We start from the raw sequence: 55159 nt of genomic DNA, 5'->3' as shown, positions 1-55159 counted from the left end.
TTAAGGATTTGCCCAACGACAAGGGCTGCCTCGCGATCATCCGCGCGGTCATCGGTCTGGGTGGGAGTCTCGGCATGACGATCACCGCTGAGGGCATCGAGACCCGTGAGCAGCTCGCCTGCATGCGCCGCGAGGGCTGCGATCTCTTGCAAGGCTATCTCTTCAGCGCCGCAAGGCCTCAGGACCAACTGCAAGAGCTAATGAACTTTGGCGCGCGCGCGGCGGCCGGGCAAGCCGCTTAAATCAGGCGGCCGAGTTCGCGGCGAAGCCTCAGACCAGCGATGATTCCTGCGCGTCGGATTGAAGTTTCTGCGAGATGCGCGAATCCTTGGGCCAATAGGGCAGGAACCCACGCATGATCTCGCCCGGAATGTCGAGCGGCCGATTGCTCTGCGTGTCGACAAACATCAACGTTTGCTCGCCTCGGCCCAGCATTCCGCGCGAGGCGCTGTAGATTTCATGGCGAAGCGTGACGAATTTGCGGTTGTGGCCGGATATGCGGATTCGCACCGTGATCGCCTCGAACTCTTTCGCTTCCATGCGGAAATCATGAGTGAAAGAGCGGGTCAGCACGTAATATCGCGTTATCTTGAGATCGAATGACGGCATGCAAATATTGAAGAACAATTCGCGCGCCTTGCCGACCCACCGGACGTAATTGGCAAAATAGATATTGCCCACCGAATTGGTGTCGTCGTAGGTCGGCATCAACTGCATGACAAACCATTGTCCGTCGAAACCGTGCGAGGCGACCGCCTCCGGCGGCGAGAGCGCAACGATCGCGGACGGCGCATCGGAATCATCCACCAAGGTCTGGACGGCGACCCCGGTCTGCTGCGGACGAAACAGGCCAACGATCGAAGGTAATGCGCCGATCAGCGCGATCAGCGGCGCGAGCGTCAGGAACAGAGCGATCGGGGGAACATAACCCAGCAGGAAAATAATCGCGGCGCCGCCGCCGATCAGGAAGCAAAGAATCGGATCATACAAGCGCCTGCCGCCGAGAACTTCGCAAACCAAGCACGCGGCGGAGCCCACAAAAAGCGTCGCAAACGGCAATATCAGATACATCAGCGACAGGTTCGCGTCATAAGCGGCCGCGGCGATCGCCGCGGCGCCGGCGATGAGCCACAGGGGCGAAGATGCAACCCCCGGCGGAATGAGCGCCAGCATGGCGCTGACGCTTCGAGACTGCTTCGTCGCGAGAAACCACCGCGTGGCGTTGTAGCTGCTGTCAATTGTGGTCCCGAGCGCCAGCGCGGTCCAGATGACATAGGCCACGCCGATCCATCTCAGGCCGCCCTCGAGGCGCCCCGATGCGAAAGCCACCGCGCCTTCCATGCCGGGCAATCCGTCAGCGGAAATGATGATCCCGACTTTTCCGGCCGCCGCGGCGAGAAGCGCGTTGATCGACAGAAGGCCGAAAAAGAAAAGCGCGCCGGCGGCATAGGCGCCGCGAATCGATCCGCCTTCCCTATGGATCGCCGCCGCCCGCTGCCATTGCTGGATATCCAGCCACGGTCCGAGCAAGAACCCGACAAGCGTGGGAACGACAAGACCATAGAAACGGCTGTCGAAAGAGGCGAGGGGAACCGACCACGCCTCCGTCGTTCCCGAAAGCGCCGACAGGAGCAGCGCCGCGGCAATGAGGCCGATCGCCAGCAGTGCGACATGCAGCCCCTTGATGGCCGTCAGCGTCAGGCCATGGCCGATCGCGCAGGCCCACAAAAGAAACAGCGCGGCCCCGATCGACGCGCCGGGGCCGAACATCGGGACCCAGAAATAGGCGATGAAGCCAAAAATCGTGATCGCGGCGGCGGCGAGCTGGAAAAGCAGGATCACGCCGCCATAGGCGCCTTCAATCGACTTGACGATCGCGTCCGGCGACGTTTTGCGTCCTCCGACGATCCAGCCGAAAAGCCCCAGGCCCAGCGCATTGGGGATGGCGAAGCCGACAAAGCCGAGCCAGCCATAAGTCAAAGTGACGTGGATGCTGTAGAAAAACCCCAGGCCCCAGAACCACGAGAGCGAGATTGTCGGCGCCCAAACAAGAGAACGAAGGTTCATTAAGTTCGATTTCTGATTGCGTGGCGATCACCGCCAACCCAAGGCAACTTCGTCACTCTGTCAATGGCGCGAGGCGCGACGCACCGAAGATTACAAACGCTACCCTTACCTTTTAGTTTACCATTGTCGCAAAACTGCGACGCCTGTCTGTGAGGCGGTTCTCCATGCGCCGGGCAAGCGCGACGACGCTTGCCCGGAGGTTAACAGCATTCCCGATCGATCGAGCCTCAATAGCCGTGGTGATAGTAATAGCGATGATGATGACGCCAATAATAATGACGATGGGGCACGCCCATGGCCCCTGCGACGGCGGGGCCTTCGATCGCACCCCCAACGCCGCCGACGACGGCGCCCACCGGGCCGGCGATAGCGCCGCCCGCTACGGCGCCCGCGCCCGCGCCGCCGATGCGTTCCGACGTTGTGGAACAGGCCGCGAGAGCCAGGCCGGCAACGCCGATCAGAAATATGTTTCGAGTCGTCTTCATCATTTCAGAGCCCCTGTCGGAATGTATCGCCTCCCCGAAACGCGAAAGCGGCTGATCGGTTCCCGGCGCGGCGCCCTTACGTCTCTTTGAAGCCATATTCGGGAATGCCCTGCGAATTGCCGTAATATTTGAACGGCAGGAATTTTCCGGACATGCTGATCTTGACCCGATCGCCCTTCGGGTTCGGCTCGCGCTCAATCTCGATGTTGAAGTCGATGGCGGACATGATGCCGTCGCCGAACTCCTCTTCGATGAGCGCTTTCCAGGCGGGGCCGTTGACCATCACCATCTCATAGAAACGATAGATCAGCGGATCCGTCGGCGGCATCGGCGTGCCGCGATACGGCGTTTCGTTGAGCATCCGCTCTTCGGTCTCCGTCAGTCCGAAGAGTTTGGCTGCGGCCGCGGCCAGCGGCTTCACCAGCTTCATCTGACCCAGCAGCGCCCCGACGATGATGATGGGCGAGACGCCCCCGATTTCGTCGGTGATGAACTTCCAGGTCCATCCCTTCTCCCGTTTGATATCCAGGAGCTTTTCTGTGAGGTCAGCGCGCTTCATATCAGACTCCCCGGTGGAGATAGGCCTTGACCGCGGGACGATGCACGATTCATGCCTCAGGACGAATTCTATTTTTCAAAAAGCCGCATCGCGATCTCGCTCATCGGCGATGGCTCGGCGCTTTCCACCGTCGATCCACTCGATCCGCCGCCGCTGGTCTTGCCGGCGCTCCCGCATGCTTCGTCGGCTTCATCTTCTCGCAACCATGCCTCTTTGCGTGGCCTTAACTGTGCCTGAACTTGCCTCGGTGCGATTCATAGGCTGGCAAATATTGCGACCCAAACTCTCGCTCAACAAAGCAGTCGTCCGTCGAAACGGGCGAATCGGGTGGTGGTTGAATATGTCCAAACCAATGGCGTTTGCGGTCGATCGAAGTCGGACGATCATCAGCTCGCTCATCCACGGCGGCCGGGTGAGCGGGCTTGATGTGGCATGGTTGCGGCGCGAGGTGTTTAGCGAGGGCCAGGTGTCGCGCGACGCCGCCGAGGAGCTGTTCGCCGTCGAGCGATCCGCGATCGTCAAGGCGCCGGAATGGTCGGAATTTTTCGTCGAATTGATCTGCGAGCATGTGATCTGGCAGTCGCGCCCGACGGGCGTCATCTGCGAGGAACAAGCGGAATGGTTGATCCGGCAAGCCGACGAGGCGATGTCGGTCGACGCGCTCGCCGTTCTCGTCAATGTGCTGGTGGAGGCCCACCGGGTTCCCCAATGGTTCCTGGCGGCCGTGCGCGCCCGCGCCGCGCGCGGCTGGCCGGGGGTGGATGAGGCCCTGCGGGCGGCCATCGCGGGGTAATCGCCCTGAGGTAGACGCCGCCGCGCCGCTCCCATAAAACCAAGCTTCATGGTCGCTCGCCCCGCGAGCCTTCGACCGGGGGGCTGATGTTTAGCAAAATCCTGATCGCCAATCGCGGCGAGATCGCCTGCCGGATCATCAAGACGGCGCGGCGCTTAGGCATCGCCACCGTTGCGGTCTATTCGGAGGCCGACAAGGACGCGCTGCATGTCGAGATGGCCGACGAGGCCATCCTGATCGGGCCGCCCGCCGCCGCGCAATCCTATCTCGTCATCGAGAAGATCGTCGCGGCGTGCAAAGAGACCGGCGCCGAAGCCGTCCATCCCGGCTATGGCTTCCTGTCGGAGCGCGCCGCCTTCGCCGCGGCGCTCGAAGAGGCCGGCATTGTCTTTATCGGCCCCAATCGCAAGGCCATCGAGGCGATGGGCGACAAGATCGAATCGAAAAAATTCGCCAATGCCGCCAAAGTCTCGACGGTGCCCGGCTATCTCGGCGTGATCGAAACGCCCGAACGCGCCGCCGAGATCGCCGATGAGATCGGCTATCCCGTGATGATCAAGGCGTCAGCCGGCGGCGGCGGCAAGGGCATGCGCATCGCGCATTCCCGCCTCGAGGTCGCCGAAGGTTTCGCGCGGGCGAGGTCGGAAGCGAAATCCTCGTTCGGCGATGACCGCGTTTTCGTCGAAAAATTCATCGTCAACCCGCGGCATATCGAAATCCAGGTGCTGGGTGACAAGCACGGCAACGTCATCTATCTCGGCGAGCGCGAATGTTCGATCCAGCGCCGCAACCAGAAGGTGATCGAGGAAGCGCCATCGCCGCTGCTCGACGAAGCGACGCGCAAGAAGATGGGCGAACAGGCCGTGGCGCTGGCCAAAGCGGTCAATTACGATTCGGCGGGCACAGTCGAATTCGTCGCAGGGCAGGACCGCAGCTTCTATTTCCTGGAAATGAACACGCGCCTGCAAGTCGAGCATCCCGTGACCGAACTTGTCACCGGCATCGATCTTGTCGAGGAAATGATCCGATCGGCCTATGGCCAGAAGCTGAGAATGACGCAAGCAGACGTCAAGCTGACGGGCTGGGCGGTCGAGAGCCGCGTTTACGCCGAAGATCCCACGCGCAATTTCCTTCCTTCAACCGGCCGCCTGGTGAAATACCGCCCGCCTGCCGAGGGAATCTTCGATGGCGTGACGGTGCGCAACGACACTGGCGTGTTCGAGGGCGGCGAAATCTCGATCCACTACGATCCGATGATCGCAAAACTGGTGACCCATGCCGGCGATCGGTTGACGGCGATCGAGGCGCAGGCGCGCGCGCTCGACAGTTTCGTCATCGACGGCATCCGCCATAATATCCCGTTCCTTTCCGCGCTCATGCAACATGAGCGCTGGCGGGCGGGTCGGCTTTCGACCGGGTTCATCGCAGAAGAATTTCCCGAGGGTTTCTCGCCGCTTGTCGCCTCGGGAGAGATCGCCCATGTGATGGCCGCGATCGCCACCCATGTCGATCATGTGCTGAACGTGCGCAAACGCGCCATATCAGGGCAATTGCGGGCGCAAGGAACCCTTCGTTTTCAATTGCGCCGCGCGGTTCTGCTCGGCAAACAGCGTTATGACGTTGAAGTCGTCGGCGGCGGCGCGGCGCTCGACATCGTCCTCGCCGAAGGGCGCAGTCTGCGCGTCGCCTCGGATTGGACGCCTGGCGAGCCCGTTTGGAGCGGGACGGTGGATGGCGTCGAGATGGCGGCGCAGGTACGTCCGATCCTCAACGGATTCACGCTCGCGCATCGGGGTGTGAGCGTCGACGCCCGCGTCTACACGCGCCGCGAGGCGGAGCTTGCGGCGCTGATGCTAGAGAGGAAGGGCGCCGACAATTCGAAAGCGCTTCTCTGTCCGATGCCGGGCCTCGTCAAAACGATCTCCGTTCATGTGGATCAGGAGGTCAAGGCTGGCGAGCCCTTGTGCATGGTCGAGGCGATGAAGATGGAAAACGTCCTCGTCGCCGAACGCGATGTCACGGTCAAGAAAATCCTCGCCAGGGAAGGGGATTCGCTGGCCGTCGACGCAGTGATCATGGAATTCGCCTGAGCAGGAATCGGGGGGCTGACTCAGCGTCAGCGCCCCGCGTCGTCGGCTGCGAACGATCGCGACTCGTTCAGTGCACGACTTCAATGGCGACCTGCGCCTCGCCCTTGCCAGCGATGCCAAGGTTGAGGGCCGCCCCGTGTGAAAGATCGAGCGCCCGCCCGGTCGCGGCGGCCGGTCCGCGGTCATTGATCCTGACGATGGTCGTGAGGCCGGTGGACAGCGCCGAAACGCGCAGCAGGGTGCCGAACGGCAGGGTGCGATGGGCGGCCGTAAGGCCCATCGGGCGGAATATTTCGCCTGACGACGTATGTTGGCTGAGGCGCTCGCCGCCGCCGTACCAGGAAGCGCGCACGATCTGGCGGTCTTTTTTAAGCTCTGCGACCGACGCCGCAGCAGGAGCGGGAACGCGAGCCGGCGCGGATAGTTGCGTGAAGAACACTTGTACTGGATTGGCGTTTACTGCGCGGCCGCCTTCCGCATGGGCGGCGCTGACAAACGCCAGACCAGAGGACGCAACAAGAATCAATCGACCTACTTTCAATGACCGTCTCCAAATGGGTTGACCGCACGGCGCTCGACTTCCGAGAACGCGGCGAGGAGGGGCAACAACGCTGGTGGGCAAAGTCGAGCCTTAGATGGGATGCCCCATCGTTGGCCTGGAATTGCCAAGCGCGGTTGAATGCCGAGAAGCCGCCCAAAGGGGCGCTTGTCGCCTCGGCGTCGACGTCCGCGGGAATATCCCGCGAGAGCGTCCGTTTGGTCCGGCGCCCGCTCATTTGGCGGCGACGCATTCGGACCGGCGAAGTTCGCACATGCCCGTTCGCCTGGACCGGCAGGGAAGCGCGAGAGGGCCTCAAACAATACAAACAAGGCGAAAAGCCGACGCGGGCGTGGCGGCGCGACGACCGCATCCGCCCGCTGCGCTCCTATAACCTGCCGCCATCGGCCGTTTGAGAGTAGCGGAATCTCATGTTATACGTTTCGTATAACACAACTTCGGAGGCATCCGTGAATGAACCCGTCCGACCGACCGAACTCGAAGGCACAGTCCTGCAAATCCGTAAGATCGGCAATTCGGTCGGCATTATTCTGCCCAAGGACCTGCTCGCTCATCTCAATCTGAAAGAGGGCGACAAACTGCATGTCGTTGAACAGACCGAGCGCGGCATGAAGTTGACGCCCTACGACCCTAAGCACGTCAAGGCGATGGAGATCGCGCGTCGCGCTTTCCGAACCTACGCAAACACTTTCAAAGCGCTTGCGAAGTGAATGAACCAGATTGGCTGACCGTCGAGATCATTCTTGACGTTCACGCGGAGCAATTGGCCATTTTCGGCGGCCCGGATGGTGCGCGCGATATGGGGTTACTCGAATCCGCCGTGGCTCGTCCGCAGAATAAATTTGCTCATGGCGATAACGATCTCGCATCGCTTGCGGCGGCTTATGCTTTCGGCATCGCGCGCAATCATCCTTTCATCGATGGCGAGAAGCGGGCGGCATTCGCCGCCATGATCGTATTTCTCGGCTTGAATGGAATCGAATTTCTCGTTCCTGAAGCCGACGCGACCGCCATGATCCTATCTCTCGCGGCGGGCGAAGTCAGTGAAGAGGCGATCGCGCGCTGGATACGCGACAACTGGCCGCGTTAGACGCCGTTTTCTAAAGGAGCCCCCCATGCCTGCTCGTCGCCTCATCTCATCCGGTTCGCCCTTCGAGAGCGCTTTTGGCTATTCGCGCGCGGTTGTCGACGGCGATTATGTCTTTGTGTCGGGCACCACCGGCTATGATTATGCGACGATGACCATGCCGGAGGATGTCGCCGATCAGGCCCGCAATATCGCCAAAACTTTCGCGGCGGTTCTCGCCGAGGCGGGCGCCAGCCTCGCCGATGTCGTGCGCTTGCAAACCTTCGTCACCAGCCCCGAATATTGCGAGCCGGTGCTGCGCGTTCAGGGCGAAACATTTGGGCAAATCCGCCCTGCCGCCGGCATTTATGTGGTCAGCGCGCTGCTGCGGCCCGAAATGAAGGTCGAGATCGAGGCGACGGCGCGCCTCAGAAGGCCTTAGCCGCCGCTCCCAGCTTGATGTCCTGACGAATGCGACTAACGTATGGCTATGCCGGCTCGGCGGAGGCGGGCAATGGTCGCAGTCAAGACCATGGGGGAGGGGACAAGTTTGGCTTTGCCGCCACAGCGCGAAAGCGAAGATACTTTCGCCAAACTGCTCCGACGCCATGCGCGCGTGCGGGGGAGCCGCCCGGCCTTCCGCCACAAGGAGCTCGGGGTCTGGCGGACATGGACCTGGGCCGAGGTCTACGCGCAAACGCGCGCGCTGGCGCAGGGGCTCGCCGCGCTCGGCCTGTCGCATGGCGACAAGATCGCCATTGTCGGCGCCAACAAGCCGCGCCTCTATTGGGCGATGACGGCGGCGCAGATGCTTGGCGCGATCCCCTTGCCGGTCTATGCCGACGCTGTCGCCGATGAAATGGCTTATGTGCTCAGCCATGCCGAAGTCACGCTGATCGTGGCGCAGGATCAGGAGCAGGTCGATAAGATCCTCTCCATCGCCGACCGGTTGCCGCGCCTGACGCGCATTCTCTATGACGAGGAGCGCGGCCTGACGGACTATCGCGACGCCCGTTTGGCCTCGCTCGAAGACATTATCGGGACGGGCGACATGGCGCTGCGCGCGCCCGCGGCGGCGGCCGCGCTCGATGCGACGATCGATGCGGGCAACGGCGCTGATCCCTCAGTGATCCTCTATACCTCTGGCACCACCGGTCGCCCCAAGGGCGTGGTGCTGACCGGGGAACGATGCGTCGCCGCCGCGCGCGACACGGTGGCTTTCGACAAGCTGACAGAACGCGATGAAGTGCTGGCCTATCTGCCGCTCGCCTGGGTCGGCGACCACTATCTCAATTACGCCCAGGCCTTTGTCGCCGGTTTCTGCATGGCCTGTCCGGAGAGCGCCGAGACGGCGGCGGAAGATTTGCGCGAGATCGGGCCGACGTTTCACTTTGCGCCGCCGCGCGTGTTCGAAGCGCTGCTGACGCGGGTGATGATCCGCATGGAGGATGCCGGCGCGATCAAGCGCGCGATGTTTCATCACTTTCTCGCCGTCGCCAAGAAATGGGGCGAGAAGATCGGCAATGGGCAACCGGTTCCCCCGCTGGCGCGGATGCATTACGCCATCGGCGAGGCGCTGGTTTACGGGCCGCTCAAGAATGTGCTCGGCTTTTCGAAAATCCGCGTCGCCTATACCGCGGGCGAAGCGATCGGCGCCGATCTATTCGCCTTCTATCGGTCGCTCGGCTTGAATCTCAAGCAACTCTACGGCCAGACGGAAGCGTTTCTCTATGTGACGGCGCAGGCGAACGGCGCGGTGCGCTCGGACGCGGTCGGGCCGCCGGCGCCCCATGTCGAGTTGCGCATCGACGGGGATGGCGAGGTTCAATTCAAATCGCCGGGCATGTTTACGGGCTATTTTCAGGAGCCGGGCAGAACCGCCGAAACGTTGACGGCCGACGGCTTCGTCAGGACAGGCGACGCCGGCTATATCGAACCGGACGGCCAGCTCAAAATCGTCGACCGCGCTAGGGATGTCGGCAAGCTCGCCTCTGGCCAGATGTTCGCGCCTAAATATATCGAGAACAAGCTCAAATTTTTTCCCAACATCAAGGAAGCCGTGGCGATCGGCCAAGGCCGCGATCACGTCTTCGCCATGCTCAATATCGAACTGGCTTCGGTCGGCAATTGGGCCGAGCGTAACAACGTGTCCTACGGCTCCTATCAGGAATTGGCGGGCCACCCGCTCGTCTACGCCATGATTCAGGCGCATGTCGACGAGGTCAACCGGGCGCTGGCGCGCGAGCCGATCATGGCGGGCGCGCAGATCAAGCGCTTTCTCATCCTGCCCAAAGAACTCGACGCCGACGATGGCGAGCTGACGCGCACGCAAAAAGTACGACGCGGTTTTATCGCCGAACGTTACGCCTCGCTCGTCGCGGGGCTCTATGACGGCGCGACGACGGCTTCGATCTCCGCCGAAATCACTTATGAGGACGGGCGCAAAGGCCTGCTGAACGGCAGCGCGCGCATCGTCGAAATGACGCTTCATCCGGCGGAGCCCCAACGCGAGCGCGCCGCATGAGCCAAGCCGGCGCGGGCGAAATTCTGCTTGCCGTCGACCAGGTGTCGCTGTCTTTTGGCGGCGTCAGAGCGATCAGCGACGTCTCGTTCGACATCGCCAAGGGGGAAATCCGCGCGATCATCGGGCCGAACGGCGCCGGCAAGACGTCGATGCTCAATGTCATCAACGGTTTCTATCATCCCCAGAAGGGCCGCATCACCTTTCGCGGCAAAACGCGCGTCGCGATGAAGCCCTATGAAGCCGCGGCGCAAGGCATTGCGCGCACGTTTCAGAATGTCGCGCTGTTCAAGGGCATGACGACGCTCGACAACATTATGGCCGGCCGCACCCTGCGGATGAAGCGCGGCCTTTTCTGGCAGGCGCTCCGCCACGGCCCCGCTCTGGCCGAGGAGATCGAGCATCGTCGATTCTGCGAAGGGATCATCGATTTTCTCGAGATTGAAGCCATTCGTAAAACCCCGGTTGGCGCGCTGCCCTACGGATTGCAGAAGCGCGTCGAACTCGGTCGGGCGCTGGCGATGGAGCCCGACCTCCTACTGCTCGACGAGCCGATGGCGGGCATGAATCTGGAGGAAAAAGAAGACATGAGCCGCTTCATTCTCGACGTGAATCATCATTATGGCGCGACGATTGCGTTGATCGAACATGACATGGGCGTGGTGATGGATCTCGCCACCCGCGTTGTCGTGCTCGAATATGGGAGAAAGATCGCCGACGGGACGCCGGACGAAGTCAAGAGCGACCCCAAAGTGATCGACGCCTATCTTGGCGTGGCCCATTGAGGAGCGCGCCGGGATGAGCCTGCTTTACCAGCTTTTCGTCGACCCTTTCGTCCAGATGGCGGACGCACCCGATCTGCTGGTTCAGACGCTTTGGGAGGGCTTTGTCGGCGGCGTCCTTTATTCGCTGATCGCGCTTGGCTTCGTGCTGATCTTCAAGGCGTCGGGCGTGTTCAATTTCGCGCAAGGCATCATGATGGTGTTCGCCGCGCTCACTCTGGTCGGTCTGCATGAGAAGGGCGTTCCGGCCTGGCTCGCGCTGATCGCCACCATTGGCGTGATGTACGTCCTTGCGCTCGGCGTCGAGCGGATCGTGCTGCGCCCGCTCGTCAACCAGCCTGACATCATCCTGTTCATGGCGACGTTTGGACTGACCTATTTTCTGATCGGCCTTGGCGAGTTGCTGTTTGGCGGCAGCCCGAAGACGATGATCACCGAGCAGCTCTATCTGCCTTCCGGCGCCCTCGACTTCAAGATTCTCGGCGGGACCGTCTCCCTGCAGAAGATCGATATCGCCGCCGCAATCATCGCGCTCGTCATGGTGGCGGGGCTCGGCCTGTTCTTCCAGAAGACACGCATCGGCCGTGCGCTGCGCGCCGTCGCCGACGATCATCAGGCGGCTCTGTCGGTGGGGATTTCGCTCAACCAGATCTGGGTCATCGTCTGGTTCGCGGCGGGGATCGTCGCGCTTGCGACCGGCATCCTTTGGGGCGCGCGCTCCGACGTTTCCTTCGCGCTGCAGATTGTGGCGCTGAAGGCCTTGCCGGTATTGATCCTGGGCGGCCTGACCTCCATTCCCGGCGCAATCGTCGGCGGATTGATCATCGGCGTCGGCGAGAAGCTCGGCGAGTTCTACTGGGGGCCGATATTCGGCGGCGGCATCGAAAGCTGGCTCGCCTATGTCATCGCGCTGGCCTTCCTTCTGTTCAGGCCGCAGGGCCTGTTTGGCGAAGCCATTATCGAACGGATTTGAACCGCCGAAAGACGCAAAGGGGGAGCGTTTGTTCTATCGCGAGGCCGGGCAGTTCAAGACGAGCTACGCCGCCGATATGGCGATCTTTCCGATCCGGCAGGATCGGATCGGGCTTGGCCTGATCCTCGTCGTGGCTTTTGTCGTCATTCCGTTGGCGGGCAATCAATTCCTGCTCAATTCGATCCTGATCCCGTTCCTGATCTTCTCGCTCGCCGCCATCGGCCTCAACATTCTGACCGGCTATACCGGGCTGCTGTCGCTAGGTTCGGCCGCCTTCATGGGGGTCGGCGCCTATGCTTGCTACAAGCTGTCGACCTTCTTTCCGGAGGTGAACATCCTCGTCTGGATCCTCGCATCGGGCTTTGTCTCGAGCGCCGTCGGGGTATTTTTTGGCCTGCCCAGCTTACGCATCAAGGGCTTCTATCTCGCCGTCGCGACGCTGGCGGCGCAATTTTTCCTGCAATGGTGCTTCGCCCGCGTTCCCTGGCTCTACAATGATAACACTTCGGGGGCGATCGAAGTGTCGACGCATACGCTGTTCGGCCTGCCGGTGACCGGGCCGAACGCTGCGCCCGCGACCCGCTATCTCGTGGTGCTGACGATTGTCGCGGGGATGGCCTGGATCGCTTCGAACATCGTGCACGGGCGGATCGGGCGGATGTGGATGGCGGTGCGCGATATGGACATCGCCGCCCAATTGATGGGCATCCGGCTCTTGCGCGCCAAATTGCTCGCCTTCGCGGTTTCCTCGTTTTACGTCGGCGTGGCGGGCGCCTTGATGGTGTTCCTTTGGCTTGGCGCCGCCGAACCTGAGGCCTTCAACATCAATCTGTCTTTCCTGCTGCTGTTCATGGTCATCATTGGCGGTCTGGGCAGCATTGTCGGGGCGTTCCTGGGCGCCGCGCTGATCCATATTCTGCCGATCGCCTTGCGCGCCTTGCCGGCGCTGATCGGCCTCAATCTCGGATCTGCGACGATCGAACAATTGACCTTCATGGTCACTGGCGCCCTAATCATTTTCTTTCTGATTGTCGAGCCGCTCGGTTTGGCGCGGCTCTGGCGGATCGGCAAGCAAAAGCTGCGCGTTTGGCCGTTCCCGTACTAACGATGGCCAGACGCCAAAATAAGATCAAAATACTCAAAGGGAGGAACAAATGAAAACCACAAAGCGAACGCTGAAAATCCTGTCCGGCGCCGCGCTGGCGTTGGCTCTCGCCGCCCCCGCTTTTGCGCCGGCGGCGGCCGAGGATTCGATTTACGTGCCGTTGTTCACCTATCGGACCGGGCCGTTCGGCGGCTCGGGAACGCCGATCGCCGACGGCATGCACGATTACCTGACGATGCTCAACGAGCGTGACGGCGGGATCGGCGGCGTCAAACTCATCGTCGACGAATGCGAAACCGGCTATGACACCAAGCGCGGCGTCGAGTGCTACGATTCGGTCAAGTCGAAGAACCCCGTCATCGTCAATCCCTGGTCGACCGGCATCACGCTGTCGCTGATCCCCAAGGCGGCGGTCGACAAGATCCCGATCCTCAGCATGGCCTATGGGCTCTCCGCTTCGGCCAAGGGCGACGTCTTCCCCTGGATATTCAACCCGCCGGCGACCTATTGGGACGGCCTGTCCGAAATCCTCAAATATGTCGGCAATGGTTCGCTCGACAACCTCAAGGGCAAGACGCTTGGTTATCTCTATTTCGACGCCGGCTTTGGCAAGGAGCCCATCCCGCTATTCCAGGATTTGTCGAAGGATCTTGGCTTCACGCTGAAGCTTTATCCCGTCGCGCCCGCCGATATGCAGAACCAGTCGGCGCAATGGCTCGACGTGCGCCGCGACAAGCCCGACTTCGTCGTGATGTACGGCTGGGGCGCAATGAACGCCACCGCCGTCAAGGAAGCGGTGAAATCGGGCTTTCCCATGGATAAGTTCATCTCGATCTGGTGGCCGAGCGAAGCCGATCTGACATCCGCCGGCGACGGCGCCAAGGGCTTCAAGACCCTGAACTGGCACGCCACCGGCACAGACTTTCCGGCGCTGAAAGACATCCAGAAACGCGTGGTCGACGCCGGCAAGAGCCTCGCGCCCGCAAGCGAGGTCGGGCAGGTCCTCTATAATCACGGCGTCTATAATTCGATGCTGATCGCCGAGGGCATCGTCAATGCGCAAAAGCTGACCGGCAAGAAGGTGGTGAGCGGCGAAGACGTGCGGCGCGGGCTGGAGACGATCGATCTCGACGCGGCGCGGTTCAAGGCGCTGGGCCTCGAGGGCTTCGCGGCGCCCTTCAAGCTGACCTGCGCCGATCATAACAGCCATAGCGCGACATTCATCCAGCAATGGGACGGCGCGAAATGGGACAAGATCACTGACCCGATCCCCGCTGCAATGGACAAAGTCCAGCCGCTTCTGGACGCCGCCGCCAAATCCTATGTCGAAAAGAACGCCGGCTGGCCCGCCCGCACCGAAGGCTGCGACAACAAGTCGTAAGGCGAAAAACCCCTCTCCTGTTCGCGGGAGAGGGGTGGGATCAGGGCTTGAGAAATGTCAGCCGAATCGCAGCCTCCGCCGCCGCCCGTCCTCGTCGTAAGCAATATCGAGGTCATCTACAGCCGCGTCATTCTGGTCCTGAAGGGCGTTTCGCTGGCCGTGCCCAAAGGCGGCATCGTTGCGCTGCTCGGCGCCAATGGCGCGGGCAAGACGACGACCCTTAAGGCGATCTCCAATCTCTTGCATGCCGAACGCGGCGAGGTGACGAAAGGCGCGATCTCTTTCAAGGGCGAGCGGATCGACGGCCTTTCGCCCAACGAACTGGTGCGCCGCGGCTGCATTCAGGTGATGGAGGGTCGCCATTGTTTCGGCCATCTGACGATCGAGGAGAACCTGCTGACCGGCGCTTTCACGCGGCGCGATGGCGGCAAGGCGGTCGCCCGCGACATTGAGGCGATTTACGCCTATTTTCCGCGTCTCAAACAACGTCGCCAATCCCTGGCCGGCTATACCTCAGGCGGTGAGCAGCAGATGTGCGCGATCGGCCGGGCAATGATGTCGAAGCCGGAAATGATCCTGCTCGACGAGCCGTCGATGGGGCTCGCGCCGCAGGTCGTCGAAGAGATTTTCGAGATCGTCAGGGATCTGAACGTCAAAGAGCAGGTCTCCTTCCTGCTCGCCGAACAGAACACCAATATCGCGCTGCGCTACGCAACCTCCGGTTATATCCTCGAAAACGGCCGCATCGTGCTCGACGGCGAAGCAAGCGCCTTGCGCGCCAACGAGGACGTGAAGGAATTCTACCTCGGGATTGCCGGCGCGGATCGTCGTTCATTCCGCGACGTGAAACATTACAAGCGGCGCAAGCGGTGGTTGGCTTGACGAGCCGCCATTGGGGGATCGAATGAACCATCGCGACGCGCCCGAGCGCAACAAGTCAGACGCCGCCCATGCGGATGCGTTCGCCAGATTGCGCGCACTTCTGTCAGGAGCCGCACAACGCGCGCCCGCGCTCGCCCGGCAGCTTGAGGGCGTCGAGATCGCTTCGCTGAAATCGCTTGTCGATCTCGCCCGCGTGCCGGTGCGGCGCAAATCCGAACTGATGGAGTTGCAGGAAGCCATTCCGCCGTTCGGGGGGCTCGCGGCCACAGAGCCCGCCCATCTGAAACGCCTGCTGGTCTCGCCTGGGCCGATCTTCGAGCCGGAAGGCCATGGCGCGGATTGGTGGGGCGTCGCGCCGGCGCTTCGCGCGGCGGGGTTCCGCGCGGGCGACATCGTCCTCAATTGTTTCTCGTATCACCTGACGCCTGGCGGCCATATCATGGAGAGCGGCGCTCATGCTTTGGGCTGCGCGGTCATTCCGGCGGGAACCGGCAATACCGAACAGCAAATCGAGGCGATCCGTCACCTCCGGCCGAGCGCCTATTGCGGCACGCCTGATTTCCTGAAGATTCTCATCGACAAGGCGCATGAGACGGGCAGCGACATTTCGTCGATCCGCCACGCGATGGTTTCGGGCGCTGCTTTGCCGGCGAGCCTTCGCGCCGAGCTTCAATCCCATGGCATCAAGGTTCGGCAGGCCTATGCGACGGCCGACCTTGGCATGATCGCCTATGAGGCGGAGGGCGAGGACGGGCTGTTGCAGGAGGGCCTGGTCGTTAACGAGGGAATCATCCTCGAAATCGTGACCCCGGGCACAGGCGATCCGGTCGCTCCGGGGAAAGTCGGCGAAATCGTCGTCACCCGCCTAAATGCCGACTATCCCTTGTTGCGCTTTGCGACGGGCGACCTTTCGGCGTTTGTGCCGGACAGCGCCAATGGCCGCATCAAAGGCTGGCTTGGGCGCGCCGATCAGACCGCCAAGGTGAAAGGCATGTTTGTCCATCCCTCGCAGATCGCAGAAGTGGGCAAACGACATCCCGAGCTTGGGATCCTGCGCCTCGTCATTCGCCGCACCGGCGAACAGGACGTGATGATCCTGCGGGCCGAGACGGCTTCCCAAAGGGCAGAGCTCAGCGAGGCTGTCGCGGTCACGCTGCAGGCCGCGACAAAGCTGCGCGGCGCCGTAGAGCTCGTCGCTCCAGGGTCGTTGCCGAACGATGGCCGTGTGATCGCCGACGAAAGGCCTGTGGGGTAGGAACTCAGGCGTCGTCGCGTATTCCTGGCGCCAATGACCGCATTCAATGCGGCCATTCCCGATTTTATCGGCGAAGGAAGATTTCCGGAAAAACGGCCGCCGTCGGCTCCGTCCAGCGCAGTTGCGCGTCGCGTTCGGCGACCGTCATCCCGATGTCTTCGAGCTGGCGCAGAGGGAGCGCAGCGAACCGTCGATGCTCGTTCGGGCGGTTGGCCGTCTTCGCCATGTTGTTTAGAATTTGTTTACACATCGCCGCGACGCGGCCAAGGCCAGCCCCCCCAAAATCGCCGAGGGAATCGTGAGAATGTGCAGTTGAATTGTTCATTTTTGTTGCTCTTGCGACGTTTTTTGACTGTATGTGCCACTGATATAGGCTTATTCTGCACAGCAGCAAGTCATGCTTTATGCGTCAAATGACGAGAAAAACTATACGATGAAAGCCCCGACCCGTTTACCCTCGCTTAATGCCTTGCGCGCTTTCGAGGCGGTGGCGCGTCATTTGTCCTTCGCGCGGGCGGCCGATGAACTGTTCGTAACCAAAGCCGCGGTCGCCCAGCAGGTGCGTCAACTCGAAGAGGAGATCGGCGCGCCGCTCGTCGAACGGCTAGGGCGCGGGCTGCGCCTCACCGAATCGGGGCAAGCGGGCGTGCGCGATCTCGCCGACGGCTTCGCCATCCTCGGCCGCGCCGCGCGCGCGATGCGCGAGGCCAATGGCCGGCGCTTTCTCGTCATCAATTCCAGCGCGTCTTTCGCGGCGACCTGGCTGGTCGGGCGTATCGGCAAGTTCAAGGCGCAACATCCCGACATCGATGTGCTGGTCGACGCCAATCCGACCGAAGACGCCTTGGAGCGCGCCAATGTCGACGCCTCGATTCGCTGCGGGATCGGCGAATTTCCTGGTCTTTCGACCACGCTGCTGTTCAAGGAAGATGTTTTCCCCGTCTGCGCGCCGGCCTTGGCGCATGGCGAACATCCCATCGTCCAGCCGCAGGACCTCAAACATCACACGCTGCTGCATCTCGACTGGCACCCCAGTTTCTCGACATGGCCGAGCTGGTCCGATTGGCTGAAAGCCGCCGGCGCCTCGGAGGTCGAGGCGACGCGCGGCGTCTGGTTCAATCAGATGTCGATGGCGATCCATGCGGCGGCGCAGGGGCAGGGGATCGCGCTCGCCTCGCTCGCCGTCGCGGCGGACGAACTGGCGGCCGGACGCCTGATCGCGCCCTTCACGACGAGCGTGCATACGCCCTTCGGCTATTATTTCGCGTGCCGGCCGGCGCAAGCCGGATCGCAGCGGATCGCGGCCTTGCGAGACTTTCTTATCGCGGAGGCCGCGCTGTCGGCCGCCTAACCTGTCAACCTTTGTGGATGAACATCTCTGCGAACAATATCTTGGATCGCTGCAAGCCTTCTTCGGTGAACATCACCGATTTGGTCTTGTTCGCGGGGTCGTCAATAAAGCCTTTCTGATAGAGCCTGTTCATGGCGTCCCAATCAAAGCCCTTCCATGCGCGAGATCCGTCGTGCAGCGTGAGGTGCAATAGGGCGAGGATCGCGTCGTCGATCCGGTCGGTGTCGAGTTTCATCTGAGACTCCGGACTTGTTGCATCGATGGCGCTGTCCAGATTGCCGGAATCGAAACTCGCTTTCAATCGTGGGGATAGGCCATGCCTTCGCCTATGAGCGACTGCAATTCCCGCGTTGTCGTCACCGGCAAGCCGCAGGTCTGGCCCTTGCAGACATAAGCGCTGGCGGCGCCGTTCACGGTCGTTTTGCCATGCCCCGGCGAGTCCGCCGGCCAATCGGCGCCGTCGCGCGTGCGCAAGACGCATGTCGCGGGATCGGGCGACGAAAGGGCAAGCTTCGCAAGCGCCATTGCGGCGGGGTCGTCGGCCTCTGCCGCCACCACGATCACAATCCCCCGCTCCAGAAAATCGGCCGCGGCGAGCAAGAGCGGGCTTTGCGGCAGCATCTCGACCGCTCCCGTGAACGCGCGGATGAGGTTCTCGGCGGCGAGGCGCCATCGCTCTTCGCCCGTCAGATGAAACAGGCGTACAAGAACCTCCGCCATCAGGCCGATGCCCGAAGGCGTCGCGCCGTCGTGCGGATGGCGCGGCCGCGCGCCGGGCACGTCGGAAGCGTCGTGCGCGGTGATGAAGAAACTACCGTCGACATCGCCGAATAAATCCTGGGCCGCGCGCGTCAACAGGATCGCGTCGTCGAGATAGGTTGGTTCTCCAGTCGCCTCGAATAGCGCAAGGGCGGCGCGGGCGATGCTCGCGTGATCGTCGAGCATCCCGGCGGCGCCGATCCGGCCATCGCGCCAAGCATGAACGAGGCGACCCCTCTCGTCGCGCAAGGTCCTGTTGATAAACGCATAGGCCGCGCGGGCTGCGCTAAGAAATTCAGGCGCGTCGAAAGCAGCCGCCGCGCGCGCCAGCGCGGCGATCATCAGGCCATTCCAGTCGGCGAGAACCTTGTCGTCGCGCCCCGGTTTGGGACGGGATTCGCGCAGCGCGAACAGCCGCGCGCGGGCCGCCGCCAGCGCGGCCTCCTCCGCGTCATTTCCATGGGCGATACGTCGCCGCAGCACATTACGGCCTTCCCAATTGCCCTCCGGCCGCACGTCATAGGCCGCCTTGAACGCGGCGCTCCCGGCTCCGAGCGTGGCGTCGATCTCATCAGCCGTCCAGACGAAGAAGAGCCCTTCCTCACCATCCTGATCGGCGTCCTGCGAAGCGGCGAAGGCGGCGCCTTCGACCCGCATTTCGCGAATCAGCCAGTCGAACGTCTCGCGCGCTCGCTCGGCGTAGAGCGGGGTAGGGGTCTCGGCATGGGCCAGCGCCAGCAATTCGAGAATTTGCGCGTTGTCGTAGAGCATTTTCTCGAAATGCGGCACATGCCATTCGGCGTCGGTTGAATAACGCGCGAAGCCGCCGCCAAGATGATCATAAATGCCGCCTTCGCATAAGGCGTTCAGCAGGCGCCGCACGGCCTCGCGCGCTTGCGGATCCCTACGGCGGAAATGCTCGCTCCAGAAGAAGCGGAAGATTGGCGCATTGGGGAATTTTGGCGCGCCGCCGACGCCGCCATTGACGGGATCAAGCTGACGCATCAAAAGATGCGCAACGCGGGTGAGATCGTCGGGCGTCAGGTCGCCGCCGCGCTTGGTCTGCGCGATGGCGGCGAGGTGGTCGAACAGCGTCGCCCCTTGGGCGATCAGCGCCTCGCGTTTTTCGCGCCACGCTTTGTCGACGGCGTGCAGAATCTGCGCGAATGACGGACGCCCCCAGCGCGGCGCCGGCGGCCAATAGGTGCCGCCGAACATTGGCGCGCCATCGGGGGAGAGAAACATCGTCAGCGGCCAGCCGCCCTGTTCGCCGAGCGTATGAAGCGCCGACATATAGATGTGATCAATATCCGGCCGCTCCTCGCGATCGACCTTCACATTGACGAACAGCCGGTTCATCAGAGCGGCGGTTTCTTCGTTCTCGAAAGATTCGTGCGCCATCACATGGCACCAGTGACAGGCGGCGTAACCGATCGAAATGAGGATCGGCCGATCGAGCGCGCGCGCTTCGGCAAGCGCCGCCGGCCCCCAGGCGCGCCAATGCACGGGATTGCCGGCGTGCTGGAGAAGATAGGGCGAGGTCGCCTCGCCAAGGAGGTTTGCAGCAGGAAGCATCCGCATTCTTAGCAAAGGCGAGGCGGCGGGGCTATCGGAAGGGTTTGCTTGCCCTCGAGGGAACATCGTCCCATTGGCCGACGGCTATGTCTGCCCTATGGTCGAGCTTCTCTCCAAGGAGCGCAAAGACCATCATGCCGTCCGCACAATTTCCCGTTTTCGATCTCGGAAAATTCGAGAAGGCGGGCGCCGAACAGCGCCGAGCGCTTGCGCAAGAAGTCGATGAGATTTGCCGCGCGACGGGCTTTCTCGCCATCGTCAACCATGGCGTCGCGCAAAGCGTAATCGACGGCGTCTGGTCGAAGGCGCATGCGTTCTTCGATTTGCCCCCGGAGGAAAAGCAGCAGGCGAGGGCGCCTTATAAGGGCTATCCCTATGGCTATCTCGGGCCGGAACTTGAGGCCTTGGCCAAATCGCGCAATGTCGACACGCCGCCCGATCTCAAGGAAAGCTTCAATGGCGGCCCCTTGTCGGCGCCCAAAGGCATGACCGACGCGGAAGCCCTAGCGTTCTGTTACGCCTCGACGATCTGGCCGGACAGACCGGAAGGCTTTGTCGCGGCATGGACCGCCTATTACGCCGCGCTTGAAAATCTGGCGGCGCGGATCATGAAACTTTTCGCGCAAGCGCTGAAATTACCGGAAGATTATTTCGCACAATTCATCGACGCGCCTGTCAGCGCCCTGCGCGCGCTCAATTATCCCGAACAGATGATTGCGCCCAAGCCCGGCCAATTGCGCGCTGGCGCGCATACCGATTACGGCAGCCTGACAATCCTGCTGCCGCAGGAGGGCTCCAAAGGCCTGGAAATCGCCTCGCCGGAGGGAGCTTGGATCGAGGTTCCGCCAATTCCCAACGCTTTCGTCATCAACATCGGCGATCTCATGCAGCGCTGGACCAACGATCGCTGGATATCGACGCTGCATCGGGTGGTGAACCCGCCGCCTGGCGATGGCGGCCTTTCGCGCCGCCAATCCCTTGCGTTTTTCCACCAGCCCAACTGGTTCGCCAGCATCGCTTGCCTCGACGCCTGCCTCGCGCCAGGCGAGCAACCGAAATACGAGCCGGTGCTGTCCGGCCCGTATCTGATGAGTAAATTCAAGGCGACGGTCAAAAACTGAAGCGCGGTCGCGACGGAGGCGATACGTCGTCGTCGGCGCGCTCACGAAATTCGCGCGCGCAGGTGCGCCCGCAAATAGGGGATTTATGAGAGCGCTTTTGTTGCCGGTTTGACAGAATGGAAGCTTGTGCCGCCAATACGCGAACAACCGCAGGGGAGGGGCGCATGCGGCTTCATGCTGTAATAAGGGGCGCAGTAGGCTTCGCGGCGTTAATGGCGCTTTGCGGGTGCGCCGACACAGCAGACGTATTTCCGAAGAACGAAGCCGCTCATCGTCTTGGGCCTGTAAAGATTTCGTTCGACAGAACCGGCATTGGACGAGGCCCGGTCACAATCACAATGTCGGATGGAGAAGTGTTAACCGGCGAATATCGTGTGGCTTTCGGCACGTCGGTCGGAATGGCTTTCTCTGGAGCGCAATCGGCCTCCGCGTTGGTCATCACCGATGGCCCTGTTCAGTTTGTGGCGACAGGGCCAAAAACGCAGATGCTGTGCCGAGGCACGAGTACGACAATGGGCCACGGCAACGGGGAATGCCAAACCTACGACGGAGCTGTCTGGGTGATCAGTTGGTAAATGACTCGGGAGTGCGGGCTACGGGAGACGCACAAAAATCAAGAATTTCGCTCGCTTCGTTCGGTCTCTAGAAATCAGCGACTTACGCTACGCAGAAATCTGGGGCGAATGTCCGCTTTCCCTCCCCAGTCGCCCTACGCGTCGGGCGCCGAGCGTTTGATTTCGGCCGCTAGGGCCGGGGCAACTCTTTCAAATTCTCTATCGCGTCGGCGTTGCCCTGATCGGCGGCCTTCTGGAACCAGGCTCGTGCTTGGGCGTAGTCCTTCGCGACGCCTTGGCCATTCAAGTAGAGCACGCCGAGATTGTACTGCGCGTCGGCGTCGCCCTGGTCGGCGGCCTTCAGGAACCATGCTCGCGCTTGAGCGTAGTCCGTCGCGACGCCAAAGCCATTCCCGTAGACCGCGCCGAGGTTGTACTGCGCGCCGGCGTCGCCCTGGTCGGCAGCCTTCTGGAACCAGGCTCGCGCTTGAGCGTAGTCCTTCGCGACGCCCTGGCCATCCATGTAAAGTTGGCCGAGATTGTTCTGCGCGCCGGCGTCGCCCTGGTCGGCGGCCTTCTGGAACCAGGCTCGCGCTTGGGCGTAGTCCTTCGCGACGCCACGGCCATTCGCGTAGACCGCGCCGAGATTGTACTGCGCTGTTGCGTCGCCCTGATCGGCGGCCTTCTGGAACCAGGCTCGCGCTTGAGCGTAGTCCTTCGCGACGCCAAAGCCATTCAAGTAGGCCACGCCGAGATTGTACTGCGCGTCGGGGTCGCCCTGGTCGGCGGCCTTCTGCAGCCAGCCCCGCGCTTGGACGTAGTCCTTCGCGACGCCTTGGCCATTCAAGTAAAGTGCGCCGAGGTTGTACTGCGCGTCGGCGTCGCCCTGATCGGCGGCTTTCTGGAGCCAGGCTCGTGCTTGGGCGTAATCCTTCGCGACTCCCCAGCCGTTCTTGTATAGCACGCCGAGGTTGTTCATCGCGCTCGCCGAGCCCGCCGACGCCGCTTGTTCGTATTCGAGCTTAGCCTCCTCGAACTTCTTCCCGCTTTGCAGAGCGCGTGCGAGTTGGAACCGCACGCGCCGATCGTCTGGCGAAGTTTCCAACGCACGGCGGCAGGCGGGAATGGCGGCGTCGGGATTGATTTTTCCGCCCTTGAGAACACTGGGGAAACCCTTCGTCAAATCCGGATCGAACGGAGCCGCCGCCAACCGATCGCACGCCGTCGGCTCCGGTGTCTTCAGCGCCGCGACTGTCGGCGGCGCGATCGGCGCCGTCGCGTCCTGCGCAAGCGTCGCCTTGAAGCCTTCGCTCTTCAACGCGTCCGCCAACGGCGCCGCGTCCTTGGCTGGGTTCGGCAAGGTCCCGACGGCGCCATAAGCGGAATTGCCGACGACGAGGGCGACGTGAGGTTCGGCGAACGCCGATGTCGTCAGGCAAAGCGAAAGCCAAAGGAAGCCGATCCAATCGCGCATTGTCGTCTCTCTATAGGCCGTTTTGACAGATCAATAGGTATGCCGTCTTACGGTCTGCTCTCTCAGGAGCAAATGTCCGCTTTCCCTCCCCCGTGGCTCTACGCGTCGGGCGCCAAGCGTTTGATTTCGGCCATTAGACCCGCGCCTTGGAAGATCGTGCAAGAAATTCTTGCCGCGCGCGATCCGCGTCATGCGTCGCTTTGGCCGGAGCGTCTATCGCCAGGAACGGCGCCTCGCCGCCGCGATAGGAAGGCCAATCAGGCAGCCCGGCGCCGTTGGGATCGCCGGTCTTGACGAAGTTCGCCCAATAATTCGAAGCCATGTCGGCGATGCCTCGATCGTCCGCCGTTATCAGCCATGGGAAGGCGTCGAGGTTGTCAAAGACATAGAGAAGTTCGCCCGCATGAAAAGCGCCGGCGTCGGCGCTGGGCCTGGCTCCGAACCATCCCTCAGGGGTTAGCGGCGCCCGGTCGAATCGGAAACGATAGATGTCGGATCGTCCCGTCTTCTTCTGCGCTTCGATCCAGGCCCAGGTTCCGTGATTGATCATGAGATCGCCGCCCAATTCCCGCGCCGATCGCTTTTCGACATCGGGCGCGCCAGCGGGATAGAACGCCAGCGCCGCATCGGTGCGATCGCCGAAGATCGCGCGAACCAGTTCGACATAGGATTTGTCGGCTTTATCGCCCTGGAGCAGGGTGAAATTGAATCCCTCGTCCTTGTTCCAGCCCGCCAGAAGCGGAACGTCATTTTGATCGCCCGCGGCGAATATTTCCGCCGGAGCGCGCGGCAGAAAATGGCCGTCGATGATCGGCCAGAAACCAATTCCAGGCGCAGCGGCGAGAATGTCCTGCGCGGACATCGCCCGCAGCGCGGCCAGCGACGTCGCCCCGTTCTTGCGCGCAAACGCCAGGCCCGCCTGCTCGGCCTCGGCGAGCGTGGCGTGCGAACGGGTCGGCGAGGGGAACATCGCGCCGCTTTCTCCGATGGCGCGCGCGAACAGGCCGCGCGCGAGCGGAGACGCCATCAAGGCGCTGACGGCCATCGAACCCGCCGACTCGCCGGCGATCGTGACCTGGCCTGGATCGCCGCCGAACGCCCTGATGTTGCGGGACACCCATTTGAGCGCCGTGACAAGATCCAGCAGGCCGTAATTGCCGGACGCGTTATGGGGGGATTCGGCGGTCAGCTCGGGATGGGCGAGGAAGCCGAGCGCGTTGAGCCGGTGATTGAGCGTGACGACGACGATTCCCTTCGCCGCCAGGTTGGCGCCGTCATAGCGCGGCTCGGCGCCCGAACCGACGGCGAAGCCGCCGCCATGAATCCAGACCATGACCGGCAGCAGATCCGGCTTTCCGACAGCGGTCGTCCAGACGTTGAGGTAGAGGCAATCCTCCGAAATTCCGGCCGCGCGCGGGTCGATGTCGTCAAAGACAATTCCCTGCATCGAATTCGGGCCGAAGACGTCGCTTGGTCGCACGCCGGACCATGGCGCGACCTTTTGCGGCGGGCGCCAGCGCAAGGCGCCGACCGGCGGCGCGGCATAGGGAATCCCCTTAAAACTCCTCACCCCGGACGCCGCGGCGCCCGAAAGAGCGAGCAGGCCGTCTTCTAGGGATATCGATGCCGCCGTCATCTATCGCCTCCCATTGATCCGCGTCCCAGCGAGAGCGCGCCGTGTCGTTATTATCAGCCTCGCGCACAATCCATGAAAAATTTAGGCGATTATAACCTTGACAAAAGTAGGACTAGGGGTAGTATGCTATGGGACAGGCCGGCGTAGTTTCTAAGAAATCGAAATTAACTCTCACTCCTGAGATGATTGCTCAGGGGGAGAGGGTTTTGGAGCGCGCGTGTGAGGCTGCGGAGATTCCTCCGTCGTTTTCCGTTTTAGGCGCTGCGGCTGATGTTTATACCGCCATGTATTCTGCAAGGCCTCGTCGAACATCTTCAAACTCGCGGGGCTGATTTTAGGGCGTCCTAAGTGGTTTAGATGTAGGCGGACGAGAATCTTCTTAAGGTCTGCCGACATATTATCTAGGATTGCTGGGGATATAGGAAAGTGTTCGATGCGGTCTCTTGTTAGGGCCTTCGCTGCATTTGTGACGGCGGCGTCGCCTTCTGGAACGTTGATTGCTCCGTAGTGAAGGATATCGTTTCTAGCTTTCCTAATTTTGCTTAGTTGGTCGAAGAGCCATGTTATTTCCTCCTGTGCTTTCTCTGGGATTTCTGTCACTTCAAAGAGACGTTTGATGCTGCTGATCGCCGCATCTAAATTGGTTCCCGAAAATGCCGCTCTGGCGATTGGATATGGGGTCTTCGCGTAGTGCCACAATGTGAAAGCAACTGCCATTTCCACTTGTGAGAATCTGTCAACGAAGCGGCCCAGCGCCGAGTGGTATTCTCCAAGGCGTTTCTTTCCTTCTTCGGTTTCTGCGGCTGTGGGTTTATACCAAGATTTCATTGTCATAAGCGCCCCCAGGTTCCTTGATGAAAGAGAAGATGGCGAACTCTCCCAGCGTCCCCGACATCGCGACCCAGATCATGGCCGCGATGGTCCGCATGCCGCCCAAGCCGCATGAAGAGATGAAGCTAGGGAAGGGTAAGCAGAAAAAGGCGAAGAGTCCCGCGCCGCGTAAGGGCGCCTAGGACCAAGGCCGATCGAAACGGCGGTCAGCCCATGTCGCGATCAGGCCGATTCCGATCACAATGCCGTAGAGAATGAGGCCGGCGACGGCTCCAATGACAGGGTCGCCGTCTCTAAAAAGGCCAAAGACAGCCCCGACCGCTACGAAGATGGCGCCGAGTTGCGCGGTGGATTTAATGTCCTCGCCAGTGAACAGCCGGCGCATCAGCTTTTGTTTCTGGTCGTAAGAACCGCGAAGGTGGCGATTTTCAAGCGGCGGTCGAAAGCCATCGACGCCAGGCGCGCTCTCATATCCAAACTGAGACCGCGGAATTGCACTTCATCGACCGCGACGAATTCCCGGCCGCAACCACCCATAACGGCGATCGCTACTGTGCCGGCATCCGATCGACCATCGTCTAGTTGTTTGCTGGCCGAGGATAGGCACGTGAACAGCGCCAGTTCCGAGGAATCCTTTTCCGCCTGTGTGGCTGGCGGTGGTTCGGCTGCACAGCCCGCTACGATGAGTGCCAGAATTGCTGCGACATATCGCACCATAGCATCCGCTCCCCGCCCGAGTGATCGGGGAGTTGAGAAAGCCGCAGCGTGTGAGGCTCGCACAGACCTTTAGGCTTTCGCCTTGGACATACGCCTGTGCCTCCCCGACCAAGGTCGAGGAGTGCTGATTGCGGCCAGCACTGTGGGCCGCACGCTGCGGGGTTCTCACGCCCCAGAGGGCCTATAGGCCGCTCCACTGGGGACAATAGGACAGAAAGACCTGTCGAGCCAATAGCAGGAGATCGCTATGACGGAATGTGCGTGTGTTATCTGTGCGGGTCGATTGCCGTCCTATTTCAGGGCGCGCCACCCCCACCTTCAGGCAATGGCGCTTGCTGCAATTCGCGAGATATCTGGAGACCAAGGTCTTCAAGCAATTCTCGCGTCAGAAAGTAGTGGGTCCGACCCTGCGCCGTTACGATCGTTAGCTGAGCAGCGTATGGGCGCTCCGGATCAATCAGTGGCGTTGCATGAACGATTTGATCCGGTGGGTCATCTCTTTGTGTGACCATGAATCTGCCCCTTCAGCGGTTCTCTTTGTCGGCCCTCAAGATCGCGATGATCCTCTGTCTAAGCGTGCGCTCCTTCGTCAGGCCGTCGGTAAGTCAATCGCTTGCCTGTGATGCCAGCGGCGATCTTTGAAACGCGCTCCCAATCCTCGACGCCAAGGGCCGAGCGGTTGTTGTAGCGAAAATCGAACTCTGACAAATAACGGTGAAGATGCTGCTCCCCGCAATGCTGATACACACCCTTCATGCCGCGCTTGAAAATCGAGTAATAACCCTCGATCGTGTTGGTGTTGATCTTGGTCCCGCTCCTGCGGTCGGTGTAGCCCCATTCGTCGCGGCCATGATCGACGGCGTCGTGCTTGGCGAACTTGTTGCGGAGCTTGCGATACTGGATCGCCTCATCGGTCATGACATGCGTTTCCTTCGCGATGTTTTTCTCGATGATGGGCATGATGTCGGCTTTCTTCGTGCTGTCGACATGGAATGAGCGGACGGAGCCACCGCGTTGGACCAGAGACAGGACGGCGTTCTTGTGACCGAACCCGGCCTTGGCCTTGGGCGTGCCTTCCTTGCGCCCAATGAACGTCTCGTCGATCTCGACAATTTCGCCTTCGCCACCCATCGGCGCGAGGCCGCCGGTGCGCATTGCCTCGCGAATGCGATGCATCATGAACCAAGTCGATTTGTAACTTATCCCCAGCATTCGGTGGAGTTGGTGGCTCGAAATCCCCTTCTTGGATGAGCCGATCAGATGCATCGCCAGCCACCATTTGGTCAGCGGCAGCTTGGAGCGCTCGAAGACGGTTCCAACCGTCGCGGTGAACTGGCCCTTGCATTCATTGCAGTAGCGAAGGCCGGGGCGGGCGCTCTTGGTGGTCAGCTTGGCAATCTTGGCTTGGTCGACGTTCCCGCAATGGGGACAGACCGGGCCATTCGGCCAGACGACGGCCTCTAACGCCTCGCGGGCGGCGGTCTCATCAGTGAAGCGGGGGTCTTGCAGTTCGGCGGACATGGGGTGAAGCTCCTGTTGAGAAGCACACTACCCCTAGTCCTACTTTTGTCAAGGTTATAATCGCCAAAATTTAAGGCGAGGCTAATGCTTTCAGCATCATCGCCTTGAAGCCGGCGCAATCCAGCGTCCAGCAAACGTCGGTCGTCACGCCTGCGTCCAGCGCTCGCTTCCACGCGACCCTGTTGCTCGCGTCATGCGTCACGTTGAGGCGGTCGACGATCGTCATGCCGCGCGTCAATTCGCTCGCGCATTCGACCTCGACAAGATGGCGGCTCCAGCTTGTCCCCATATTGCGGTCGAGCGCGACCGCCATCGCGGTGGGATCGGCGAGCGAAAGCCCGCTTTGGCCGGTTTGGGTGAAATAGGCCTCCTGCGCGCGGCCGTTGCATTCGATGGCGAAGCGCGCCTTGTCCGTGCCCAAAGCCAGGACTTCTGCGATCTCGGCTTCCGTCAGCACGGAATCGCCGCGCGACACCTGCCATCCCACCATTTCGACGGGCAGGCCGGAGCGAAAAACCATGCGCGCCGCTTCCGGATCGACCCAGATGTTATATTCGGCGGCGGGCGTCACATTGCCCTCGCAGCAAGGCGCACCGCCCATCACGATGCAGCGCGACACTTTGCCGGTTATCGAGGGGTCGCGCGCGACGGCCAGCGCGATATTGGTGAGCGGCCCCAGCGTCACCAGCGTCAGACCTGGCTGGGCGTGGATGAGCCGGGTGATCGCATCCACGGCATGCTCGCCCTCCGGCGCGCGGCGTGGCGCCGGATAGTTGCGATCGCTCAGACCGTCCTTGCCATGGAACCAATGCGCGTCCTCGTGCGTGCGCGTCAGGGGCGCCGAAGCGCCCTTGAAGACGGGGACGTCGGAGCCGCAAACCTCAGCGGTATAGAGCGCGTTGCGCGTCGCCTGCTCCAGCCCGACATTGCCAGCGACGGTCGTCAACGCGCAGACGCGCACATCGGGCGCCGAAAGCGCCATCATGATCGCCACCGCGTCGTCGGAGGCGGTGTCGGTGTCGATGAGAAATGTGCGCATGGACAAGCCCAGATGAAAGCAGAGGGTGTCTGTTAGCGCTCAAGCGAACGCGTGTAAACGATTGTGTTGGCTGGGTTAAAACCGCTTCCTTGATTTTCCTGCGCTGAACGCCCTTGCATGGCGGACCGCTTGGACTAGGTTCGTGGCGCTGCCGCATGTGCGCTTGACGCCAGCAGATCTCCAACCTTTCCGCATCTTTTCGAGTGTTTATGACGATCCTGACCGTCAATCATGTCACCACCTACAGCTATTCCAGACCTGTGGGCCTGGGCGAGCATCGGATGATGCTGCGCCCGCGCGACAATTACGATCAGCGGCTGCTCAGCGCGACGCTGGACATTGATCCGCAGCCCCAGCGCCTGACATGGATCCACGATGTCTTCGACAATTGCGTGGCTCTGGCGAGTTTCGCCGGGCAGACGCGCCGCCTGCGCATCGAGAGCAACATCACGCTCGATCATACGCCGCTGAGCGGCCCGGAATTCCTGCTTGAGGATCGCGCCCGTTTCTACCCGTTTTCCTATGACGTGGAAGAAATGCCCGATCTCTCGCGCGCGATCGAGCGCGGCCATCCCGATCCCTCCGGCGAACTCGACCGCTGGGTTCGCCGTTTCGTTCAACAGGGTAGGCCGACCGAGACAGGCGAACTTTTGATGACGATGACTTACGCCATCAAGGAGGGGTTTTCCTACGAACGGCGCACGGAACGCGGCATCCAGAGCCCGCTGCAGACGCTCGCCCGGCGGCGCGGCTCCTGTCGCGATTTCGCGGCGCTGATGATGGAGGCGGCGCGGACGCTCGGCTTCGCCGCGCGCTTCGTCTCCGGCTATCTCTACGTGCCCGATCGCGATTCCGGCGAGCAATACCTCGGCGGCGGCTCGACCCATGCGTGGTGCCAGGTCTATCTGCCGGGCGCGGGATGGGTGGAGTTCGATCCCACCAATGGCATCGTCGGCAATCGCGACCTCATCAGAGTGGCGGTGACGCGCGACGTTCGCCAGGCCATTCCCTTGTCCGGGTCATATTTCGGCAGCGCCGCGGACGAAGAGGGAATGGTCGTCTCGGTCAATGTTCGCCGTTTGCCCGACAGGGAACTTTTGCCGACCGAGGCTCGTTGACGCCCCAAGGATCGCCCGTTGCGCCAGTGCGGCGGGCATATTTATTGCTTAGCGCGTTGCGGGGCCTTGCCGCTCGGGCGGCGAAACCCTGGGGATTGCCAAATGCTTATCCGCGCCGGCTATGACATTGCCTTTCAATGCCCCGCGCAGATTTCGATGCTGCTGCAGCTCAATGTCCATCCCTCGCGCGTCGGCGACCTGCGCTCGCCCGATGTCGTCCAATCCGATCCCAATCTGGCCATGGGCGCCTATCTCGATCATTTCGGCAATCGGGTCACCCGCGTCGACGTCCCGCCCGGCCTTGTCACATTTTCTAACCGCTTCATCATTCATGATTCCGGCCAGCCCGATGAAGCGCCCGCCGATAATCTGTTGACCCCGATCGCGCGCTTGCCTGACGAAGTGCTCGTCTTCCTGATTTCGAGCCGCTATTGCGACAGCGACAATCTCACCAATTTCGCCTGGTCGATGTTTGGCGGGCTGACGGGCGGCTATCAGCGCGTGCAGGCGATTTGCGACTTCGTTCATTCGAAAATCCGGTTCAGCTATCCCGACGCACGCCCCACTCGCTGCGCCAGCGATTCCCTGCGCGAGGGGATTGGCGTGTGCCGCGATTTCGCCCATCTTGCGGTCGCGCTGTGCCGTTGCATGAATATTCCAGCCCGCTATTGCACGGGTTATCTCGGCGATATCGGCGTGCCGATCGATCCCGCGCCGATGGATTTCAGCGCCTGGTTCGAAGTATTTCTCGATGGACGCTGGTATACGTTCGACGCGCGCCACAATCATGCCCGCATTGGCCGCATCGTCATGGCGCGCGGGCGCGACGCCGCCGATGTGGCGATCTCAACGGCGTTCGGAATCGCCAATCTCATGCGCTTCGAAGTGGTGACGGTGGAGGAGGCTACTGCGGCCTGAAGAACCCGTCGAGGCGCCGTCGGCGCCAGTCTTAACGAGGCGCCTCGCACGCTCCCGCGAACAGGCGCGTTGCCTGGACCTTTCAAATCGGGCAAAAGGCGAGCCTTCGAAACAACCTCAACGGTCCGGGCGATCCCATTCATGACCAAACCCCTGCGCGTGGGAATTGCCGGCCTCGGCGTCGTCGGCGCGAGCCTCGTCAGATTGTTGCAGCGTCAGCGCGGCGCGCTGACCAGCCGCACCGGGCGCGAGATTGTCGTGACCGGGGTTTCGGCGCGCGACCGGGCGCGCGATCGCGGCATCGATCTGAATGGCGCGGCGTTTTTCGACGATCCCGCCGCGCTCGCCGTCTCGGATCAAATCGACCTCTTCGTCGAGCTGATCGGCGGCGCGGATGGACCGGCCTATGCCGCGTCAAAGGCGGCGCTGCGGCGCGGCGCGCCGGTCGTCACCGCCAATAAGGCGATGATCGCCAAGCATGGGTTGGAGCTGGCGGCGTTGGCGGAGGAAAAGGGCGTCGCCCTCAGTTTCGAGGCTTCGAGCGCCGGCGGCATTCCGATCGTCAAGGCGTTGCGCGAGGCGCTCGCGGGCAATTCGGTGCGCCGCGTCTTCGGCATCCTCAACGGCACCTGCAATTACATCCTGTCGCGGATGGAGGTGGAAGGGCTGTCGTTCGAGGAATGCCTCGCGGACGCGCAGCGCCTTGGCTATGCCGAAGCGGACCCGACCTTCGACATCGGCGGCTTTGACACCGCTCACAAGCTCGCGATCCTTGCCTCGCTCGCCTTCGGGACGAAGATCGACGCCGAGGCGATCCATATCGAAGGCATCGAGGCGATCAGCCTGACCGATCTGGCCGCGGCCGATGAACTTGGCTATCGCATCAAGCTCCTGGGGGTCGCCGAGCGCACCGCGCGCGGCGTCGAGCAGCGCGTGCACCCGACCATGGTCGCCAAATCCTCGGCGATCGCCCAGGTCATGGGCGTCCTCAACGCTGTCACGATCGATGGCGACGCGGTCGGCGAATTGACGCTGATCGGGCCGGGCGCGGGCGGCGACGCGACGGCTTCGGCGGTCGCCGCCGACATCGCCGATATCGCGCGCGGCATTGTCGCGCCGGCTTTCGGCCGGCCTGTCGCCTTGCTCGAAGAGGGCGAACGGATTCCCGTGCAGCGCCACGAGGGCGGCTATTACATCCGGCTGTCCGTCGAGGACCGGCCCGGCGCCATGGCGGCGATCGCCACGCGGATGGGCGAGAGGAAAATCTCGCTGGAAGCGATCATGCAGAAGGGGCGGCCCGCCAAAGACGCCGCCTCCGCCGCGCCGGTGCCGGTCGTGCTGATCACCCATGCGACGAGCGAGACGGCGATCCGCGAGGCGCTCGATCTGGCGCTCGCCGACGGCTTCCTGACGCAGAAGCCGCAGGTCATCCGCATCGAGCGGGAGTGAGAAGCCAGGCGGCGGATCCGGCTTTCGTCAAGATTTTGTCCGGCGCCGTGAGCGGCTTCGTCCAACCAAGCCCACGCCTCCTTGCCGCGCTGGATCTGCGGCGCAGAGAGAGCTTGTCCGTTTGGCGTCGCCTCTCGAAAGAGCGCCAAGCCAAATTGACCTGCGGCCGTCCGCAGCCAATCTCAAAATCGTAGGCGTGAGAGGGTTTTGCGGCAACCGTTCGGCGTGCGCCGCCGACTGAGGCCAATCAGGCGCTTGTCGGTCCGGTGGCCGCGTCGACATAAAATACGACGCTTTGCGCGAGATAGGCGCCTGTCGAATCCTGAGCCTTCAAATAATAGGCCCCCGCGGGCATGCCGGCCGGCAGCGGCATCGTCACCGAGGCGCCGCCGCTGGCGTCGATGCCGCCGCCGTCGAACGGCTTGCCGCTGGTCTGATTGACGAACACGATCCGGGAGCTTGGCGGCAGGTTCGCGTAAGTCGCGAACACATTGGCGCCGGAAATGCTTGTAAAGGCGATGATAGGACTGTCGCTCATCGTGCAACGATACATGTTTCGGCAGGTGGGTTCAACAGCATCCGGTCGCTTCGTTCAACTCAGGCCTCCGCGTGCGTCGCTTCGTGCCCGCAGCTCTCGCAGAGCCCCTCGATCTCGACGACCTGACGCTGCGTCACGAAGCCCGCCTTAGCGGCGGTCGCCTGCAACAGCTTGTCAAAACTCGCGTTTTCGATTTCGTCGGTGCGGCCGCAGCGCTCGCAGATCAGCAGGATGCCGTGATGATCATGGCCCAGATGCTCGCAGGGCGCATAGGCGTTGCGGCTTTCCACCTTATGCAGAAAGCCGTTCTCCAGAAAGAACTCCAGGGTGCGATAGACCGTCGGGGGCGCCACCGCCTTATGCTGTTCGCGCGACAATTCCTCTATGATCGCATAGGCCCCCAAAGGCGCCGGCGCCTGCGCGACGATCGCCAGGATCTGGCGGCGCAACGGGGTGAGGTGCAAGCCTTTGACCGCGCAGGATTGTTCGACCTGCACCGCCCAATGGCTCTTCCAGTCCTTATGAATATCGGCGTTCATATCGTCCCACCCATGCCTTCTTCATAGCACAAGCCGCCGTCGCGCGCCTGTTCGCCGAGCGTCGCGCTTGCGCTCTGCAATGTTATAATATAACAATCCTTCATCGCCCGCGCCACCCGGCCGATACATTGCGATTGGAGGTTTAAATATGCCTAAGTCAGCTCTGCTTACCCTTTGCCTTATTTCATTTGGCGCTCTTTCGGCGCCCGCTTTGGCCGATTCGGTCAAAGTCGTCGCCGCGGAAAATTTCTACGGCGATATCGCGACCCAGATCGGCGGCGACAATGTCGCGGTGACCAGCATCCTGTCCAACCCGGACGACGATCCGCATCTGTTCGAAGCCAGCGCTTCGACCGCCAAGGCGCTCGCCGACGCCAAAATCGTCATCGTCAACGGCGTCGATTACGATCCCTGGATGGAAAAGCTCCTGAGCGCCAACAAGGCGCCCGGCCGGCGCGAAATATTGGTCGCCGCCCTCGCGCATAAGAAGACGGGCGACAATCCGCATCTGTGGTATAATCCCGCCACGGTCAAGGCTGTGGGAAATACATTGAGCGTCGATCTGGCCATCGCCGACCCGGCCCATCGCAGCGACTACCAAAAGGCCGGCGCCGCCTTCGCCGCCTCGCTCGACCCGCTGGAGGCCAAGATCGCCGAAATGCACAAGAAATATGCGGGCCAGCCGGTCACGGCCTCAGAGCCGGTTTTCGGCTATATGGCCGAACTGATCGGCCTGAAAGTGCATAATGAAGCCTTCGCGCTCGCCGTCATGAACAATACCGAGCCGAGCGCCTCGCAAGTCGCCGGTTTCGAGGACGATCTCAAAGGTCATAAAGTGAAGGTCATGCTCTACAACGCCCAGGCCAGCGAGCCCGCCGTCCAGCGCCTCGTGCAAATGGCGAAAGACGAGAAAATCCCTGTCGTCGGCGTTTCCGAAACCGAGCCCGCCGGCGCCAATTACCAGCAATGGATGGCCAACCAGCTCGACGCGCTCGATAAGGCGCTTGCCGGCGGGGCTTCGTGAGCGCGCTTTCCTTCGATCAAGTCTCGATCAAGCTCGGCGGCCGGACTATTCTGGCCGCCGTTAGTTTTGCGGTCGAGAACGGCGAATTCATCGGCATGCTCGGCGCCAATGGCGCGGGCAAGACGACCCTGATGCGCGCCGCGCTTGGGCTCGTTCCGCTCAGCGGCGGCGCGATCCGCATTCTCGGCCAGCCGACCACCCGCGGCAATGGCGCGATCGGCTATATGCCGCAGGCGCGCGGCAGTTTCGTCGGAACGCGCCTGACCGGCTACGACATCGTCGCCTCGGCGGCGGGCGGCGCCGGCTGGGGCCTGCCACGGCTCGACGCGGCGACGCGGCGGGAGATCGACTGGGCGCTCGATATGGTCGGCGCCCGCGATCTCGCGCGCCGGTCGCTTGGCGAAATTTCCGGCGGCGAACGCCAGCGCCTGCTGCTGTCGCAGGCCTTGCTCGGGCGCCCCAAACTCCTGCTGCTTGACGAGCCGCTGATCAGCCTTGACCCCGGTCATCAGAAAAGCGTCGTCGAAATCGTCAAGCGGCTGCGCGATGAATTGAAGATCGCGATCATTTTCAGCGCGCATGAACTGAACCCGCTGATCCACGCGATCGACCGCGTGCTTTATCTCGGCGCCGGCAAAGCGGTGCTCGGCGCCGTCGACGAGGTCATCACCGGGGCCGTCCTGTCGCGGCTTTACGGCACGGAGATCGAAGTGGTGCGCATCAGGGACCGCGTGTTCGTGATGGCGGGCGATATCGATGTCGAGCGCGACGCCCATCGCCATGACCATGATGAGGATGGCGGTCATCATCACGACCATGGCCATCACGACCACGACGACGCCCATGTTTGATTATGATTTCATGCGCACGGCCTTCGCCGCCGCCGGCATCGTCGCCGTACTCTCGGGGATCGTCGGTTTCTTCCTGGTGTTGCGCGGCCAGACTTTCGCCGGCCATGCTCTGTCGCATGTCGGCTTCACCGGCGCGACCGGCGCGGTGCTGTTTGGTCTGCCGCCGCTCGCCGGCCTTGTCGGCTTCACCTTGCTGGCGGGCTTTGGCATGGGCCTGCTTGGCGAAAAGTTCAGCGAGCGCGATGTCGCGATCGGCATGATGCTGTCGCTGGCGCTGGGCCTGGGGCTTCTGTTCCTGCATTTCTTCACGTCCTATGCGTCGCAGGCGGCGGCTTTGCTGTTTGGCAATGTGCTCGGCGTCGACAATCAGGCTTTGCTGTCGCTGGCGATCCTGGCGGTCATCAGCCTCGTCGCGCTCGGCTTCATCGCGCGGCCGCTGATCTTCGCCTCGCTGCAAAGCGAACTCGCCGAAGCCAGGGGCGTGCCGCTGCGCTTCGTTTCGACCGCCTTCCTGATGATCGTCGCGATCGCCGTTTCCGAATGCGCGCAGATTGTCGGCGTGCTGCTGGTGTTCACGTTGATGGTCGGCCCAGCCGCCGCGGCGCTATCGTTCACGCGCCGCCTCTACGCCGCCGTCGCACTTTCCGCCGCGCTGGCGCTGCTCGAGGCCTGGGGCGGCCTGACGCTCGCCTTCTATTCCGACTGGCCGGTCAGCTTCTGGATCACCGCGCTGTCAGGGCTGGTGTATTTTGCGAGCCTGGTGAATTGGGGCGGGATAGGGCGGGGAGCGGCGACGCCGGCTTAGCTTTCGCGCCGCGACTCGTGCTAAGTCGGGCTCAATGACCCCCCAGAAACTTATTCGCAAACGGCAGCCAACGCGCGCCCCTTCCCCCCTTGCGGGGGAAGGTGGCCTTCGCTTTAGCGAAGGTCGCGGACGAATGCTTTGCATTCGCCGTGGGATGAGGGGTGTCGAGCGAAGCGAGACGGCTTCCTTGATCACAGTTGCAAAGCCGTCGCGCTTCGCGCGACCACCCCTCATCCCACGGCGAATGCGAAGCATTCGTCCGGATGCTTCGCACGGCGCCTCCCCCCGCAAGGGGCAGGGCTGTCCGGGGAAACGAAATGGGTTGTGGCGCCGGGCGGCGTTGCAACCTCCAGGCGTCATGCCCGGCCTTGTGCCGGGCATCCACGCCGTGCCGGGGGCGCCAACCTTGAGAGTTTCTTGCGACGGCGCCGCGTGGATGGCCGGGACAAGCCCGGCCATGACGACCACAGGTTGTACAATTATAAAATCCTCCCGCTCTCCGTGCAGGCTTGAGTTTCCCCGGACAGCCCCCCGCAAGGGGGGAAGGGGTTGAGCTTCTTCCTCGACGTCGAGCGCTCCGTTCTCGGCCGCCCCTGGCGCGCCCGGCTTAACAACGCGGGCGAAGCGCAGGCGCTGGCGATCGGGCAGGTCAGCGGGCAATCGGACCTGATGGCGCGGGTGCTGGCGGGGCGGGGCGTCAAGCTCGAAGAGGTCGCGCTTTATCTCGATCCCACTTTACGCGATCTGATGCCCGATCCCTTCACTTTGCGCGACATGGAGCCGGCGACCGCGCGGCTCGCGCTCGCGGTCAAGCGCGGCGAGAAAATCGCGGTGTTTGGCGATTATGACGTCGATGGCGCGACCAGCGCCGCTTTGCTCGCGCAATATCTCAACGACTGCGGCTGCGAGACGATCGTTCACATCCCGGACCGCGTGATCGAAGGCTATGGGCCGAACGTGGAAGCGATGCGCGCCTTCGCGGCGCAGGGCGCGAAGCTTGTCGTCACCGTCGATTGCGGCGCCGTCAGTCATGAGCCCTTCGCCGAAGCGCGGCGGCTCGGCCTCGACGTGATTGTGTTCGACCATCATCAGGCGCCCGAATTGCTGCCCGACGCTTTGGCGCTCGTCGACCCCAACCGGCAGGACGATCTGTCGGGCCTTGGCTATCTCTGCGCCGCCGGCGTCGTTTATATGGCGCTGGTCGCGCTCAATCGCGCCTTGCGCGAGGCCGGCTTCTGGAACGGCCGCGCGGCGCCCGATCTCATCGCGGCGCTCGATCTGGTGGCGCTGGGCACGGTCGCCGATGTCGTGCCGCTGACTGGCCTCAACCGCGCCTTTGTCGTCAAGGGATTGAGCGTGATGCGCGCGCGCCGCCGCCCCGGCCTGGCGGCTCTGCTCGATGTCGCAGGCGCCGACGGGCCGCCGCGCCCCTATCACCTCGGCTTTCTCCTTGGCCCACGCATCAACGCGGGCGGGCGCATCGGCGATTCCGGGCTTGGCGTCAAACTGCTGATGACGCGCGACGATCTGGAGGCGCGCGGCCTTGCCGCCGAACTCGATCGGCTCAATCGCGCACGCCAGCAGATCGAGATCGCGATGCTGGAATCGGCCGAAGCGGAAGCTCTGTTGGCGCTGGGGCTCGAAGAGCGCGGCGCCTGCGTGGTCGTCGCGGGCGAGGGCTGGCGGCCCGGCATTGTCGGCATTGTCGCGGCGCGCCTGAAAGAGCGCTTCAACCGGCCTGCTTTCGTGCTCGCCCTGAATGGCGCCGAGGCGACGGGCTCGGGCCGTTCGATCGCCGGCGTCGATCTTGGCCGCGTCGTGCGCGCCGCGGTCGAGGCGGGCGTGATCGTCAAGGGCGGCGGCCATGCGATGGCGGCGGGCGTGACGCTGGCGCGCGATCGCCTCGGCGATTTTCGCGCCTTCATGGAGGAGCGGCTCGCCGCGGGCGTCGGCGAGGCGCAGGCCAACGCCAGCCTTGAGATCGACAGCGCCTTGACGGCGAGCGCCGCGACGCCGGCGCTGGTCCATTCGATCGAGCGGGCGGGGCCCTACGGCGCCGGCAATCCCGAGCCGGTTTTTGTGCTGCCGCGCCATCGCCTCGTCGATGTCGTGGCGGTCGGCGCCGATCACTTGCGCGTCCGCGCCGCTTCCGGCGACAACCAGACGATCGAAGCGATCGCCTTCCGCGCCGCCAACAATCCGCTCGGCGAGGCGTTGAAGCGCCTGCGCGGTTCAGCCGTGCATCTGGCCGGCGCGCTGACGATCAATCGCTACGGGGGGCGCGAGAAGGCGCAGTTGCGGTTGCTGGATGCGGCGGTGGTGGAGCGGTAGAGCGGGATGTTCGATCGTGCAAAAGCCCATCGTCATTGCGAGCGGAGCGAAGCAATCCAGAGGTCGTGCCGCTTGCTGATTTTACGCTCCCGCGGAGGCGCACGGAGCGTCGCGGAATCTGTGTTGAAGATCCGCAATTCCAGTGGCGTCTAACCGGCCACCGTTACGACCTCTGGATTGCTTCGCTCCGCTCGCAATGACGGGGACCGATTCTATCAAGACCATCTGACGCTCGATCCCCAGGTGGGATGACCGGATTCGACTCATGCCGCACTCTCCGCCAAAGCAAAGGCGCGAAACGCCCGCCTTCATATTCGCGACAAAATGGGTGTGATAGGGATAACGACTTCATTGGGAGTGAGACCATGGGTATTGGAAAATTGATCGAGGAAGTCGGCGGAGCCGTAGCCGCCGAGCAGGCCGCTGAAGCCGTCGACCCGAACGCCGGCATTCTCGCCAAGGGCGCGGCCGCGGTCGCCGGATTCATGGGCGCGGCCAAGCTGTCCGACACGCTTGAAGCCCATGCCGACGCCAAACGGGACGGGAGCCAAGACGCGGCCCAGGACGCTGCGGACGCGAGTCCGAACGACGCGAGCCCAGAGCCGAAGTAACATCCCGATCGGCCGCGCTTACGCGGCTCGGTGTTTCCAACCCCGGCGGAGCGATCCGCCGGGCGGTTTTTGCGTTGGCGCGCTGCTGCGTAGCTATCCGCCTATTCCTGCTCAATTGGCCCCAGCGGCTTCCAGCGCGGGGCGCGGCGGTATGGGACATCTCCATCGATCGGCTTTCGGGGAATGGCCTGGCCCGCGACCGCGATCACGCCCGCTCGCAACGCCGAATTCGGTTCAGAGACCCAACCCTGGATTCTCCTAACGGGGAGCGCCGTCAAACCAAGATCGCTGTAAGCGGCGGCGTTTCTGAAGCCGGGAGCGTCCGCCGACGCCCTATGGACGTGGCGATGACGCGTGACGTTTCAGGGGGCCATCAAGGCGCCGCGACCCATCGCATCCACGCGAGAAACCCATCGCAAAATTTCGCTGGTTATTCCAGGGCGCCGCCTTTCATATCTGGCCGCCGTCTCTCGAATCGGCGTCCGAAGCTTGACGCGCGGACCGAATCTCCCTCTCGCCGGAGTTTTGTATGCCCGACCGCCGGACGACGCATGGTCTGGGCATTGCGCTCTATCTCATCGCGATCTTCTTTTTCGCGGTCAACGACGCCCTGGGCAAATGGCTGGTCGCCGACTACGGCGTCGGCCAGTTGCTGATGCTGCGCTCGGTCGGTTCGGCGTTCGTGCTGGCGCCGATGATCTGGCGCATTGGCGCCAGCCTCACGGACACAAACCATCTCGGGCTGCAGACCTTACGCATTCTGTGCATGGCGCTCGACACGTTCTGTTTCTATTACGCGACGCGAACGATGCCGCTCGCCGACGTCATGACTTTTTACATGGCGGCGCCGCTGATCATCACGGCATTGTCGGTCCCGCTGCTCGGAGAAAAAGTGGAATCGTTCCGCTGGGTTGCGGTCGCAGTCGGTTTCGTCGGCGTCGTGATCGCGCTGCAGCCGTCGCGCGCGATGCTGTCCTCGGCATCGCCGCTTGCGCTTCTCGGCGCCGTGATGTTTGGGCTGAGCCAGACGGTGACGCGCAAGCTGCGCGACGTGCATTGGCTGCATCTCGTCGTCTGGCAATTCGTCGGCGCCGGATTGATCGGCGCGGCGACACTGCCGTGGGCCTGGGTGACGCCGACCTGGCTCGATCTCGGCCTGCTGTTCCTGCTCGGCATCGTCGCGATGCTATGCTTCGTCTGCTTGACGCGCGCGCTGGCGATGACGCCGACCGGCGTGCTGGCGCCGTTCCAATATACGATGCTGCTTTGGGCGACGATCATGGGATGGGTCGTCTGGCGAGATGCGCCAAGCCCGCCGATCCTGATCGGCAGCGCGATCATCATCGGCAGCGGATTATTCGTGATCTACCGCGACCGCGAGCCAAGCGTCGCCGTGCCCGAATAAGGCGCGGCGCAGGATCAAACGCGGCGCGCGATGCGCTTGAATGGGCCTGCCGCCGCGGGCGTCAGGATGCTTGCGCAGCCTCGACCGCGATGACATGCGGAGAGGTCTCGTGCCAGTGCGCCGTCACCCGCTGGCCGGGCGCGAAGTCGGCCGCGTGCTCGCTCGGCATATCGGCCCAAAGTCCTGCATGGTCCGGGAGCTCCGGCAACCGCAACCGCACCCGCGTGAGAGAGCCCAGGAACGTCGCCTCCTGCACATCGGCGGCCAGCGCCCCCGGCGGCACATGGCCGTTCATCCGCTGCAGCCGCACATGTTCCGGCCGCAAGAACATCTCGACCGAGCGGCCCGACTGATGCGCGACGGCGGCGTCGGCCGGCAATATGGTCCCGTTCGACATGCGAACGGCGGCCCCTTCCGCGACGCCCGGCAGGATGCCGGCGAGCCCGATGAACCGCGCGACGAAGGCGTCCGCCGGCTGGCGATAGATGACGGAAGGCGTCGCCACCTGCAGCAGCTTGCCGCCATTCATCACAGCGACCCGGTCCGAAATCGACAGCGCCTCCTCCTGGTCGTGCGTGACCAGCACCGTGGTCACCTTCGTCTCGCGCTGGATGCGGCGGATTTCCTCGCGTAACTGCAAGCGGACTTTGGCGTCCAGCGCCGACAGCGGCTCGTCGAGCAGCAGCACGTCCGGCCGGACTGCGAGCGCGCGCGCCAGCGCGACGCGCTGCTGCTGCCCGCCTGACATCTGGTGCGGATATTTGTCGCGATGCTGCGCGAGACCGACAAGGTCGAGCAACTCGCCCGCGCGCTTGACCTGCTCGGTCTTCGCCTGGCCGGCGACGCGGGGGCCGAACCGGACGTTATCGAGCGCCGTCATGTTGGGAAACAGACTATAAGCCTGGAACACCATGCCCATTTTGCGCGCCGCTGGCGGCAGCGCGGTGACGTCGCGGCCGCCGACATGCACCGTGCCGGTGTCGGGCGTGATGAAGCCGGCGATGATACGGAGCAGCGTGGTCTTGCCGCAGCCGCTCGGGCCGAGCAGGCAGATCAGCTCCGCCTCGCCCATGTCGAGGTCCAGGCTGGCCAGCACCGTACGGCCCTGGTAGCTCTTGCTGACGCCGCGCGCTTCGACGGTGGCCATTAGCGGGCTCCTCCCAATTGTGCATTGCCGCGCCCGACCATCAACACGCCGAGCATGGCGCCCCAGGTGATCAGGAAACTCAGCGTCGATAGCGCCGCCGCCTCGGTCGGCGCGTTTTGCCCGACCTCGTTGATCAGCACCGCGAAAGTGTGGAACAGCAGCACATTGGCGAAGGTGAATTCGCCCATCACCACGGCAAAGCTCAGCAACATGCTGCCGATCAGCGCCGGCCGCAGACTCGGCAGCACCACCATGCGAATGATCTGGCCGAGGCTGGCCCCGAGGCTCTGCCCGGCCTCGGTCAGCGTCGTCAGGTCGATCGCCCTTATGCCGACGTCGATCGCCCGGTAGGCGTAGGGCAGCGCGAGGAAGAAATATGGGATCGTCAGATAGAAAGGCGTGCCGATCAGCCAGTCCGGTCCGGTGAACAGCACCGACAATCCGGCGACCAGCGCGATGGCCGGAACGACAAACGGCAGCGCCGCGATGAACTCGAACACCGGCCGCAGCTTGGGCGCATAGAGGTGCATGAAAATCATCGCCGGCGCCAGCAGCAGCACGATCGCCGCGCATGTCGCCAGTCCGAGTTCAATCGACACGATTAGGCTCGGCAGCAGATTGGGCCGCGCCAGCAGCGAGCGATAGGCGTCGAATCCGTAATTGCCGTGGCCTTGCCACAGGCTGAAGCTGACCGTCATCAGCAGCGGCACGATGAAATAGAGGCCGGCGAGCCCTAGCACTGTCCAGCCAGCGAGTCCGAAGCGGCGCATGGTTTCAGCCTCGCCCTATTTGTGCCAGCGGCTGGCGCGACGGGAGAACGCGGCGCTGATCACCAGCACCCCGACCATCACCACGATCATGCCGACAGCGAGCGCGGCTCCGGTCTGCGGGCTGCTGGAGACGTCGCCCGACAGCACGTTGGCGATCTCGGTGGTCAATAGCGCGATATTCCCCGAGGTCAGCGCATAGGCGGTCGCATAGGCCGAGAATGCCGAGCCGAACAGCAGGATGAACGCTGAGATCAGCGATGGCAGCAGCACCGGCAGGCCGATCATCCGCCAGTACTGGCCAGAGGTGGCGCCCAGATTTTCCGATGATTCCCGCCATTCCGTGCGTAGCGCCAACAGCGCCGGCGTGATGATGATGACCATCAGCGGAATCTGGAAATAGGCATAGACGATGGTCAGGCCGGTCATCGAGAACAGGCTGAACCCTAGCCCGTAGATGTCGACGCCGAGGCTCCGCAGGCCTTGCGTCAGCATGCCGAGCGTGCCGAGCGTCGAGACAAAGGCGAACGCCAGCGGCACGCCAGCGAAATTGGCGGCGACGGCGCTGAAACTGGTCACCGCCGAGCGCAGCGTGATGGGCATGGCCGGACTGATCACGAAATAGGCGATCAGGCCGCCGGCGACGACGCCGATGGCGGCTGACGCGATCGACAGCACGATCGAGTTGCGGAACGCGACGACGATATTGTCGCCGCCGAGCGCCTCCAGATATTTCAGCGTGAACCCGTGATCGTCGGTCACCGACTGCACGGCGAGCATCACCGTCGGCGCCGCCATGAACAGGGCGGCGAGGGCGATGAAGAGGCCGATCACGCTATACGGCAGGATAAGCCCCGCGACGCCTTGCGACGCGGGCCGTTTATGCACGACGCCGTCGCGCCGCAGGGGCGTCGTCGCGGCCTGGCTCATCCGCCGAGCTTCACAACCTTGGGCCACATGTCCGCCAACACGGTCTTGGCCGCCGTGCTTTGCGCCTCGCTGGCGAACTTCACACCCTTATAGGCGTCCGCCGACGGCAGCTTGGCCATCAGCTCGGCCGGGATCTTGCCGGCGGCCAGCATCGCGGTGAAGCGGATCGGATGCGCGTAGCCTTTGAGGAAGCCGAGCTGGCCCTCGTCGCTATACAAATATTCCATCCACAGCTTGGCGGCGTTCGGGTGCGGGGCGTAGACGCTGATCGCCTGGCAGTAGAAATTGCCGTACGGCGGCGCGCCGTCCGGAAGCAGCACCTCGATCTCCGCCTTGCCGGCGGCGCCGTCGCGGATGGCGAGGTTCAGGTAGTCCCACTTGATGGCGATCGGCGTCTGGCCGGTCACCACCGTGCCCGTGTCGCATTTGACCGGGTTGAAATTGCCGGCGCCGTTCAGCTTGCCGAAGAAATCGATGCCCGGCGCGATATTGTCGAACGAGCCGCCATTGGCCAGCGCCGCCGCATAGACCGAGCCGAACGCCTCGCCGGCTTTCAGCGGGCTGCCGCCGATCGCCACCATGCCCTTGTATTCGGGTTTCAGCAGGTCGGCCCAGGTGCGCGGCACGTTCTTGACCACCGCCTTGTTCACCGCGAACGAAGTGACGCCGAAATAGTCGCCGTACCAAAGCCCGGACGGATCCTTCAGGTCATCGGGAATCTCGTTCCAGGTCGCCACCTTGTAGTTTTGAAACAGCTTCTCGGCTGCGCCTGTGACGGCAAAGCTCGGACCGACATCGACGGAGTCTGGGGCGCGGCTCTGCGTCTTCAGGCTGCGGATCGCCTGCAATTCCTCGGCCGAGGTGCCGTCCGGATTGGCGTCGTCGATGGCGATGCCGTAGCGCGAACTGAAAGTGTCCATCAACTCGCCGTAGTCCGCCCAGTCGCGCGGCAGCGTGATGACGTTGAGCTTGCCTTCCTTTTTCGCGGCGTCAACGAGCGCGGCCGGGAGCGTCGCATCCGCGGCGAAGGCTCTGCGCGCGGTCAACGTCCCGCCTAACAAGCTCGCGCCGGACAACCCAAGTCCAGCCCGCAATACCGTCCGGCGATCGAGTGACATGCGCCCACGCCTCATTTCTTGCTGATGATGGGCGGTCTATAGCCGTGCTGTATGACACTTCGACTACAGTTCCCCGAGGCTTCGGCGCCGCCACGCCGAGGCATTGTCCGCCAGCACCCCGGCGAGAGCGCTTTTCTGAGCGCGCACTCTGATTTCCAACTTGCGGAACGGGGTCCGGCTCGCTGTGGCTTGGCGGGAGGAACTCGCGTCATTCAATTGGATGACGCGGACAACTATCCCCTCACATCGGCACTTTGGTTCCGTTCCGGCCGACAACGATCCGCTTGGCCTCATAGGCGCCGTTCGCAGTCTGGCTCGAACCGAAAATGTCGACCGACGCGCCAGGTTTCAGGTCGGCGAGCTCGCCCGGCGCGAAAGTGACGATGGGCGTCGCCTTGTCGACCGTCACAATCTGCTCGCCGCCTTTATAGGTGAGCGTCAGTTTCGGGCCCGAGACCGTATCCACCGCCGCGGTAATATTGGCGTTGGTCATCGTGCTGCCCGGCGCCAGGTCGAAGGGGCGGAAGCCTTCGCCGGTGCCGCGCGCCGCCTCAGGGAAAATATGCACTTCCATCGCCGCCAATGTCCCGTCGGCGGCCGGCATGGCGGCGGCGCCGACGAAAACGCCCGGCTTGATGTCCGATAGCTGCGCCGGAATCACCGCGTCGATCCTCTGCTGGTCGGCCAGATGCAAGGCGATCGCCTCGCCGGACCGTGTTTTCACGATGACATTCGCGCCGTCGACGCTGACGATCGCGCCGCGGATGATGCCGGGGCGCGGGGTCTGCGCGACGGCGGGCGCGTTCGCTGCAATAAGCGCCATCGCAGCGGCGAGATAGACGATCGAACGCATGGGCGCCTCCTGATTGATTTCGCGGGAGACTAGCGATTTTTCCCAGTCATGCGACAAACATTCCCGTGAGCGGCGATCGAGAGGCGCCTCAGTAAGGCACGCCTTTCGCCGCGCGCTGGGCGGCGAGCGCCTGCGCATACCATTCGAATTCGTCGAGCATGCGCGCGGCCGCTCTGTCGATCCAGGGCTCGTTCGTCCGGCCGTCTTCGGAAAGCGCGCTGTGGATCGACGGGATCGACAACACCGAGGGCACGCTCGACATGCCCATTTCGGCGAGCACCGTTCGCAGCGTCACCGCGGCGCGCACGCCGCCGTAACGCCCGGCCGAATAGGAGATGATCGCAGACGGGCGCCAGAAATATTCCTCGAGAAAATGATCGAGCAAGTTCTTCAGGGCGGGGGGAACGGATTGATTATATTCCGCCGTGACGATGACAAAGCCGTCGGCGCGCCGATAGAGCGCGGCAAGCTCCTGCATGATGGCTGGCGCCGTTCCCGCGGGAAATTCCTTGAACATGCGGTCGAGCATGGGCAGCGGCTTCTCCAGCGGATCGACCAGAATCGGCTCGTGACCGCGCTGCTCCAGCAGCCGCACAATAAAGCGCGCCGCCTTAATGCCCTCGCGCTCCGCCCGCACCGACCCCAGAAGGACGGGAATCACAAGGCCCATGGTCTTCTCTCCGCGAATGGTTCAGCGTTTCTGACCCGTTGGCGCCACAACATGCGCCAGAGTTATACGTCGCGGCCCTTGACAGAAAGCTCGATCGGTCCGATCATTTGTATACAAACAATATTCCGACCCTAAGCGCATCGCGGAGCGCCTGTTGTATGCTCGCCCTTCAGAATTGAACGACACGCTGGCGCTTATCGCCGCGCCCGGCGCGCGCCCGCTGACGGGACGCGTTGTCGATACGATCACGCTTACAGGGCAGGGAGGCGGCGATGCTTGATACCCCCGACAAGATCGACGACAAAATCCGCTGCGACGCCTGTCCGGTCAATTGCTACATCAAGCCCGGCATGACCGGCGCCTGCGACCGCTACGCCAATCATGACGGCGAACTCGTGCGGGTCGATCCGCATGTCCTGCTGGAGCGCATCGTCAGCGAGGGCGGCCAGATCGTGCCTTTCCTCGACCGGCCCCGCGAATGGAGCGGCGACATCGTCAACGGGCCGAGCCCGGTGATCACCGCGATCGGCGCCGGCACCACCTATCCCGATTATAAGCCGGCGCCGTTCATCGTCTCCAGCAAGGTCGACGGCGTCGATATGGTGACGGTGGTCACCGAGGGCATCTATTCCTATTGCGGCGTCAAGGTGAAGATCGACACGGATCGGCATCTGGGCGCCGAATGCGCGATCGTGCGCGCCCAGGGCGAGCCGGTCGGCCATGTCACGACGGGCGAATATGGCTCGCAAATGCTGTCGCTCGGCGGCGTCAACCACCTCACCCATGGCGGCAAGAAAGAAGGCCGCGTCACCTGCGAAACCCTGCTCGACCTCTGCAACGGCAAGGCCGTCGAGCTCACGGTCGACGGCGGCGTCAGCGTCGTGGTCCAGGCCGGCAGGCCGCCCATCATCAACGGCCAGACCGAAGAGCGGATGCGGGTCGGCTGCGGCTCGGCGACGATCGGCATGTTCGCCAAGCAATGGTATGGCAAGGTCGATGAAGTCGTCGTCGTCGACGATCACATCACCGGCGTCCTTTCCGAACATCAAGCCGGCAAAGTGCTGGGCGCGCGCGACACCGGCGTCAAGATCAAGGGGCGGCGCTCGACGCCGGGGCGCTATTTTCATGTCGCCGAGCCGGGATCGGGCTGGGGCGGCGCGGCGATCACCGATCCCCTCGACATTCTGGGCCCCTTCAACCCGAAGGAAGCGTGGCCGGGCCTGACCATGCTGATGGTCTCGACTACGGGCGAACAGCACGCCTATTACGAACTCGATGCCGATCTGCGCCCCGTCAAGACGGCGCTGCCGGAAGCTTTGGTCGAATCCGTCGAGCGCATCCGCGAAAACTGTGAACCCGCGCTTTGTTCGGTGTTGTTCATGGGCGGGGCGGGCGGCTCGCTGCGCGCCGGCGTCACCGAAAATCCCGTGCGGCTGACGCGCTCCGTGCGGCAGGCGCTGACAACGGTGACGGCGGGCGGCGCGCCGGTCATCGTCTGGCCGGGCGGCGGCATCACCTTCATGGTCGATGTGACGCTGCTGCCGGAAAACGCCTTCGGCTATGTGCCGACCCCGGCTTTGGTCGCGCCGATCGAATTCACGATGAGGCTCGACGATTATGCGGCGCTCGGCGGCCATGTCGATCATATCCGGCCAGTTGAGGACGTTGTCGCCGATCGTGCGGTCCGGCTCGGCAACGGGAAGCAGCCGTGAGACAGCCGCCGCAACATCGGCGATTGAGCGATGGACGCCTGCATCTGCATGACGGCCCGATCGATCTCATCATCGAGGCGTTCGGCGCCGAGGCGGAGATCGTGCGCGCCTATGCGGCGGCGCAGGCGCGGTTCGCCACATTGCTCGACGAGCTTTGCGCGGAATTGCCTTTGCTGCGCGCGCCGGCGACGGCGGCTTCGCCGCGCCCGAACGGACGCGTCGCGCAGCGCATGGCCGATGCGGTTGCGCCTTTTGAGTCCGCTCACTTCATCACGCCGATGGCTGCCGTCGCCGGCTCTGTCGCTGAGGAAATTCTCGAAGCGATGACGAAGGCCGCTTTGTTGAGCCGCGCTTACGTCAACAATGGCGGCGACATCGCGCTGCATCTTCTGCCAGATGAGACGTTTCGTGTAGGCATGATCGATCGCCCGGACCGTCCCGGCGCCTTCGGGCGCGCGGAAATCGAGGGCGACAGCCCCGTGCGCGGCGTTGCAACATCGGGCCGGCATGGCCGCTCGTTCTCGCTGGGCATCGCCGACGCGGTCACCGTGCTCGCCGCCAGCGCCTCGAAGGCCGACGCCGCCGCGACGCTGATCGCCAATGCCGTCGACCTGCCGGGCCATCCCCTCATTCGCCGCGCGCCCGCCAGCGACTTCGATCCGCAAAGCGATCTTGGCGAGCGGCTCGTCACACGGGACGTGGGGGAGCTGAGCGCTGATGAAGTTAACGACGCGCTGGCGCGAGGCTGGCGCGAGGCGGAGCGATTGCGGCGGGCAGGCCATATTGTCGCCGCGGCGCTGCATCTCCAGAGCGAAACGCGGGTATGCGGCGAACTTTCGACATTTCCCTCCGTCATTGCGAGCGGAGCGAAGCAATCCAGAGATCGTGACGGCGGCTTTTTAGCTACGCCGGATGCAGTCGCGAGTTTGCTCAGTCCGCATGCGAGTTCAATCATTCCCGACGATCTGCTCCGCAATGAAAATGCAAATCAGCAACCGTCACGACCTCTGGATTGCTTCGCTCCGCTCGCAATGACGGTTGGCGAACCGCCCCAAATAAGGATCCCTCCCCATGCCCGCCGTTGAAATCCGCAAGCGCATCCTCACCGTCGAGGACATCTTCCACGAAGGTGGCCCCCGGGCCGACGCGCCCTATCGGCGCGCGGCCATCCTGTCGGTGATCAAAAACCCGTTCGCGGGGCGCTATGTCGAGGATATCGTCGGCTTCTCCGACGATTTGAAACCGCTCGGCCTCGCGATGGCGCAGGCTTTGATCGTCGCGTTAGGGGGCGATCCCAAAGCGATTCAAGGCTATGGCAAAGGCGCGATCGTCGGCTCTGCTGGCGAGATCGAGCATGGCGCGCTGTGGCATGTGCCGGGCGGCTATGCGATGCGCGAGGCGCTCGGCGGCGCCAAAGCGATCGTGCCTTCGGCCAAGAAGGTCGCGGGCGTCGGCGCCCGGCTCGACGTGCCGATCACCCATATCGACGCCTCCTATGTGCGCAGCCATTTCGACGGTATCGAGGTTGGCGTCGTCGACGGCCCGCGCGCGGATGAGATCGTGCTGGTTCTCGCGATGACGACGGGGGCGCGGGTCCACAACCGCGCCGGCGGCCTGAAAGCCTCCGAGATCAAGGGACAGGACGGACTCCGATGAAGGCGAACATTCGCAAGATCGTCACTTTCGTCGAGGAGACGCTGAGCGAAATGGGCCGCCCGGTAGAGCCGCCGACCCGTCGCGCCGCCGCCGTCGCGGTGATCGAAAATCCTTACGCCGGTCAATATGTCGAAGATCTCTCCGGCCTGATCGACATTGGCGAGGAGCTCGGCGCTTTGCTGACGGCGCGCGCCGTCGCCGCGCTCGGCATTCCCGGCGCTGAGGCGCAGAGTTATGGCAAGGCGGCGGCGGTCGGCGAGAACGGCGAACTCGAACATGCCGCGGCGATCCTTCATCCCAAGCTTGGCGCGCCCGTGCGCAAGGCGCTTGGCAAAGGCGCGGCGCTGATCCCTTCGTCGAAAAAGCGCGGCGGCCCGGGCGTCGCGCTCGACGTGCCGCTCGGCCACAAGGACGCCGCCTTCGTGCGCAGCCATTTCGACGGCATGGAAGTGCGTATCGCCGATGCGCCGCGCGCCAATGAAATCGTCGTCGCGGTCGCGATCACCGATTCCGGACGCCCGCATCCGCGCGTCGGCGGCTTGAAACATACCGAGATCAAGGGCGAGGACGGCCTGCGATGACCGCTGCGCAAAAGCGCCAGCAAAGCGTTGACGCCGCCTATATTCTCGACGACCAGGTCGGCTTCATCCTGCGCCAGGCGCAGCAGCGGCACACCAATATTTTCGCCTCGCTGATGATCGAGGAGCTGACGCCGACGCAATGGGCGGTCCTGGCCAAGCTGAGGGAATGCGGCCCCTGCTCGCAAAACCTGCTCGGCCGCCAGACCGCGATGGATGCGGCGACGGTCAAAGGCGTGATCGACCGCCTGACCAAGCGCGGCGTCACCGCCACCACTTCGGACCCAGTCGATGGCCGGCGGCTGCTAGTCGCGCTGACGCCGGAGGGCGAAGCGGTTTATGCGCGCGCTAAGCCAATGGCCGAACGCATCACCGCTGCGACGCTGGAGCCGCTGAGCGAGACGGAGCGGGAGGCGCTCGTCGGCCTGCTGAGGCGGCTGGCTTAGGGCGCGCCGCCTTGCGAGCCCATGACCGCGAAAGCGGTTCGTCTAAAAATCGCCAAACCGCCAGTCCGTGCGCTCCAGCGCCATATCAATGAAAGTTCGCACCTTCGCTGAGAGCAGCCGGGCGGCTGGATACACCAACTGGATCGGCGGGGCGGGCGGTTCGAATTGTCTCAGGACGATTTTCAATTGTCCGTCATGCAGTTCTTGGGCGACCTGGTAAGCGAAGACCATGGCGAGGCCGCCACCCAGCCGCGCATGGAAAATCGCAGCGTCGGCGCTATTGGTCAAATAATGCGGAACAATCGTCGTTCGCTCGTCCTGCCCGCCGCGCACGAAGCGCCAATCGTTCGATCCGCCAAGACCGGTAAATTGTATGATCTTGTGCGAGGCGAGCTCGCGCGGGTCGGTCGGCTCGCCATTCTCTTCGATATAGCCCGGCGCGGCGATCACCACGCGCCTCGTCTCGCCGATCGGGCGGGCGATCAGGCTGGAATCGGGGAGGTTTCCGATGCGCACCGCCAGATCGACGCCATCCTCGACCAAATTGGCCATGCGATCAGACAGGCGAAGTTCGCCGACGACTTCGGGATAGAGTTTGAGATAGGCGCCCATCAATGGCGCGACATGCATTCGACCGAAGACAAGCGGCGCCGAGACGACAAATCGCCCCACCGGCGTTCCTCGTTCCGCCTGCGCCGCGCCGTCGGCCTCTTCGAGATCAGCCAATATCCGCCGCGCCCGCTCCAGATAGCGCGCGCCGGCGTCGGTCAGGGTCACCGAACGCGTCGTGCGTTGAAGAAGGCGAAGGCCGAGCCTGTCCTCCAGAGCCGCGACAAGACGGGTGACCGCCGAAGCCGACAGGCCCAGTTTGCGGGCGCCCGCGGCAAAACCTTTGAGATCGGCGACGGCGACGAAGGCGGACAGGCTGTCGAAACGGTCCATATGATTATTGCTTCATACGCAATGATGAACTGTCAATAGGGAGCATTATTTTCGACAGTGATAGGGATCATATGGACTGTGCAAGAAAGCTTTCTGTGCTTCGACTCCGCAATCGACGCCAGATCCGGAGACATTCTATGCCGCGCCCGCCTTTGCCCCCATTCACCGCCGAAACCGCCGCGCAAAAAGCCCGCATGGCGGAGGACGCCTGGAACAGCGGCGACGCCGCCCGCGTCGCGCTGGCCTACACAGAAGACAGCCAATGGCGAAACCGGGCCGAGTTCATTCGCGGCCGCGCGGAAATCGAAGCTTTTCTGCGCCGCAAATGGGCGCGCGAACTCGACTACCGGCTCATCAAGGAAGTCTGGGCGTTTCACGACAACCGCATCGCCGTTCGCTTCGCCTACGAATGGCGCGACGACAGCGGCCATTGGTTTCGCTCCTATGGCAACGAGAACTGGGAGTTTGACGCCGAGGGTCTGATGCGCCTGCGCATCGCCAGCATCAACGATCTGCCGATCGCCGAGGCGGACCGCAAATATCATTGGCCGCTCGGCCGGCGGCCCGACGATCATCCCGGCCTCATCGAACTCGGGCTGTGACGTAGCGGAAGAAACATTGCCGTCATTGCGAGCGGAGCGAAGCAATCCAGAGGTCGAGACAACGCCCAATGGGACTCCGCCGTCGGACCGCTGAGAACAATTGGGCAAATTTCACGACCCCTGGATTGCTTCGCTCCGCTCGCAATGACGAACTAGGAACATTCCATGTCTGAGCCTCTCACCTATGCCAGCGACATCGCCTTCACGCCAGCCGTGAAGGCGATCCAGAGCGCCAAGGGATCGCGCTCGGCTTATGCGCATATGGAAGAGGGCGGCGGGTGGCGGACCGAGATCGACGCGGATATCGCCGCTTTCATCGGGGCGCAGACCAGCGTGTTTCTGGCCACCGCCAATGCGCAGGGCCAGCCCTATATCCAGCATCGCGGCGGGCCGCCCGGTTTCCTGCGCGTGCTTGATGAGAAGACGCTCGCCTTCGCGGACTTTCGCGGCAACCGGCAGTTCATTACGCTCGGCAATCTCGCCGAAAACGCCAAGGCCTATCTGTTCCTGATCGATTATGCGCGCCGGCAGCGCATCAAAATTTGGGGAGAAGCGCGCGTCGTCGCCGACGATCCGGCGCTGCTCGAGGCGCTGCGGTCGAAGAATTACAAGGCCGTGCCCGAACAGGCGATCCTGTTTAAGGTCGCCGCCTGGGACGCCAATTGCCCGCAGCATATCCCGCAACGTTTCGAAGCCGCCGACGTCGCCGCGGCGCTCGCCGAGCGGGATGATCGGATCGCGGCGCTCGAAGCGGAGCTTGGGCGGCTACGCGAAGAGCGCGCCGCCACACCTGGATGACATTGGCTGTCGCAGGGCGGCGGCTTTTTGTAGACGCGGTCGCTGACCGCGTTCAGCGCGCAAGCGCTTTATTTGCAATTGCTTGCGGCTACGGAAAGAGCCGCGGTCAGCGACCGCGGCTACAAGTCTGCTAACCCTGTCCGATCGCCAGCATGACGATCCGGAACAAGACGAGGCCACCGGCGACGATGAGATAGAGGCGCAGGACGCCCATCCAGGTCTTGGCGGCGAGCGACAGTTTGGCCGGCGCAAGCTGATGGAGCGGCGGCATGCGCCAGGTGTCGCGCGACAAAGCCGCCGCGTCGTTGGTCTCGGCCTTCTTAGCGACCTTCGCATCGCCGCTCAGCGCTATGATCACCAGCGCGACGATGGCGCCAGCGATGCTGCCGCCGACAAGAATGTCGAGAATGACCTGCTCGTTCGTGGCGTCCGGGAACAGCACCGACGCCGTCAGGACGATCGACAGAACCACCAGCGCGGCGATGACGGCGCCCGTGAAATAATTCAGCCAGCGCGCGTTCACCCAGGGGCCGAGCACGGGCTTGTCGTTGCACAGCAGCAACAGGAACACCGTCGCGCTCGGCAGCAGGACGCCCGCGAGCGTCTGCACCGCCAAAGTCAGCAGTCCAAGCGGCGAGCCCGGGGTCAGGACGACGGCGGCGGCGATCGCGATCAGCACGAAATAGACGGCGTAAAAGCCCTTCGCATCGGTGACTTTCCGATGCAACGAATGGCGCGCCGAAAATACGTCGCCGATCGCATAGGCGGTCGACAGCGAGACCGCCGCCGCGCCGATCAAAGCGGCGTCGATCAGCGCGATGGCGAACATCACGCCAGCCGCCTTGCCGACATATTTCTCAATACCGGCGGCGATTCCGCCCGCGTCGGTGAAATTGCCGAACTCGGTCTGACCCGCAAAGGTCGCCGCCGTGAAGGCCATGATGGCGACGCCGCCGATGATGACAAGCGCGATGCCGATCCACAGGTCGAGGCGTTCATAGCGGATGAAACGCGGGGTGATGCGCTTGTCGATGACATAGCTCTGTTGGAAGAAAAGCTGCCAGGGCGCGACCGTCGTGCCGACGATGCCGATGACGAGCAGCATCACATCGCTCAGCTTGCCGCCGACGGGCATTTGCGGAACGACGAAATCATGCGCGACCTGGGCAAGCGGCGGATGGACCATGAAATAGATCGGCACGAGCAGGAAGCTCGCGGCGACGAGGACCATCGAGAAACGCTCGAAGCGCCGGAAGTCGCCGGTGCTGGCCGCGATCATGACAAGGCCTGCGGCGACAATGACGCCAATGGTCTTGTCGAGTCCGAGATAATCAAGCGCGAGCGCGATGCCGATGAATTCGGTGACGATCGTCAGAGCGTTGAGCAGGAACAGGTCGATGACGCTGAACGCGCCCCAGAACTTGCCGAAACGCTCGAAGATGAGACGCGCATGGCCGACGCCGGTTACGGCGCCCAGGCGCAGCACCATCTCTTGATTGACGTAGAGAACCGGGATCAGCAGCGCCAGCGTCCACAGCAGCGTGGTGCCATAGTTCTGGCCGGCCTGGCCATAGGTCGCAAAGGCGCCCGCGTCATTGTCGCCAACCATGACGATGAGGCCTGGACCGAGGATGGCGAGAAGCGTCGTGATCCGATGCTTCCAGGTTTTGCGCGGCGCGATGTCGCCGTGAAGGATGGTTCCGAAGGCGCCGGTGATGTGACCGATATGCGCGTCGTCGAGGACGGCGGTGACCGGCTCGGCGATATTGGCTTTGATGCTCATGGCTTGTCTCCTTCGCCGGTCCGCGAAGAAGGGAAAGCCATCGCCGTCAATCGGCGGGGCTTTCCTTTCGTCGCAAAAACGGCTGGTTGAAAAAGTCGTGGGTGAGGATGTTCGAATTGGAACCCGCCGAGGCGTCGGGGACGCGGTCGGCGGGTCTACTAGGGCCGTCGTTCAATGGGGTCTCCTTCTCTTACGCAGCCAGCAGCAACAGAACGCCGAACGTCCAGAGCAGCTTTGAGCCGCCTTTGAGACCGGCTTCGCTGCCGACCTTGACAATGGCGTCGACGGGATCCGGGACGACAATGACGAGGCTGGGGCTGTGATGGGTGGGGGATGGCGGAACGGGGCGCCGGGCGGATGCGCCCGGAGCAACATTGCGTTGATGGATGGCTTCGAGAACGTCGTCGAGCGCGGCGGGGGCGACGGGCGTGGTGATTTTTGCGTGCATGGTCATGGCTCATCTCCTTTGCCT

Annotated in this window: 57 protein-coding genes and 1 pseudogene (1 of these 58 cut by a window edge); 33 read left to right on the top strand and 25 right to left on the bottom strand. The window is 63.1% G+C overall.

Annotated features, from left to right (window positions below; genetic code table 11):
• A protein-coding gene (locus GSQ90_RS21570) for a bifunctional diguanylate cyclase/phosphodiesterase (protein ID WP_158816949.1) crosses the window boundary here: on the top strand, positions 1-242 show its 3' portion. 2056 nt of this gene lie to the left of the window's left edge; the window shows 242 of its 2298 coding nt (coding positions 2057-2298); its start codon lies beyond the left edge, outside the window; it ends in the stop codon at positions 240-242.
• A gap of 28 nt (positions 243-270) precedes the next feature.
• On the opposite strand, the gene GSQ90_RS21565 is transcribed toward GSQ90_RS21570, so the two are convergent.
• The 3 genes from GSQ90_RS21565 to cynS all read right to left on the bottom strand — a co-directional run bounded on the left by GSQ90_RS21565 (position 271) and on the right by cynS (position 3111).
• A complete protein-coding gene (locus tag GSQ90_RS21565; protein ID WP_158816948.1) occupies positions 271-2067 on the bottom strand; it encodes a thioesterase family protein in 1797 nt (598 codons plus the stop codon).
• Between the two features lie 227 nt (positions 2068-2294).
• Positions 2295-2555, bottom strand: a complete 261-nt coding sequence (locus tag GSQ90_RS21560; RefSeq protein WP_158816947.1) for a hypothetical protein — start codon at positions 2553-2555, stop codon at positions 2295-2297.
• A 73-nt stretch (positions 2556-2628) separates the two neighbouring features.
• Positions 2629-3111, bottom strand: a complete 483-nt coding sequence (gene cynS, locus GSQ90_RS21555; RefSeq protein ID WP_158816946.1) for a cyanase — start codon at positions 3109-3111, stop codon at positions 2629-2631.
• A gap of 51 nt (positions 3112-3162) precedes the next feature.
• Between cynS and GSQ90_RS21550 the strand changes: the two genes are divergently transcribed.
• The 3 genes from GSQ90_RS21550 to GSQ90_RS21540 all read left to right on the top strand — a co-directional run bounded on the left by GSQ90_RS21550 (position 3163) and on the right by GSQ90_RS21540 (position 5994).
• Positions 3163-3348, top strand: coding sequence for a hypothetical protein (locus tag GSQ90_RS21550; protein ID WP_158816945.1), 186 nt, complete (start codon positions 3163-3165; stop codon positions 3346-3348).
• Positions 3349-3451: 103 nt separating this feature from the next.
• Positions 3452-3904, top strand: coding sequence for a hypothetical protein (locus GSQ90_RS21545; RefSeq protein ID WP_158816944.1), 453 nt, complete (start codon positions 3452-3454; stop codon positions 3902-3904).
• Positions 3905-3990: 86 nt separating this feature from the next.
• The gene (locus GSQ90_RS21540) at positions 3991-5994 is read left to right on the top strand and encodes an acetyl/propionyl/methylcrotonyl-CoA carboxylase subunit alpha (protein ID WP_158816943.1); all 2004 of its coding nucleotides are present in this window, start codon (positions 3991-3993) and stop codon (positions 5992-5994) included.
• A 67-nt stretch (positions 5995-6061) separates the two neighbouring features.
• Here GSQ90_RS21540 and GSQ90_RS32510 read toward each other — a convergent pair whose 3' ends face one another.
• Positions 6062-6535: a septal ring lytic transglycosylase RlpA family protein gene (locus tag GSQ90_RS32510; RefSeq protein WP_246731709.1), complete on the bottom strand. Its 474-nt coding sequence runs from the start codon at positions 6533-6535 to the stop codon at positions 6062-6064.
• A 467-nt stretch (positions 6536-7002) separates the two neighbouring features.
• Between GSQ90_RS32510 and GSQ90_RS21530 the strand changes: the two genes are divergently transcribed.
• From GSQ90_RS21530 to GSQ90_RS21485, 10 genes are all read left to right on the top strand, one after another.
• Positions 7003-7263: an AbrB/MazE/SpoVT family DNA-binding domain-containing protein gene (locus tag GSQ90_RS21530; protein ID WP_246731708.1), complete on the top strand. Its 261-nt coding sequence runs from the start codon at positions 7003-7005 to the stop codon at positions 7261-7263.
• Positions 7260-7643, top strand: a complete 384-nt coding sequence (locus GSQ90_RS21525; RefSeq protein ID WP_158816941.1) for a type II toxin-antitoxin system death-on-curing family toxin — start codon at positions 7260-7262, stop codon at positions 7641-7643. The genes GSQ90_RS21530 and GSQ90_RS21525 overlap by 4 nt, the downstream gene beginning before the upstream one ends.
• Before the next feature lie 25 nt (positions 7644-7668).
• Entirely contained in the window at positions 7669-8061 is a 393-nt protein-coding gene (locus tag GSQ90_RS21520; RefSeq protein WP_158816940.1) for a RidA family protein, read from the top strand.
• A gap of 72 nt (positions 8062-8133) precedes the next feature.
• A complete protein-coding gene (locus tag GSQ90_RS21515) occupies positions 8134-10143 on the top strand; it encodes a long-chain fatty acid--CoA ligase (RefSeq protein WP_246731707.1) in 2010 nt (669 codons plus the stop codon).
• Entirely contained in the window at positions 10140-10925 is a 786-nt protein-coding gene (locus tag GSQ90_RS21510; protein ID WP_158816939.1) for an ABC transporter ATP-binding protein, read from the top strand. Before GSQ90_RS21515 ends, GSQ90_RS21510 begins: the two co-directional genes overlap by 4 nt.
• 13 nt (positions 10926-10938) lie before the next feature.
• Complete coding sequence (locus GSQ90_RS21505; RefSeq protein ID WP_174247518.1) at positions 10939-11895, top strand: branched-chain amino acid ABC transporter permease; 957 nt, start codon at positions 10939-10941, stop codon at positions 11893-11895.
• Positions 11896-11923: 28 nt separating this feature from the next.
• Entirely contained in the window at positions 11924-13000 is a 1077-nt protein-coding gene (locus GSQ90_RS21500) for a branched-chain amino acid ABC transporter permease (protein WP_158816938.1), read from the top strand.
• A gap of 49 nt (positions 13001-13049) precedes the next feature.
• Positions 13050-14381: an ABC transporter substrate-binding protein gene (locus GSQ90_RS21495; RefSeq protein ID WP_158816937.1), complete on the top strand. Its 1332-nt coding sequence runs from the start codon at positions 13050-13052 to the stop codon at positions 14379-14381.
• 54 nt (positions 14382-14435) lie between these two features.
• The gene (locus tag GSQ90_RS21490) at positions 14436-15263 is read left to right on the top strand and encodes an ABC transporter ATP-binding protein (protein ID WP_158816936.1); all 828 of its coding nucleotides are present in this window, start codon (positions 14436-14438) and stop codon (positions 15261-15263) included.
• A gap of 22 nt (positions 15264-15285) precedes the next feature.
• The gene (locus GSQ90_RS21485; protein ID WP_158816935.1) at positions 15286-16518 is read left to right on the top strand and encodes a phenylacetate--CoA ligase family protein; all 1233 of its coding nucleotides are present in this window, start codon (positions 15286-15288) and stop codon (positions 16516-16518) included.
• 64 nt (positions 16519-16582) lie between these two features.
• Here GSQ90_RS21485 and GSQ90_RS21480 read toward each other — a convergent pair whose 3' ends face one another.
• Positions 16583-16912: a hypothetical protein gene (locus GSQ90_RS21480; protein WP_158816934.1), complete on the bottom strand. Its 330-nt coding sequence runs from the start codon at positions 16910-16912 to the stop codon at positions 16583-16585.
• Between the two features lie 39 nt (positions 16913-16951).
• Between GSQ90_RS21480 and gcvA the strand changes: the two genes are divergently transcribed.
• On the top strand, positions 16952-17869 hold the full coding sequence (gene gcvA, locus GSQ90_RS21475; RefSeq protein WP_158816933.1) for a transcriptional regulator GcvA: 918 nt from the start codon (positions 16952-16954) through the stop codon (positions 17867-17869).
• A 4-nt stretch (positions 17870-17873) separates the two neighbouring features.
• On the opposite strand, the gene GSQ90_RS21470 is transcribed toward gcvA, so the two are convergent.
• On the bottom strand, positions 17874-18104 hold the full coding sequence (locus GSQ90_RS21470) for a DUF6429 family protein (protein WP_158816932.1): 231 nt from the start codon (positions 18102-18104) through the stop codon (positions 17874-17876).
• 62 nt (positions 18105-18166) lie between these two features.
• Positions 18167-20203 carry a thioredoxin domain-containing protein gene (locus GSQ90_RS21465; protein ID WP_246731706.1) on the bottom strand — a complete coding sequence of 679 codons (2037 nt, stop codon included), beginning with the start codon at positions 20201-20203 and terminating at the stop codon, positions 18167-18169.
• Positions 20204-20337: 134 nt separating this feature from the next.
• Here GSQ90_RS21465 and GSQ90_RS21460 point away from each other — a divergent pair, with 134 nt between their 5' ends.
• Positions 20338-21324: an isopenicillin N synthase family oxygenase gene (locus tag GSQ90_RS21460; RefSeq protein ID WP_158816930.1), complete on the top strand. Its 987-nt coding sequence runs from the start codon at positions 20338-20340 to the stop codon at positions 21322-21324.
• A 744-nt stretch (positions 21325-22068) separates the two neighbouring features.
• Here GSQ90_RS21460 and GSQ90_RS32505 read toward each other — a convergent pair.
• The 3 genes from GSQ90_RS32505 to GSQ90_RS21445 all read right to left on the bottom strand — a co-directional run bounded on the left by GSQ90_RS32505 (position 22069) and on the right by GSQ90_RS21445 (position 25822).
• Positions 22069-23352 (bottom strand): tetratricopeptide repeat protein, encoded by a 1284-nt coding sequence (locus GSQ90_RS32505; RefSeq protein WP_246731705.1) that lies wholly within the window; start codon positions 23350-23352, stop codon positions 22069-22071.
• A gap of 133 nt (positions 23353-23485) precedes the next feature.
• Positions 23486-24988 (bottom strand): carboxylesterase/lipase family protein, encoded by a 1503-nt coding sequence (locus tag GSQ90_RS21450; RefSeq protein WP_158816929.1) that lies wholly within the window; start codon positions 24986-24988, stop codon positions 23486-23488.
• A 171-nt stretch (positions 24989-25159) separates the two neighbouring features.
• Positions 25160-25822: a hypothetical protein gene (locus GSQ90_RS21445; RefSeq protein WP_158816928.1), complete on the bottom strand. Its 663-nt coding sequence runs from the start codon at positions 25820-25822 to the stop codon at positions 25160-25162.
• A gap of 32 nt (positions 25823-25854) precedes the next feature.
• Here GSQ90_RS21445 and GSQ90_RS21440 point away from each other — a divergent pair, with 32 nt between their 5' ends.
• Positions 25855-26001, top strand: coding sequence for a hypothetical protein (locus GSQ90_RS21440; RefSeq protein WP_158816927.1), 147 nt, complete (start codon positions 25855-25857; stop codon positions 25999-26001).
• On the opposite strand, the gene GSQ90_RS21435 is transcribed toward GSQ90_RS21440, so the two are convergent.
• From GSQ90_RS21435 to GSQ90_RS21420, 4 genes are all read right to left on the bottom strand, one after another.
• Positions 25998-26204, bottom strand: coding sequence for a hypothetical protein (locus GSQ90_RS21435; protein ID WP_158816926.1), 207 nt, complete (start codon positions 26202-26204; stop codon positions 25998-26000). The genes GSQ90_RS21440 and GSQ90_RS21435 overlap by 4 nt on opposite strands.
• Entirely contained in the window at positions 26204-26536 is a 333-nt protein-coding gene (locus GSQ90_RS21430; protein ID WP_158816925.1) for a hypothetical protein, read from the bottom strand. Before GSQ90_RS21430 ends, GSQ90_RS21435 begins: the two co-directional genes overlap by 1 nt.
• Positions 26537-27106: 570 nt before the next feature.
• Positions 27107-28057, bottom strand: coding sequence for an IS1595 family transposase (locus tag GSQ90_RS21425; RefSeq protein WP_158816924.1), 951 nt, complete (start codon positions 28055-28057; stop codon positions 27107-27109).
• 70 nt (positions 28058-28127) lie between these two features.
• Positions 28128-29096, bottom strand: coding sequence for a nucleoside hydrolase (locus GSQ90_RS21420; RefSeq protein WP_158816923.1), 969 nt, complete (start codon positions 29094-29096; stop codon positions 28128-28130).
• 209 nt (positions 29097-29305) lie between these two features.
• Between GSQ90_RS21420 and GSQ90_RS21415 the strand changes: the two genes are divergently transcribed.
• The 3 genes from GSQ90_RS21415 (at position 29306) to GSQ90_RS21405 (ending at position 32581) form a co-directional block, all read left to right on the top strand.
• Entirely contained in the window at positions 29306-30214 is a 909-nt protein-coding gene (locus GSQ90_RS21415) for a transglutaminase family protein (protein ID WP_158816922.1), read from the top strand.
• A 102-nt stretch (positions 30215-30316) separates the two neighbouring features.
• On the top strand, positions 30317-31132 hold the full coding sequence (locus GSQ90_RS21410; RefSeq protein WP_158816921.1) for a transglutaminase family protein: 816 nt from the start codon (positions 30317-30319) through the stop codon (positions 31130-31132).
• A 141-nt stretch (positions 31133-31273) separates the two neighbouring features.
• On the top strand, positions 31274-32581 hold the full coding sequence (locus tag GSQ90_RS21405) for a homoserine dehydrogenase (RefSeq protein WP_158816920.1): 1308 nt from the start codon (positions 31274-31276) through the stop codon (positions 32579-32581).
• A gap of 247 nt (positions 32582-32828) precedes the next feature.
• Here GSQ90_RS21405 and GSQ90_RS21400 read toward each other — a convergent pair whose 3' ends face one another.
• On the bottom strand, positions 32829-33119 hold the full coding sequence (locus GSQ90_RS21400; RefSeq protein ID WP_158816919.1) for a hypothetical protein: 291 nt from the start codon (positions 33117-33119) through the stop codon (positions 32829-32831).
• A gap of 59 nt (positions 33120-33178) precedes the next feature.
• The gene (locus GSQ90_RS21395; RefSeq protein ID WP_158816918.1) at positions 33179-33658 is read right to left on the bottom strand and encodes a Fur family transcriptional regulator; all 480 of its coding nucleotides are present in this window, start codon (positions 33656-33658) and stop codon (positions 33179-33181) included.
• 148 nt (positions 33659-33806) lie between these two features.
• Here GSQ90_RS21395 and GSQ90_RS21390 point away from each other — a divergent pair, with 148 nt between their 5' ends.
• The 6 genes from GSQ90_RS21390 (at position 33807) to GSQ90_RS21365 (ending at position 40685) form a co-directional block, all read left to right on the top strand.
• Complete coding sequence (locus GSQ90_RS21390) at positions 33807-34682, top strand: metal ABC transporter solute-binding protein, Zn/Mn family (RefSeq protein ID WP_158816917.1); 876 nt, start codon at positions 33807-33809, stop codon at positions 34680-34682.
• A complete protein-coding gene (locus tag GSQ90_RS21385; RefSeq protein ID WP_210254941.1) occupies positions 34679-35533 on the top strand; it encodes a metal ABC transporter ATP-binding protein in 855 nt (284 codons plus the stop codon). Before GSQ90_RS21390 ends, GSQ90_RS21385 begins: the two co-directional genes overlap by 4 nt.
• On the top strand, positions 35439-36338 hold the full coding sequence (locus GSQ90_RS21380; RefSeq protein ID WP_210254940.1) for a metal ABC transporter permease: 900 nt from the start codon (positions 35439-35441) through the stop codon (positions 36336-36338). Before GSQ90_RS21385 ends, GSQ90_RS21380 begins: the two co-directional genes overlap by 95 nt.
• A gap of 549 nt (positions 36339-36887) precedes the next feature.
• The gene (gene recJ, locus GSQ90_RS21375; RefSeq protein ID WP_158816916.1) at positions 36888-38669 is read left to right on the top strand and encodes a single-stranded-DNA-specific exonuclease RecJ; all 1782 of its coding nucleotides are present in this window, start codon (positions 36888-36890) and stop codon (positions 38667-38669) included.
• A gap of 365 nt (positions 38670-39034) precedes the next feature.
• On the top strand, positions 39035-39280 hold the full coding sequence (locus GSQ90_RS21370; protein WP_158816915.1) for a hypothetical protein: 246 nt from the start codon (positions 39035-39037) through the stop codon (positions 39278-39280).
• 529 nt (positions 39281-39809) lie between these two features.
• A complete protein-coding gene (locus GSQ90_RS21365) occupies positions 39810-40685 on the top strand; it encodes a DMT family transporter (RefSeq protein WP_158816914.1) in 876 nt (291 codons plus the stop codon).
• 61 nt (positions 40686-40746) lie between these two features.
• Here the strand turns inward: GSQ90_RS21365 and GSQ90_RS21360 are convergent, their stop codons facing one another.
• The 6 genes from GSQ90_RS21360 to GSQ90_RS21335 all read right to left on the bottom strand — a co-directional run bounded on the left by GSQ90_RS21360 (position 40747) and on the right by GSQ90_RS21335 (position 46170).
• Positions 40747-41832, bottom strand: coding sequence for an ABC transporter ATP-binding protein (locus tag GSQ90_RS21360; protein ID WP_158816913.1), 1086 nt, complete (start codon positions 41830-41832; stop codon positions 40747-40749).
• Positions 41832-42602 carry an ABC transporter permease gene (locus GSQ90_RS21355; protein ID WP_158816912.1) on the bottom strand — a complete coding sequence of 257 codons (771 nt, stop codon included), beginning with the start codon at positions 42600-42602 and terminating at the stop codon, positions 41832-41834. The genes GSQ90_RS21360 and GSQ90_RS21355 overlap by 1 nt, the downstream gene beginning before the upstream one ends.
• Positions 42603-42617: 15 nt before the next feature.
• Positions 42618-43529: an ABC transporter permease subunit gene (locus tag GSQ90_RS21350; RefSeq protein WP_246731704.1), complete on the bottom strand. Its 912-nt coding sequence runs from the start codon at positions 43527-43529 to the stop codon at positions 42618-42620.
• Complete coding sequence (locus tag GSQ90_RS21345) at positions 43526-44647, bottom strand: extracellular solute-binding protein (RefSeq protein WP_158816911.1); 1122 nt, start codon at positions 44645-44647, stop codon at positions 43526-43528. The genes GSQ90_RS21350 and GSQ90_RS21345 overlap by 4 nt, the downstream gene beginning before the upstream one ends.
• A gap of 241 nt (positions 44648-44888) precedes the next feature.
• The gene (locus GSQ90_RS21340) at positions 44889-45500 is read right to left on the bottom strand and encodes a DUF5666 domain-containing protein (protein WP_246731702.1); all 612 of its coding nucleotides are present in this window, start codon (positions 45498-45500) and stop codon (positions 44889-44891) included.
• An 88-nt stretch (positions 45501-45588) separates the two neighbouring features.
• Positions 45589-46170 carry an NADPH-dependent FMN reductase gene (locus GSQ90_RS21335; protein ID WP_158816910.1) on the bottom strand — a complete coding sequence of 194 codons (582 nt, stop codon included), beginning with the start codon at positions 46168-46170 and terminating at the stop codon, positions 45589-45591.
• A gap of 272 nt (positions 46171-46442) precedes the next feature.
• Between GSQ90_RS21335 and GSQ90_RS21330 the strand changes: the two genes are divergently transcribed.
• From GSQ90_RS21330 to GSQ90_RS21310, 5 genes and pseudogenes are all read left to right on the top strand, one after another.
• Positions 46443-47882: a 6-hydroxynicotinate reductase gene (locus GSQ90_RS21330; RefSeq protein WP_158816909.1), complete on the top strand. Its 1440-nt coding sequence runs from the start codon at positions 46443-46445 to the stop codon at positions 47880-47882.
• Positions 47879-48733 (top strand): annotated as a pseudogene (locus GSQ90_RS21325) (UPF0280 family protein); the annotation flags it as partial. The gene GSQ90_RS21330 and the pseudogene GSQ90_RS21325, both read left to right, overlap by 4 nt.
• 220 nt (positions 48734-48953) lie before the next feature.
• Positions 48954-49538 (top strand): amino acid synthesis family protein, encoded by a 585-nt coding sequence (locus GSQ90_RS21320; RefSeq protein WP_158816907.1) that lies wholly within the window; start codon positions 48954-48956, stop codon positions 49536-49538.
• A complete protein-coding gene (locus GSQ90_RS21315; protein ID WP_158816906.1) occupies positions 49535-50119 on the top strand; it encodes an amino acid synthesis family protein in 585 nt (194 codons plus the stop codon). Before GSQ90_RS21320 ends, GSQ90_RS21315 begins: the two co-directional genes overlap by 4 nt.
• The gene (locus tag GSQ90_RS21310; protein ID WP_158816905.1) at positions 50116-50562 is read left to right on the top strand and encodes a MarR family winged helix-turn-helix transcriptional regulator; all 447 of its coding nucleotides are present in this window, start codon (positions 50116-50118) and stop codon (positions 50560-50562) included. Before GSQ90_RS21315 ends, GSQ90_RS21310 begins: the two co-directional genes overlap by 4 nt.
• A 42-nt stretch (positions 50563-50604) precedes the next feature.
• Here GSQ90_RS21310 and GSQ90_RS21305 read toward each other — a convergent pair whose 3' ends face one another.
• Entirely contained in the window at positions 50605-51504 is a 900-nt protein-coding gene (locus tag GSQ90_RS21305; RefSeq protein ID WP_158816904.1) for a LysR family transcriptional regulator, read from the bottom strand.
• Between the two features lie 137 nt (positions 51505-51641).
• Between GSQ90_RS21305 and GSQ90_RS21300 the strand changes: the two genes are divergently transcribed.
• On the top strand, positions 51642-52106 hold the full coding sequence (locus tag GSQ90_RS21300) for a nuclear transport factor 2 family protein (protein ID WP_158816903.1): 465 nt from the start codon (positions 51642-51644) through the stop codon (positions 52104-52106).
• Positions 52107-52271: 165 nt separating this feature from the next.
• Complete coding sequence (locus tag GSQ90_RS21295; RefSeq protein ID WP_158816902.1) at positions 52272-52904, top strand: pyridoxamine 5'-phosphate oxidase family protein; 633 nt, start codon at positions 52272-52274, stop codon at positions 52902-52904.
• Between the two features lie 130 nt (positions 52905-53034).
• Here the strand turns inward: GSQ90_RS21295 and GSQ90_RS21290 are convergent, their stop codons facing one another.
• Positions 53035-54687 carry an Nramp family divalent metal transporter gene (locus tag GSQ90_RS21290; RefSeq protein ID WP_158816901.1) on the bottom strand — a complete coding sequence of 551 codons (1653 nt, stop codon included), beginning with the start codon at positions 54685-54687 and terminating at the stop codon, positions 53035-53037.
• A gap of 190 nt (positions 54688-54877) precedes the next feature.
• Positions 54878-55141: a hypothetical protein gene (locus GSQ90_RS21285; RefSeq protein WP_158816900.1), complete on the bottom strand. Its 264-nt coding sequence runs from the start codon at positions 55139-55141 to the stop codon at positions 54878-54880.
• Between the last annotated feature and the right edge of the window lie 18 nt (positions 55142-55159).

The organism is Methylocapsa sp. S129, from assembly GCF_009765995.1.
In the GTDB taxonomy this organism is placed as follows: Bacteria; Pseudomonadota; Alphaproteobacteria; order Rhizobiales; family Beijerinckiaceae; genus Roseiarcus.
The sequence above is the reverse complement of the archived record's forward strand: the minus strand, read 5'-3'. Positions and strand labels throughout refer to the sequence as shown.

What these genes read in the sequence shown, in the direction of transcription:
- GSQ90_RS21345 (WP_158816911.1), bottom strand. Translation starts at nt 44,647, where the DNA reads ATGTCACTCGATCGCCGGACGGTATTGCGGGCTGGACTTGGGTTGTCC.
- GSQ90_RS21545 (WP_158816944.1), top strand. Translation starts at nt 3,452, where the DNA reads ATGTCCAAACCAATGGCGTTTGCGGTCGATCGAAGTCGGACGATCATC.
- GSQ90_RS21335 (WP_158816910.1), bottom strand. Translation starts at nt 46,170, where the DNA reads ATGGGCCTTGTGATTCCCGTCCTTCTGGGGTCGGTGCGGGCGGAGCGC.
- GSQ90_RS21490 (WP_158816936.1), top strand. Translation starts at nt 14,436, where the DNA reads ATGTCAGCCGAATCGCAGCCTCCGCCGCCGCCCGTCCTCGTCGTAAGC.
- GSQ90_RS21440 (WP_158816927.1), top strand. Translation starts at nt 25,855, where the DNA reads ATGGCGAACTCTCCCAGCGTCCCCGACATCGCGACCCAGATCATGGCC.
- GSQ90_RS21405 (WP_158816920.1), top strand. Translation starts at nt 31,274, where the DNA reads ATGACCAAACCCCTGCGCGTGGGAATTGCCGGCCTCGGCGTCGTCGGC.
- GSQ90_RS21520 (WP_158816940.1), top strand. Translation starts at nt 7,669, where the DNA reads ATGCCTGCTCGTCGCCTCATCTCATCCGGTTCGCCCTTCGAGAGCGCT.
- GSQ90_RS21565 (WP_158816948.1), bottom strand. Translation starts at nt 2,067, where the DNA reads ATGAACCTTCGTTCTCTTGTTTGGGCGCCGACAATCTCGCTCTCGTGG.
- GSQ90_RS21435 (WP_158816926.1), bottom strand. Translation starts at nt 26,204, where the DNA reads ATGCGCCGGCTGTTCACTGGCGAGGACATTAAATCCACCGCGCAACTC.
- cynS (WP_158816946.1), bottom strand. Translation starts at nt 3,111, where the DNA reads ATGAAGCGCGCTGACCTCACAGAAAAGCTCCTGGATATCAAACGGGAG.
- GSQ90_RS21380 (WP_210254940.1), top strand. Translation starts at nt 35,439, where the DNA reads ATGTCGAGCGCGACGCCCATCGCCATGACCATGATGAGGATGGCGGTC.
- GSQ90_RS21420 (WP_158816923.1), bottom strand. Translation starts at nt 29,096, where the DNA reads ATGCGCACATTTCTCATCGACACCGACACCGCCTCCGACGACGCGGTG.
- GSQ90_RS21285 (WP_158816900.1), bottom strand. Translation starts at nt 55,141, where the DNA reads ATGACCATGCACGCAAAAATCACCACGCCCGTCGCCCCCGCCGCGCTC.
- GSQ90_RS21390 (WP_158816917.1), top strand. Translation starts at nt 33,807, where the DNA reads ATGCCTAAGTCAGCTCTGCTTACCCTTTGCCTTATTTCATTTGGCGCT.
- GSQ90_RS21510 (WP_158816939.1), top strand. Translation starts at nt 10,140, where the DNA reads ATGAGCCAAGCCGGCGCGGGCGAAATTCTGCTTGCCGTCGACCAGGTG.
- GSQ90_RS21330 (WP_158816909.1), top strand. Translation starts at nt 46,443, where the DNA reads ATGCTTGATACCCCCGACAAGATCGACGACAAAATCCGCTGCGACGCC.
- GSQ90_RS21290 (WP_158816901.1), bottom strand. Translation starts at nt 54,687, where the DNA reads ATGAGCATCAAAGCCAATATCGCCGAGCCGGTCACCGCCGTCCTCGAC.
- GSQ90_RS21300 (WP_158816903.1), top strand. Translation starts at nt 51,642, where the DNA reads ATGCCGCGCCCGCCTTTGCCCCCATTCACCGCCGAAACCGCCGCGCAA.
- GSQ90_RS21340 (WP_246731702.1), bottom strand. Translation starts at nt 45,500, where the DNA reads ATGCGTTCGATCGTCTATCTCGCCGCTGCGATGGCGCTTATTGCAGCG.
- GSQ90_RS21310 (WP_158816905.1), top strand. Translation starts at nt 50,116, where the DNA reads ATGACCGCTGCGCAAAAGCGCCAGCAAAGCGTTGACGCCGCCTATATT.
- GSQ90_RS21305 (WP_158816904.1), bottom strand. Translation starts at nt 51,504, where the DNA reads ATGGACCGTTTCGACAGCCTGTCCGCCTTCGTCGCCGTCGCCGATCTC.
- GSQ90_RS21295 (WP_158816902.1), top strand. Translation starts at nt 52,272, where the DNA reads ATGTCTGAGCCTCTCACCTATGCCAGCGACATCGCCTTCACGCCAGCC.
- GSQ90_RS21550 (WP_158816945.1), top strand. Translation starts at nt 3,163, where the DNA reads ATGCCTCAGGACGAATTCTATTTTTCAAAAAGCCGCATCGCGATCTCG.
- GSQ90_RS21485 (WP_158816935.1), top strand. Translation starts at nt 15,286, where the DNA reads ATGAACCATCGCGACGCGCCCGAGCGCAACAAGTCAGACGCCGCCCAT.
- GSQ90_RS21355 (WP_158816912.1), bottom strand. Translation starts at nt 42,602, where the DNA reads ATGCGCCGCTTCGGACTCGCTGGCTGGACAGTGCTAGGGCTCGCCGGC.
- GSQ90_RS21365 (WP_158816914.1), top strand. Translation starts at nt 39,810, where the DNA reads ATGCCCGACCGCCGGACGACGCATGGTCTGGGCATTGCGCTCTATCTC.
- GSQ90_RS21425 (WP_158816924.1), bottom strand. Translation starts at nt 28,057, where the DNA reads ATGTCCGCCGAACTGCAAGACCCCCGCTTCACTGATGAGACCGCCGCC.
- GSQ90_RS21460 (WP_158816930.1), top strand. Translation starts at nt 20,338, where the DNA reads ATGCCGTCCGCACAATTTCCCGTTTTCGATCTCGGAAAATTCGAGAAG.
- GSQ90_RS21560 (WP_158816947.1), bottom strand. Translation starts at nt 2,555, where the DNA reads ATGATGAAGACGACTCGAAACATATTTCTGATCGGCGTTGCCGGCCTG.
- GSQ90_RS21450 (WP_158816929.1), bottom strand. Translation starts at nt 24,988, where the DNA reads ATGACGGCGGCATCGATATCCCTAGAAGACGGCCTGCTCGCTCTTTCG.
- GSQ90_RS21540 (WP_158816943.1), top strand. Translation starts at nt 3,991, where the DNA reads ATGTTTAGCAAAATCCTGATCGCCAATCGCGGCGAGATCGCCTGCCGG.
- GSQ90_RS21350 (WP_246731704.1), bottom strand. Translation starts at nt 43,529, where the DNA reads ATGAGCCAGGCCGCGACGACGCCCCTGCGGCGCGACGGCGTCGTGCAT.
- GSQ90_RS21515 (WP_246731707.1), top strand. Translation starts at nt 8,134, where the DNA reads ATGGTCGCAGTCAAGACCATGGGGGAGGGGACAAGTTTGGCTTTGCCG.
- GSQ90_RS21320 (WP_158816907.1), top strand. Translation starts at nt 48,954, where the DNA reads ATGCCCGCCGTTGAAATCCGCAAGCGCATCCTCACCGTCGAGGACATC.
- gcvA (WP_158816933.1), top strand. Translation starts at nt 16,952, where the DNA reads ATGAAAGCCCCGACCCGTTTACCCTCGCTTAATGCCTTGCGCGCTTTC.
- GSQ90_RS21430 (WP_158816925.1), bottom strand. Translation starts at nt 26,536, where the DNA reads ATGGTGCGATATGTCGCAGCAATTCTGGCACTCATCGTAGCGGGCTGT.
- GSQ90_RS32505 (WP_246731705.1), bottom strand. Translation starts at nt 23,352, where the DNA reads ATGCGCGATTGGATCGGCTTCCTTTGGCTTTCGCTTTGCCTGACGACA.
- GSQ90_RS21370 (WP_158816915.1), top strand. Translation starts at nt 39,035, where the DNA reads ATGGGTATTGGAAAATTGATCGAGGAAGTCGGCGGAGCCGTAGCCGCC.
- GSQ90_RS21470 (WP_158816932.1), bottom strand. Translation starts at nt 18,104, where the DNA reads ATGAAACTCGACACCGACCGGATCGACGACGCGATCCTCGCCCTATTG.
- GSQ90_RS21445 (WP_158816928.1), bottom strand. Translation starts at nt 25,822, where the DNA reads ATGACAATGAAATCTTGGTATAAACCCACAGCCGCAGAAACCGAAGAA.
- GSQ90_RS21315 (WP_158816906.1), top strand. Translation starts at nt 49,535, where the DNA reads ATGAAGGCGAACATTCGCAAGATCGTCACTTTCGTCGAGGAGACGCTG.
- GSQ90_RS21395 (WP_158816918.1), bottom strand. Translation starts at nt 33,658, where the DNA reads ATGAACGCCGATATTCATAAGGACTGGAAGAGCCATTGGGCGGTGCAG.
- GSQ90_RS21400 (WP_158816919.1), bottom strand. Translation starts at nt 33,119, where the DNA reads ATGAGCGACAGTCCTATCATCGCCTTTACAAGCATTTCCGGCGCCAAT.
- GSQ90_RS21505 (WP_174247518.1), top strand. Translation starts at nt 10,939, where the DNA reads ATGAGCCTGCTTTACCAGCTTTTCGTCGACCCTTTCGTCCAGATGGCG.
- GSQ90_RS21410 (WP_158816921.1), top strand. Translation starts at nt 30,317, where the DNA reads ATGCTTATCCGCGCCGGCTATGACATTGCCTTTCAATGCCCCGCGCAG.
- GSQ90_RS21495 (WP_158816937.1), top strand. Translation starts at nt 13,050, where the DNA reads ATGAAAACCACAAAGCGAACGCTGAAAATCCTGTCCGGCGCCGCGCTG.
- GSQ90_RS21465 (WP_246731706.1), bottom strand. Translation starts at nt 20,203, where the DNA reads ATGCTTCCTGCTGCAAACCTCCTTGGCGAGGCGACCTCGCCCTATCTT.
- GSQ90_RS21360 (WP_158816913.1), bottom strand. Translation starts at nt 41,832, where the DNA reads ATGGCCACCGTCGAAGCGCGCGGCGTCAGCAAGAGCTACCAGGGCCGT.
- GSQ90_RS21415 (WP_158816922.1), top strand. Translation starts at nt 29,306, where the DNA reads ATGACGATCCTGACCGTCAATCATGTCACCACCTACAGCTATTCCAGA.